The 56368-nt window shown below is 59.4% G+C and carries 52 protein-coding genes and 1 other RNA gene (2 of these 53 cut by a window edge); 21 read left to right on the top strand and 32 right to left on the bottom strand.

The genetic code is table 11. The features are described 5' to 3' along the window. The 7 genes from ssuC to ACYZUA_RS03820 all read right to left on the bottom strand — a co-directional run. Nucleotides 1–605, bottom strand: partial view of an aliphatic sulfonate ABC transporter permease SsuC gene (ssuC, locus tag ACYZUA_RS03850; protein ID WP_461962134.1) — the 5' portion only. Its footprint begins 178 nt before the window's first position; 605 of the gene's 783 nt are visible here — the first part of the coding sequence; its start codon is at nt 603–605; the stop codon falls past the left edge of the window. Nucleotides 606–613: 8 nt separating this feature from the next. Beyond that, a complete protein-coding gene (gene ssuD, locus ACYZUA_RS03845; RefSeq protein ID WP_461962133.1) occupies nt 614–1762 on the bottom strand; it encodes an FMNH2-dependent alkanesulfonate monooxygenase in 1149 nt (382 codons plus the stop codon). 25 nt (nt 1763–1787) lie between these two features. Continuing rightward, nucleotides 1788–2753 (bottom strand): sulfonate ABC transporter substrate-binding protein, encoded by a 966-nt coding sequence (locus ACYZUA_RS03840; RefSeq protein WP_461962132.1) that lies wholly within the window; start codon nt 2751–2753, stop codon nt 1788–1790. Nucleotides 2754–2843: 90 nt separating this feature from the next. Further along, entirely contained in the window at nt 2844–3437 is a 594-nt protein-coding gene (ssuE, locus tag ACYZUA_RS03835; RefSeq protein ID WP_008150435.1) for an NADPH-dependent FMN reductase, read from the bottom strand. Between the two features lie 316 nt (nt 3438–3753). After that, complete coding sequence (locus tag ACYZUA_RS03830; protein ID WP_046053759.1) at nt 3754–4392, bottom strand: peroxiredoxin; 639 nt, start codon at nt 4390–4392, stop codon at nt 3754–3756. A 295-nt stretch (nt 4393–4687) separates the two neighbouring features. Beyond that, complete coding sequence (locus tag ACYZUA_RS03825; RefSeq protein ID WP_461962131.1) at nt 4688–6031, bottom strand: OprD family porin; 1344 nt, start codon at nt 6029–6031, stop codon at nt 4688–4690. A gap of 352 nt (nt 6032–6383) precedes the next feature. Continuing rightward, the gene (locus ACYZUA_RS03820) at nt 6384–7721 is read right to left on the bottom strand and encodes an OprD family porin (protein ID WP_461962130.1); all 1338 of its coding nucleotides are present in this window, start codon (nt 7719–7721) and stop codon (nt 6384–6386) included. A gap of 349 nt (nt 7722–8070) precedes the next feature. Between ACYZUA_RS03820 and tauA the strand changes: the two genes are divergently transcribed. Beyond that, the gene (gene tauA / locus ACYZUA_RS03815) at nt 8071–9060 is read left to right on the top strand and encodes a taurine ABC transporter substrate-binding protein (protein ID WP_461962129.1); all 990 of its coding nucleotides are present in this window, start codon (nt 8071–8073) and stop codon (nt 9058–9060) included. A gap of 129 nt (nt 9061–9189) precedes the next feature. Here the strand turns inward: tauA and argA are convergent, their stop codons facing one another. Both argA and argE read right to left on the bottom strand, forming a co-directional pair. After that, the gene (argA, locus tag ACYZUA_RS03810) at nt 9190–10488 is read right to left on the bottom strand and encodes an amino-acid N-acetyltransferase (RefSeq protein ID WP_033060603.1); all 1299 of its coding nucleotides are present in this window, start codon (nt 10486–10488) and stop codon (nt 9190–9192) included. A gap of 268 nt (nt 10489–10756) precedes the next feature. After that, nucleotides 10757–11920 carry an acetylornithine deacetylase gene (gene argE, locus ACYZUA_RS03805; protein WP_461962128.1) on the bottom strand — a complete coding sequence of 388 codons (1164 nt, stop codon included), beginning with the start codon at nt 11918–11920 and terminating at the stop codon, nt 10757–10759. A gap of 156 nt (nt 11921–12076) precedes the next feature. On the opposite strand from argE, the gene ACYZUA_RS03800 reads away from it, so the two are divergent. Beyond that, nucleotides 12077–13444: a CYTH domain-containing protein gene (locus ACYZUA_RS03800; protein WP_461962127.1), complete on the top strand. Its 1368-nt coding sequence runs from the start codon at nt 12077–12079 to the stop codon at nt 13442–13444. Between the two features lie 123 nt (nt 13445–13567). On the opposite strand, the gene ACYZUA_RS03795 is transcribed toward ACYZUA_RS03800, so the two are convergent. Beyond that, a complete protein-coding gene (locus ACYZUA_RS03795; RefSeq protein ID WP_046045137.1) occupies nt 13568–14032 on the bottom strand; it encodes an Lrp/AsnC family transcriptional regulator in 465 nt (154 codons plus the stop codon). Between the two features lie 126 nt (nt 14033–14158). Between ACYZUA_RS03795 and ACYZUA_RS03790 the strand changes: the two genes are divergently transcribed. The 4 genes from ACYZUA_RS03790 to ACYZUA_RS03775 all read left to right on the top strand — a co-directional run bounded on the left by ACYZUA_RS03790 (nt 14159) and on the right by ACYZUA_RS03775 (nt 17641). Beyond that, nucleotides 14159–14497, top strand: coding sequence for a hypothetical protein (locus ACYZUA_RS03790; protein ID WP_461962126.1), 339 nt, complete (start codon nt 14159–14161; stop codon nt 14495–14497). 90 nt (nt 14498–14587) lie between these two features. Then, nucleotides 14588–16372 carry a GspE/PulE family protein gene (locus ACYZUA_RS03785; protein ID WP_461962125.1) on the top strand — a complete coding sequence of 595 codons (1785 nt, stop codon included), beginning with the start codon at nt 14588–14590 and terminating at the stop codon, nt 16370–16372. A gap of 73 nt (nt 16373–16445) precedes the next feature. Then, nucleotides 16446–16763 carry a DUF2388 domain-containing protein gene (locus ACYZUA_RS03780; RefSeq protein ID WP_309677102.1) on the top strand — a complete coding sequence of 106 codons (318 nt, stop codon included), beginning with the start codon at nt 16446–16448 and terminating at the stop codon, nt 16761–16763. Nucleotides 16764–16975: 212 nt separating this feature from the next. Beyond that, nucleotides 16976–17641: an outer membrane protein gene (locus ACYZUA_RS03775; RefSeq protein WP_461962124.1), complete on the top strand. Its 666-nt coding sequence runs from the start codon at nt 16976–16978 to the stop codon at nt 17639–17641. 66 nt (nt 17642–17707) lie between these two features. Here ACYZUA_RS03775 and gcvP read toward each other — a convergent pair whose 3' ends face one another. From gcvP to ACYZUA_RS03730, 9 genes are all read right to left on the bottom strand, one after another. Next, nucleotides 17708–20581 (bottom strand): aminomethyl-transferring glycine dehydrogenase, encoded by a 2874-nt coding sequence (gene gcvP, locus ACYZUA_RS03770; protein WP_461962123.1) that lies wholly within the window; start codon nt 20579–20581, stop codon nt 17708–17710. 276 nt (nt 20582–20857) lie between these two features. Further along, complete coding sequence (gene gcvH, locus ACYZUA_RS03765) at nt 20858–21241, bottom strand: glycine cleavage system protein GcvH (RefSeq protein WP_461962122.1); 384 nt, start codon at nt 21239–21241, stop codon at nt 20858–20860. Between the two features lie 50 nt (nt 21242–21291). Beyond that, nucleotides 21292–22374, bottom strand: coding sequence for a glycine cleavage system aminomethyltransferase GcvT (gene gcvT / locus ACYZUA_RS03760; RefSeq protein WP_046045131.1), 1083 nt, complete (start codon nt 22372–22374; stop codon nt 21292–21294). 156 nt (nt 22375–22530) lie between these two features. Beyond that, nucleotides 22531–24147, bottom strand: a complete 1617-nt coding sequence (locus tag ACYZUA_RS03755; protein ID WP_461962121.1) for an ABC transporter permease — start codon at nt 24145–24147, stop codon at nt 22531–22533. Nucleotides 24148–24404: 257 nt separating this feature from the next. Next, nucleotides 24405–25409 (bottom strand): extracellular solute-binding protein, encoded by a 1005-nt coding sequence (locus ACYZUA_RS03750; RefSeq protein ID WP_461962120.1) that lies wholly within the window; start codon nt 25407–25409, stop codon nt 24405–24407. 244 nt (nt 25410–25653) lie between these two features. Then, on the bottom strand, nt 25654–26871 hold the full coding sequence (locus ACYZUA_RS03745) for a 2-octaprenyl-3-methyl-6-methoxy-1,4-benzoquinol hydroxylase (RefSeq protein ID WP_461963861.1): 1218 nt from the start codon (nt 26869–26871) through the stop codon (nt 25654–25656). A gap of 67 nt (nt 26872–26938) precedes the next feature. Then, nucleotides 26939–28126 (bottom strand): 2-octaprenyl-6-methoxyphenyl hydroxylase, encoded by a 1188-nt coding sequence (gene ubiH, locus ACYZUA_RS03740; protein ID WP_461962119.1) that lies wholly within the window; start codon nt 28124–28126, stop codon nt 26939–26941. Continuing rightward, a complete protein-coding gene (gene pepP, locus ACYZUA_RS03735; protein ID WP_461962118.1) occupies nt 28123–29457 on the bottom strand; it encodes a Xaa-Pro aminopeptidase in 1335 nt (444 codons plus the stop codon). The genes ubiH and pepP overlap by 4 nt, the downstream gene beginning before the upstream one ends. A 27-nt stretch (nt 29458–29484) precedes the next feature. Beyond that, a complete protein-coding gene (locus tag ACYZUA_RS03730) occupies nt 29485–30045 on the bottom strand; it encodes a YecA/YgfB family protein (protein ID WP_283182120.1) in 561 nt (186 codons plus the stop codon). Nucleotides 30046–30314: 269 nt separating this feature from the next. Here ACYZUA_RS03730 and ACYZUA_RS03725 point away from each other — a divergent pair, with 269 nt between their 5' ends. The 4 genes from ACYZUA_RS03725 (at nt 30315) to ACYZUA_RS03710 (ending at nt 31748) form a co-directional block, all read left to right on the top strand. After that, nucleotides 30315–30524: a TIGR02449 family protein gene (locus ACYZUA_RS03725; protein WP_007942437.1), complete on the top strand. Its 210-nt coding sequence runs from the start codon at nt 30315–30317 to the stop codon at nt 30522–30524. Continuing rightward, nucleotides 30521–30838 carry a cell division protein ZapA gene (locus ACYZUA_RS03720; protein WP_007942435.1) on the top strand — a complete coding sequence of 106 codons (318 nt, stop codon included), beginning with the start codon at nt 30521–30523 and terminating at the stop codon, nt 30836–30838. Before ACYZUA_RS03725 ends, ACYZUA_RS03720 begins: the two co-directional genes overlap by 4 nt. 30 nt (nt 30839–30868) lie before the next feature. Then, nucleotides 30869–31047, top strand: a non-coding RNA gene (gene ssrS / locus ACYZUA_RS03715) — 6S RNA. A gap of 86 nt (nt 31048–31133) precedes the next feature. Next, the gene (locus tag ACYZUA_RS03710; protein WP_461962117.1) at nt 31134–31748 is read left to right on the top strand and encodes a 5-formyltetrahydrofolate cyclo-ligase; all 615 of its coding nucleotides are present in this window, start codon (nt 31134–31136) and stop codon (nt 31746–31748) included. Nucleotides 31749–31856: 108 nt separating this feature from the next. Here the strand turns inward: ACYZUA_RS03710 and ACYZUA_RS03705 are convergent, their stop codons facing one another. Next, nucleotides 31857–32009 carry a hypothetical protein gene (locus ACYZUA_RS03705; protein ID WP_008024268.1) on the bottom strand — a complete coding sequence of 51 codons (153 nt, stop codon included), beginning with the start codon at nt 32007–32009 and terminating at the stop codon, nt 31857–31859. A 201-nt stretch (nt 32010–32210) separates the two neighbouring features. Between ACYZUA_RS03705 and ACYZUA_RS03700 the strand changes: the two genes are divergently transcribed. Beyond that, on the top strand, nt 32211–32660 hold the full coding sequence (locus ACYZUA_RS03700) for an EVE domain-containing protein (protein ID WP_461962116.1): 450 nt from the start codon (nt 32211–32213) through the stop codon (nt 32658–32660). Nucleotides 32661–32776: 116 nt separating this feature from the next. Here ACYZUA_RS03700 and ACYZUA_RS03695 read toward each other — a convergent pair whose 3' ends face one another. Beyond that, nucleotides 32777–33184 carry a flagellar basal body-associated protein FliL gene (locus ACYZUA_RS03695; protein WP_033060630.1) on the bottom strand — a complete coding sequence of 136 codons (408 nt, stop codon included), beginning with the start codon at nt 33182–33184 and terminating at the stop codon, nt 32777–32779. A 150-nt stretch (nt 33185–33334) separates the two neighbouring features. Between ACYZUA_RS03695 and ACYZUA_RS03690 the strand changes: the two genes are divergently transcribed. Next, complete coding sequence (locus ACYZUA_RS03690; protein ID WP_008150352.1) at nt 33335–34312, top strand: NADPH:quinone oxidoreductase family protein; 978 nt, start codon at nt 33335–33337, stop codon at nt 34310–34312. A gap of 381 nt (nt 34313–34693) precedes the next feature. Continuing rightward, nucleotides 34694–36043 carry a glycerol-3-phosphate transporter gene (gene glpT / locus ACYZUA_RS03685; protein WP_461962115.1) on the top strand — a complete coding sequence of 450 codons (1350 nt, stop codon included), beginning with the start codon at nt 34694–34696 and terminating at the stop codon, nt 36041–36043. Here glpT and ACYZUA_RS03680 read toward each other — a convergent pair. The 6 genes from ACYZUA_RS03680 to ACYZUA_RS03655 all read right to left on the bottom strand — a co-directional run bounded on the left by ACYZUA_RS03680 (nt 36019) and on the right by ACYZUA_RS03655 (nt 42161). Then, complete coding sequence (locus tag ACYZUA_RS03680; RefSeq protein WP_461962114.1) at nt 36019–36687, bottom strand: gamma-glutamylcyclotransferase; 669 nt, start codon at nt 36685–36687, stop codon at nt 36019–36021. The two genes, glpT and ACYZUA_RS03680, sit on opposite strands and share 25 nt — an antisense overlap. A 232-nt stretch (nt 36688–36919) precedes the next feature. Beyond that, nucleotides 36920–37888, bottom strand: a complete 969-nt coding sequence (locus tag ACYZUA_RS03675) for a CDP-6-deoxy-delta-3,4-glucoseen reductase (RefSeq protein WP_461962113.1) — start codon at nt 37886–37888, stop codon at nt 36920–36922. Then, entirely contained in the window at nt 37888–39354 is a 1467-nt protein-coding gene (ubiD, locus tag ACYZUA_RS03670; protein ID WP_046045118.1) for a 4-hydroxy-3-polyprenylbenzoate decarboxylase, read from the bottom strand. Before ubiD ends, ACYZUA_RS03675 begins: the two co-directional genes overlap by 1 nt. Before the next feature lie 142 nt (nt 39355–39496). After that, entirely contained in the window at nt 39497–40756 is a 1260-nt protein-coding gene (rho, locus tag ACYZUA_RS03665) for a transcription termination factor Rho (protein WP_007942421.1), read from the bottom strand. A 247-nt stretch (nt 40757–41003) separates the two neighbouring features. Next, on the bottom strand, nt 41004–41333 hold the full coding sequence (trxA, locus tag ACYZUA_RS03660; RefSeq protein WP_016783018.1) for a thioredoxin TrxA: 330 nt from the start codon (nt 41331–41333) through the stop codon (nt 41004–41006). A gap of 120 nt (nt 41334–41453) precedes the next feature. Then, on the bottom strand, nt 41454–42161 hold the full coding sequence (locus ACYZUA_RS03655; protein WP_461962112.1) for a FadR/GntR family transcriptional regulator: 708 nt from the start codon (nt 42159–42161) through the stop codon (nt 41454–41456). Between the two features lie 257 nt (nt 42162–42418). Here ACYZUA_RS03655 and ACYZUA_RS03650 point away from each other — a divergent pair, with 257 nt between their 5' ends. The 5 genes from ACYZUA_RS03650 to ppx all read left to right on the top strand — a co-directional run bounded on the left by ACYZUA_RS03650 (nt 42419) and on the right by ppx (nt 46999). After that, nucleotides 42419–43204, top strand: a complete 786-nt coding sequence (locus tag ACYZUA_RS03650) for a transporter substrate-binding domain-containing protein (protein WP_461962111.1) — start codon at nt 42419–42421, stop codon at nt 43202–43204. A 36-nt stretch (nt 43205–43240) separates the two neighbouring features. Next, a complete protein-coding gene (locus tag ACYZUA_RS03645; protein WP_461962110.1) occupies nt 43241–43909 on the top strand; it encodes an amino acid ABC transporter permease in 669 nt (222 codons plus the stop codon). After that, the gene (locus tag ACYZUA_RS03640; RefSeq protein WP_461962109.1) at nt 43906–44556 is read left to right on the top strand and encodes an amino acid ABC transporter permease; all 651 of its coding nucleotides are present in this window, start codon (nt 43906–43908) and stop codon (nt 44554–44556) included. The genes ACYZUA_RS03645 and ACYZUA_RS03640 overlap by 4 nt, the downstream gene beginning before the upstream one ends. Continuing rightward, nucleotides 44543–45280, top strand: coding sequence for an amino acid ABC transporter ATP-binding protein (locus ACYZUA_RS03635; protein WP_461962108.1), 738 nt, complete (start codon nt 44543–44545; stop codon nt 45278–45280). The genes ACYZUA_RS03640 and ACYZUA_RS03635 overlap by 14 nt, the downstream gene beginning before the upstream one ends. Nucleotides 45281–45496: 216 nt before the next feature. Beyond that, nucleotides 45497–46999: an exopolyphosphatase gene (gene ppx, locus ACYZUA_RS03630; protein ID WP_461962107.1), complete on the top strand. Its 1503-nt coding sequence runs from the start codon at nt 45497–45499 to the stop codon at nt 46997–46999. A 338-nt stretch (nt 47000–47337) separates the two neighbouring features. On the opposite strand, the gene ppk1 is transcribed toward ppx, so the two are convergent. Next, nucleotides 47338–49560, bottom strand: a complete 2223-nt coding sequence (gene ppk1 / locus ACYZUA_RS03625) for a polyphosphate kinase 1 (protein WP_461962106.1) — start codon at nt 49558–49560, stop codon at nt 47338–47340. Nucleotides 49561–49578: 18 nt separating this feature from the next. Beyond that, complete coding sequence (hemB, locus tag ACYZUA_RS03620) at nt 49579–50592, bottom strand: porphobilinogen synthase (RefSeq protein WP_008150323.1); 1014 nt, start codon at nt 50590–50592, stop codon at nt 49579–49581. Nucleotides 50593–50800: 208 nt separating this feature from the next. On the opposite strand from hemB, the gene ACYZUA_RS03615 reads away from it, so the two are divergent. After that, complete coding sequence (locus ACYZUA_RS03615) at nt 50801–51424, top strand: DedA family protein (protein WP_283189386.1); 624 nt, start codon at nt 50801–50803, stop codon at nt 51422–51424. Here ACYZUA_RS03615 and ACYZUA_RS03610 read toward each other — a convergent pair. Next, nucleotides 51405–52640, bottom strand: coding sequence for a sterol desaturase family protein (locus tag ACYZUA_RS03610; RefSeq protein ID WP_461962105.1), 1236 nt, complete (start codon nt 52638–52640; stop codon nt 51405–51407). The genes ACYZUA_RS03615 and ACYZUA_RS03610 overlap by 20 nt on opposite strands. Before the next feature lie 115 nt (nt 52641–52755). On the opposite strand from ACYZUA_RS03610, the gene elbB reads away from it, so the two are divergent. Further along, entirely contained in the window at nt 52756–53424 is a 669-nt protein-coding gene (elbB, locus tag ACYZUA_RS03605; protein WP_461962104.1) for an isoprenoid biosynthesis glyoxalase ElbB, read from the top strand. Nucleotides 53425–53542: 118 nt separating this feature from the next. On the opposite strand, the gene ACYZUA_RS03600 is transcribed toward elbB, so the two are convergent. Both ACYZUA_RS03600 and ACYZUA_RS03595 read right to left on the bottom strand, forming a co-directional pair. Beyond that, a complete protein-coding gene (locus ACYZUA_RS03600; protein WP_461962103.1) occupies nt 53543–53998 on the bottom strand; it encodes a YaiI/YqxD family protein in 456 nt (151 codons plus the stop codon). Between the two features lie 123 nt (nt 53999–54121). Continuing rightward, on the bottom strand, nt 54122–56020 hold the full coding sequence (locus ACYZUA_RS03595; protein ID WP_461962102.1) for an FTR1 family protein: 1899 nt from the start codon (nt 56018–56020) through the stop codon (nt 54122–54124). Nucleotides 56021–56348: 328 nt separating this feature from the next. Here ACYZUA_RS03595 and ACYZUA_RS03590 point away from each other — a divergent pair, with 328 nt between their 5' ends. Further along, nucleotides 56349–56368: the start of a COG3014 family protein gene (locus ACYZUA_RS03590; protein WP_461962101.1), read on the top strand. 1375 nt of this gene lie beyond the right edge of the window; 20 of the gene's 1395 nt are visible here — the first part of the coding sequence; its start codon is at nt 56349–56351; the stop codon falls past the right edge of the window.

Here is a 56368-nt window from a genome sequence, read left to right as displayed (position 1 = left end):
GAGCTGGCGGAAATGGTTTCCGCGACGATCAACGTCAGCCACATGAAGCCCAGCGCGAACCGCACACCGACCAGAATCGAAGGCAGCGCGCCCGGCAGAATCACCTGACGGAACAGGCTGAAACCGGACAAGCCATAACTGCGGGACATTTCCACCAGCGCCGGATCGACGTTGCGGATGCCGTGATAGGTGTTGAGGTATATCGGGAACAACGTGCCCAGCGCCACCAGGAAAATCTTCGCCGACTCATCGATGCCGAACCACAGGATCACCAGTGGAATCAGCGCCAGGTGCGGCACGTTGCGGATCATCTGCACCGAACTGTCGAGCAGGCGTTCGCCCCATTTCGACAAGCCGGTGATGAAGCCCAGGGTCAGGCCGATGCTGCCGCCGATGGCGAAGCCCAACGCTGCGCGCCAGCCGCTGATCGCCAGGTGCGTCCAGATTTCGCCGCTGCGCACCAGGCTGACGCCGGCTTCGATGACGGCGATTGGCGCCGGCAGAATCCGTGTCGACAACCAGCCCGCCGACACCGACAACTGCCACACCGCCAGCAGCAAAACAGGCAACGCCCAAGGCGCGAGGCTATGGATAAGTTTCTTCATGACGCGCCTCAGCTCTGCGACGCGGCTTTGGGGAGGATGTCGTTGGCGACCATCTCACCAAACGGGCTGACATAACCGGCGCTTTTCGGCAGTTCCGGACGCTCGATATCGAGGTGCGGGAACAGCAATTCGGCGACGCGGTAAGACTCTTCCAGGTGTGGGTAACCGGAGAAGATGAACGTGTCGATGCCCAGGTCCGCGTATTCCTTCACGCGAGCGGCCACGGTCGGACCGTCGCCCACCAATGCTGTACCAGCACCGCCACGCACCAGACCGACACCGGCCCACAGGTTGGGGCTGACTTCCAGGTTGTCACGGCTGCCGCCATGCAGCGCCGCCATGCGTTGCTGACCGACCGAGTCGAAGCGCGCCAGAGAAGCCTGGGCGCGAGCGATGGTGTCGTCGTCCAGGTGAGAGATCAGCCGATCCGCCGCTTGCCAGGCTTCGGCATTGGTTTCACGAACGATCACATGCAGACGAATCCCGAAGCGCACGGTGCGACCGAGCTTCGCGGCTTTGGCGCGCACTTGCTCGATCTTCTCGGCAACGGCGGCCGGCGGTTCGCCCCAGGTCAGGACCATTTCGACCTGCTCTGCCGCGAGGTCTAGCGCCGCTTCCGAAGAACCGCCGAAGTACAGCGGCGGACGCGGTTGCTGGATCGGCGGGTAGAGCAGTTTGGCGCCCTTCACGCTGATGTGCTGACCGTCGTAATCGACGGTCTCGCCTTCCAGCACGCGGCGCCAGATACGGGTGAATTCCACCGAGGCTTGATAGCGTTCTTCATGAGTCAGGAACAAACCGTCGCCGGCCAATTCCTCCGGATCACCGCCGGTGACCAGGTTGAACAGCGCACGACCGCCGGACAGGCGATCCAGCGTCGCAGCCTGACGCGCTGCCACCGTCGGGGAAATGATCCCGGGGCGCAGGGCGACGAGGAATTTCAAACGCTGGGTCACTGGGATCAGCGACGCGGCCACCAGCCACGAATCTTCGCAAGAGCGACCCGTAGGAATCAGCACCCCGCCGAAGCCCAGACGATCCGCCGCTTGCGCGACTTGTTGCAGATAACCGTGGTCGACGGCGCGAGCGCCTTCGGTGGTGCCAAGGTAATGGCCGTCACCGTGGGTAGGCAGGAACCAGAAGATATTGAGGCTCATGGAGTGGTCTCCTTAGGGATTCGAATTACTGAGCTTTGGCAACGGCCGCAGGAGGCGTCCAGATCACGTCTTTGATGCTCAACTGTTTCGGGATCAGCTTGAGCTGGTAGAAGCTGTCGGCGATTTTCTGTTGCGCGGCGACCACCTCAGGCGTGAGGAACAGCGCGCCGTAGCCTTGGCGTTTCACCGACGTCAGGGTGATGTCCGCCGGCAGGCCGAGCAGTGGCGAGACTTGTTTGGTCACGTCTTCGGGGTTGGCCTTGGACCATTCGCCCACGGCGCGCACTTCTTCCACGAGGGTCTTGATCACCTCAGGATTTTTCTGCGCATAAGGCTTGGTCGCGAGGTAGAACTGATGGTTGTCGACGATGCCTTGGCCATCACGCAGAGTGCGTGCCTGCAACTGTTGTTCGGCGGCGGCCTGGTACGGGTCCCAGATCACCCAGGCATCGACGCTGCCACGTTCGAACGCAGCGCGGGCATCGGCCGGCGGCAGGAATACGGTCTGAATGTCGGTGTATTTGAGGCCGGCATCTTCCAGTGCGCGGACCAGCAGGTAGTGAACGTTGGAGCCTTTGTTCAGGACGACTTTCTTGCCCTTGAGCTCCTGCACCGATTTGATCGGCGAGTCCTTCGGCACCAGGATCGCTTCGCTGTGCGGCGCTGGCGGTTCGTAGGCGACATAGAGCAGATCGGCGCCGGCGGCTTGAGCGAATACCGGTGGCGTTTCACCCGTAACGCCAAAGTCGATGGAGCCGACGTTCAGGCCTTCGAGCAGTTGCGGGCCGCCGGGGAATTCAGTCCATCGCACGTCCACGCCTTGGGCGGCGAGGCGTTTTTCGAGTGTGCCTTTGGCTTTGAGCAGCACCAGCGTGCCGTATTTTTGATAACCGATCCGAAGCGTCTCGGCTTGAGCTTGAGTAATGGCGCCGAAGGTTACAGCCGCAGCAAACAGAGCGACCAGACCACGACGCAAAATGACAGTGCGCATGGCGCTCTCCTTTTTGCAGTTGGGTTTTGGCTGCACCTGCTTGGCCGTTGGCGGCTGAGTAAGGTGAGTACTTCAAATTGGGGGTAAGGCTTAAATGCTCCAGCGAGCACTCAACAAACGTTCGTTCAACAGGTTCGGATCGATCGGCTTGGGCCGTCGGGCCATGGCGCTGAAAAACAGCTCCAGCGATTCATTCAGTCGTTCTTCCAGCTCCGGTGCCAACTGCGCCTGGACGCTGCCCTCGCCGTAAGCGATCTGGCTGTCTACGGCAAAAATCCCGTGGAGCATTTCCTGGGCTTTCAACGCCGACAATACCGGCTTGAGCGCGTAATCAACCGCCAGCATGTGGGCGATGCTGCCACCGGTGGCCATTGGCAACACCACTTTGTGGGCCAGGGCGCGTTCGGGCAGCAGGTCCAGCACGGTTTTCAATGCGCCGGAGAATGAAGCTTTGTAGACCGGCGTTGCGATCAGCAGGCCGTCGGCGTTTTCAATCTGTTGCAGCAGGTCGATCACCTTCGGGCTGTCGAAGCGTGCATGCAGCAAGTCTTCGGCCGGGAAGTCCCGCACCTGGTAACTCACCACTTCCACACCTTGCTCCTGCAACCAGCGTTGGGAGCGCTCCAGCAGCACCCCGGAACGGGAGCGTTGGCTGGGACTGCCACCGAGTGAGACGACCAGCATTCAGACGATTCCTTGAACGGTGTTGGCGATTCGCGGCTTGCGATCTCGCTTTGATGGAAGTGACCTTAACAGGTGATTGTTATATCCATAAATCATATTTATTCATTTGGTTATTCGTTAAAGTTCTATATGAAATGGCTTTTTCCGGTCAAAAAAAAGGCCGTAAAAACGGCCTGAAATCCCCTGCTTTATGTATACGGTTCCCCGCCCTTGTAGGAGCAAGGCTTGCCCGCGATGGCGTCATCCCTGACGCCAGAAATACCGAGTCGTTCTCATCGCGGGCAAGCCTTGCTCCTACAGGGATGGTTATCTCAAATCAACGATTCGGCTGTGGTGTCAGACGCAGGTACGGTTTCACCGCGCGATAGCCCTTGGGAAAGCGTTTGTTGATTTCGTCTTCGTCCTTGAGTGACGGCACGATCACCACTTCATCACCGTCCTGCCAGTTGGCCGGGGTGGCCACCTTGTAGTTGTCGGTGAGTTGCAGCGAGTCGATCACTCGCAGAATTTCATGGAAGTTACGGCCGGTGCTCGCCGGGTAGGTGATGGTCAGCCGAACCTTTTTGTTCGGGTCGATCACGAACAGCGATCGCACGGTCAGGGTGTCGTTGGCATTTGGATGGATCAGGTCGTAGAGGTCCGAAACCTTGCGGTCGGCGTCGGCCAGGATCGGGAAGTTGACCAAGGTGTTCTGGGTTTCGTTGATGTCTTCGATCCACTTGTGGTGCGAATCCACCGGATCAACCGACAGGGCAATAGCTTTCACACCGCGCTGCGCAAACTCGTCCTTGAGCTTGGCAGTGAAGCCCAACTCGGTGGTGCACACCGGGGTGAAGTCCGCCGGATGGGAAAACAGCACGCCCCAGCTATCGCCCAGCCATTCGTGGAAACGGAGGGTGCCGGCGCTGGAATCCTGTTCGAAGTCGGGGGCGATATCGCCCAGTCTGAGGCTCATGGTGCTGCTCCTGGTGAGTGCTTGTTGAGGTCAACTGTGCCTGCATTTCTTATTCATTAAAAAGAATAAATATCGATTTGTTTAGATCGTAAATGAATATTAAAAATGTGTTCACTGGACCTCCGCAACGGTCAGGACGACTATCACCCACAAGGTTCGAGAAGGCCTTGAGTTGCTGCACAAAGAGGGAAATGTCGAGGAGGGTTTACGGGGGTGAGCCTGACTTGAAAACGCAAAAGCCCCGCCCGGCGAGATGCCGGGCGGGGCTTTTTTTTCAGCGGTTACGCGAGCGCTATTACAGCAGCGGGATCGAGTAGCTGACGATCAGGCGGTTTTCGTCCTGGTCGCGTTGGCCCGGGATGTTGGTGCGCCATGTAGCGTTTTTCCACATCAGGCCAACGTTTTTCAACGGGCCTTCCGGTACAACGTAACCAACAGTCAGATCGCGTTCCCATTCGGAGCTATCAGTGCTCGCTGGGGAACGGGTATCGATGTTGTCGCCATGCAAGTAAACCATACCGGCGGTCAAGCCAGGCACGCCAACCTTGGCGAAGTCATACGAGTAGCGTGCCTGCCAGGTACGTTCACCGGCACGGGCAAACTTGGCGATCTGGCTGTCGGTAGTCAGGTAAGCCGACGAGCCGTCACCCTGGTTCAACCAAGGGAAGTCGCTGCTGCCGTTGCTGACCTGATAGCCGCCGCCGAAGGTGTGGCCGGCAACGGTATATAGAAACAGGCCGCTATACAGGTTGTTGTCGACCTTACCTTTACCGTTGCCGGTGCTGTTGTAGTTACCGTTGCTGTAATAGGCCGGAGTGTTGCTATTCAGACCGTCATCGGAGCTGTTGAAATAACGCAGGTCAGACTTCAACACGCCCGGACCGATCGACCAGTTGTGCACCAGACCCAGGAAGTGCTGCTTGTAGAAGTCTTCCAGATTGCCGTAGTAGTACTGGGCAGTCAGGTCTTTGGTGATCTTGTAGTCGCCACCGGCGTAGATGAACTTGTTGCTGTTGGCGGTACGCGCGGAAGCGCCGCCGATAGACATTTGTTCATTGTTGCTGGAGTTACGACCTTTGACGTGCTCGATCTGACCGCCGATCAAAGTCAGGTCCTTGATTTCGCCCGAAGTGATCTGACCGCCCTGGAAGGTTTGTGGCAGCAGACGACCGTCGTTGGTCACGATAACCGGCAGTTTTGGCTGCAGGGTACCCAGCTTCAGTTCAGTCTGGGAAATCTTGGCTTTGGCAGTCAGGCCCAGGCTGGAGAAGTTATCAACCGCTTCGCCGTTGGATTCGCTTGGGAAAACGGTGCCGCCATAAGCGCTACCAGGGCTGCCATTGGCGTTAACGTTGCCATTAGTGCCGCCGCCCGAATCCAGACGTACACCCAGCAGGCCGATAGCATCGATACCGAAGCCGACGGTGCCTTGGGTGTAGCCGGAGATGAAGCGCAGGTCGAAGCCTTGGCCCCATTCTTCGTTTCTGCTTGGATCGGCAGCACCGCTACGGTTATCGGTGTTGATGTAGAAGTTACGCAGCCCCAAAGTAGCTTTGCTGTCTTCGATGAAACCGGCGGCGCCTGCCTGCTGCGCCATAACCCCTACGGCCACAGCCAGGGCCAAGGTGGACTTGTTCATTTGTTTCGCTCCTATCGTTTCTAATTCTTTAGGTCCTGGGTCGAATGCCCTGGATCCTGAAAATGCTCGGTGAGTGCCAGACCGTGTGACTACAGCGATGGCCTGCCCCTGTGATTTTGGCCCGCATAATAAACACAAAAAGAATTATTTCATTATTTTTCATGCCATTCAGGAATATAGCTTCGCGCTATTACGCTGAGTCGGGACACAAGGTATCGGCTCATAAGCCAACCACTTTAGGTGTTTGGCCTAAAAGCTAAAAAGAATAAAAAATTACTAAGCAAGCTCTATTTGGAATATGTAAATCACAAAAAAAAGCCTCGCTAGCGGGCGAGACTTTTTCTAATGGTTTTTACAGGAAGCTGTAGGTGTAATTGAGGATCAGACGGGTCTGGTCCTTGTCGGCAATGCCGGCTGCGTCGCCACGGTAAACGCCATGACGCACCGTTGCACCCAAGCCTTTGAGCGCGCCTTGCTGAATGGTGTAGTCCACCCGCATGTCGCGTTCCCACTCGGACGCATCGCTGCCACCGGTTGCGGATTTGATGTTTTCGCCCTTCAAGTAAGCCACGGACGCTTTCAGACCCGGCACACCCGCAGCGGCGAAATCGTAGGAGTATTGACCGAAGGTGGTGTTTTCACCGGCACGGACAAAACCGTTGATCATGGCATCGGTGAACAGATAGAAGCTCGCGCCTCCGTTCGCTTCCGGACGACCATTGCCATCAACCACGTTGCCCTGGTTCAGGTAGACGAAACCGCCGTCATCGCTGACGCGCTGGTGACCGAGCAAGAAGGCATTGCCACCCAGGGTGTAGGTGAACATGGCGCTCCAGGTCTTGTTATCGACCTCGCCCGGAGTCTTGGCGAAACCACCGTTGTTGTTGAAGCGGTAACCGGGGTCGCCGTTCTTGCCATCGGAGCTGCTGTCAAAATAGCGCAGGTCTGTCTTGAAGGACTGTTTGGCGTCGATCGGGTAAACGTGAATCAAGCCAAGGAAATCCTGCTTGTAGTAATCCTTCAGATTCGAGTGGTAGTACTGCAGGGTCAGGTCCTTGGTGACCTTCCAGTCAGCACCGGCGTAACGGAACTGGTTGCTGTCCTGAGTACCGCCAGCCACGGCCAGGCCGGTGGAGTTTGAAGAGGCGCGACCCGCCGAGTGCTCCAACTGACCCACGTTGAGGGTCACGTTGTCGATTTCCTTCGAGGTGACGGTGCCACCGTCAAAGGTCTGTGGCAGCAGGCGGCTGTCGTTTGCTACCAGAATCGGCATGTTCGGTTGCAGAGCACCGCCCAGGTGGGCCTCGGTCTTCGAGAAGCGGGCCTTTACGTTAGCCGCCGCACGGCTCCACTCGTGCACAGCCGAACCATCGGTGTCACTTGGGAAGAACGTGTTGTTGTTGGCTGGATGGTGACCTTTGCCGCCGTCCAGATGGATACCCACGAGAGCCTGGGCGTCGATACCGAAGCCGACCGTACCTTGGGTGAAACCGGACAGGTAATCGAACTTGAGGCCTTCAGCGGTCTCTCTCTGATCCGAGCCACCGGCATCGCGGTTATCGTCGTTGTAATACATGGTGCGAGAACTGACGGAAGCTTTGCTGTCTTCAATGAAACCGGCGGCGCCTGCCTGCTGCGCCAAAACTCCGACGGCCACAGCCACGCCCAGAGCCAAGGTGGACTTGTTCATTGTTCACTCCTCTCGTTTCTAATTCTTGTGTTCCTGGTCCTGGGTCATATGCCCGGGCTCCTAAGATCCGCGATTAGCGCCAGACCGTGACTCACAAGTCAATCGTAACTATGTGTGTCTACGACCATGGTCTAACCCCCAACAAATTCCTTCCTTACCGGGCCATAAACCCAAAAAGAATCACCCAATTCTTTTTCATGCCGTTTAGGAATTTAGCGCCGCACCACTCCTTGAGCCGGGACACGGGCGCCGGCTCATAAGCTAATTCCTAAAGGGTATTTATTAGCCTTTTTTTAGATCGATTAGCTTTGATGCAATTCACGATCAATCCCTATCGAAAGGCAGCGCCATGACGACGAAACGCGCACTATCCGGCCCAATTGTTACAGTTTGTGTGTCGCTAATAATTTCCTTTAGCGCTCACGCGGCGAACCTCACGATCGGTTATCAAACCGGCATCGACCCCAGCAAAGTCCCCCAGGCAGACGGACTGTACGAGAAAACCCTAGGCCAGAAAATTGACTGGCGTCGTTTCAATAGCGGCCCGGAAGTGGTTACTGCCATTGCTTCTGGCGATGTACAGATTGGCAATCTCGGCTCCAGTCCGCTGGCAGCCGCTGCTTCGCGCAATCTGCCCATCGTTGCGTTCATTGTTTCCGCCCAGATCAACGCCGCTGAAGCCCTCGTGGTACGCAACGGCAGTGGCATTGATAAACCGGAAGATCTGATCGGCAAGACCATCGCCACACCTTTCGTTTCAACCTCACACTACAGTTTGCTGGGTGCGCTGAAGCACTGGGGCCTGGATGCATCGAAAGTCAAAGTGGTGAACTTGCAACCGGCAGAAATCGCAGCGGCGTGGAAGCGGGGTGATATTGACGGTGCGTTTGTCTGGTCACCCGCGCTGGGGGAAATTCGCAAGACTGGCAAGACTTTGACCGACGCTGCACAGGTCGGCCAATGGGGTGCGCCGACCTTCGAAGTCTGGGTCGCGCGCAAGGATTACGCCGAGAAGCACCCAGAGGTTGTGGCCAAATTCGCCAAGGTCACGCTGGACTCGTTCGCCGACTATGCCGCGCATAAGGACAGCTGGACTGCTGACTCGGTACCGGTACAAAAAATCGCCAAACTGACCGGTGCCAATGCCATCGATGTGCCGGAGTTGCTCGCCGGTTCCACGTTCCCGGATGCGAAAGCCCAACAGACCACCGCGCTGCTGGACGGCGGCACGGCCAAGGCGATTGGTGAAACGGCGAAGTTCTTGAAGGAACAAGGGAAGGTTGAAACGGTGCTGCCGGACTATTCACCGTATGTCAGCGCGAAGTACGTCACTGAATAACGCCCCGCCCCTGTAGGAGCGAGCGGTGCGGCGATCCGACTTGCCCGCGAAGCAGACGACACGATTTATAGGTTGTCCTTGATGACGCCTTCGCGGGCAAGCCTCGCTCCTACGGAGGGCATAGCCGTATTAGAGGGTTTTTTCGAAGATCTTCGAATTACGCTGATAGTTGTACAGCGACGCCCGCGCCGACGGCAGACGCTCAACACTGCTCGGCACAAACCCACGCTCGCGAAACCAGTGAGCGGTCCGGGTCGTCAGTACGAACAAGGTTTTCAGCCCCTGCGCCCGGGCGCGGGTTTCGATGCGCTCCAGCAGTTCATCACCACGACCGCCATGGCGATACTCCGGGTTCACCGCCAGACACGCCAACTCCCCCGCATCCGAATCAGCAATCTGATACAGCGCCGCACACGCGATGATCATGCCTTCGCGCTCGACCACACTGAACTGCTCGATCTCACGCTCCAGCACCTCGCGGGAACGCCGCACCAGAATGCCCTGCTCTTCCAGCGGGCTGATCAAATCCAGCAAACCACCGACGTCTTCGATCGCCGCTTCGCGCACAACCTCGAATTGCTCCTGGGCCACCAGCGTACCGCCACCGTCGCGGGTGAACAGTTCGGTCAGCAGCGCGCCGTCTTCGGCGTAGCTGACGATATGACTGCGAGCCACACCGCCGCGACAGGCCTCAGCCGCCGCATCCAACAGCTCTGCCTGATAGTTGCTGCCCAGACGCTGCAAATGCGCCGGCACTTGTTGCGGACGCAACTCACGAACCAGGCGACCGTTTTCATCGATCAAACCCAGGTCGGCGCCAAACAACAGCAGCTTGTCCGCCCCCAGATCGATGGCCGCGCGAGTGGCGACGTCTTCGCAGGCGAGGTTGAAAATCTCACCGGTCGGCGAGTAACCCAGTGGCGACAACAGCACGATGGAACGCTCATCCAGCAGGCGATTGATGCCCTTGCGGTCCACCCGACGCACTTCGCCGGTGTGGTGATAGTCGACGCCTTCGAGCACGCCGATCGGCCGCGCCGTGACCAGGTTGCCGCTGGCAACCCGCAGACGCGAGCCCTGCATTGGCGATGAAGCCATGTCCATCGACAGCCGCGCTTCGATGGCGATACGCAGCTGGCCCACCGCATCGATCACACACTCCAGCGTCGCGGCATCGGTGATGCGCATGCCGTGGTGGTAATGCGGGGTCAGGCCGCGCGTAGCCAGGCGGGTTTCAATTTGCGGACGGGAACCGTGAACCAGCACCAATCGCACGCCCAGACTGTGCAACAGCACCAGGTCGTGGACGATATTGCCGAAGTTCGGGTGCTCCACGCCGTCGCCGGGCAGCATGACGACGAAGGTGCAATCACGGTGGGCATTGATGTAAGGCGAAGCGTGACGAAGCCAATTAACGTATTCGGGCATGAACCTGGGCCTGTAATAAATAGCAGCCAAAAAATGGGCGAAACAGAAAAACGCACAGCGGGCTGATGGTTATCGTCGGAACAGGCTTGGCGACACGCGCGCTCTCCTCATGAATACGGGTTTGGACATTGGCAATTTATAATGCACAAACCCTGTAGGAGCCGAGCTTGGTCCGGGCGGCGTTCCGACGATAGCGGTGGGCCAGCCAACATTAATGTTGAATGTAATGCCGTCATCGTCGGAACGCCGCCCGGACCAAGCTCAGCTCCTACAAGGATTGCATTGCGGCCGGTGTCAGACAGTAATGTTGAATCAGTTGACGTAATAGATGCACCGTAGGCTGCAAACGTGACATTTCGAGGTATTCCCCCGGTTGGTGCGCACAGGCGATGTCGCCAGGGCCGAGCACCAGGGTTTCGCAGCCAAGGCTCTGAAGATAAGGTGCTTCGGTGCCGAACGCCACTGCTTCGGCACGATGACCGGTGAGCTTTTCCGCGACCCGGACCAATTCTGCGTCCTCGGCCTGCTCGAACGGCGGCACTTCGGGGAACAGCGGCGCGTAATCAATCTTTACCTTATGCCACTCGGCAATGGGCTTGAGCTTCTGCAGAATCTCCGCGCGCAGGGCATTGGGGTCCATGCCCGGCAACGGACGCAGATCAAACTCCAGCGAACACTGGCCGCAAATGCGGTTGGGGTTATCGCCGCCATGAATACAGCCGAAATTCAGGGTCGGCGTCGGCACGCTGAACTGTGGATTACGGAACTCACGCTGCCACGCCAACCGCAAACCGCGCAGCTCACCGATGGCGTCGTGCATGGCTTCGAGGGCGCTGTGGCCGAGGCGCGGATCCGAGGAGTGGCCGCTCTGACCGAGGATGTCGATGCGCTCCATCATGATGCCTTTGTGCATGCGGATCGGCTTGAGCCCGGTCGGCTCGCCGATCACCGCCGCACGACCGAGCGGACGCCCGGCTTCGGCCAAGGCACGAGCGCCGGACATCGAGCTTTCTTCATCACAGGTGGCAAGGATCAACAGCGGTTGCTTGAACGGCTGATCGAGCAGAGGAATGACGGCTTCGATGGCCAGGGCGAAAAAGCCCTTCATGTCGCAACTGCCCAGACCCACCCAACGGCCATCGACTTCGGTCAGCTTCAGCGGATCGGTCTGCCACAACGCACCATCGAACGGCACCGTGTCACTGTGACCGGCCAGCACCAGGCCACCGGGGCCGGAACCAAAACTGGCCAGCAGATTGAATTTGCCGGGGCTGACCTGCTGGATATCACAGGCAAAACCCAGATCGCCGAGCCACGTCGCCAGCAAATCAATCACCGGACGGTTGCTTTGATCGAGTCTGGCCTGCGTACAGCTGACGGACGGCGCAGCGATCAGCGCAGCGAACTGATCTTTCATGGACGGCAAAGGCATCGCTGACTCCCAACTCCCTATTTGAACTCCATCATAGAACCATCCGGCGACAGGAATAAACCGTCGCGGCGCGTAGGACGGAGAGTCCTGTACACTGCACGACCTTGGCAGCCACACATTCCCCCGGCTGCGCTCCCGATCCTGGATTTTCCGGCCATGCAGAAAGAAACCGAAATCAAACTCCGCGTCAGCCGAGAAACTCTCGCTGCCCTGCGCGAGCACCCGCTCCTGAAAAAACGCAACAAAAGTGGCTGGGAACGCCGTGAGTTGATGAATCAGTACTTCGACACGCCTGAGCGCGACCTGGCCCGCGCCAAGGTTGCCCTGCGCCTGCGCCGCGATGGCGAAGAAGTGATTCAGACCCTCAAGACCCGCGGCCAGAGCGTTGCCGGTTTGTCCGAGCGTAACGAATACGACTGGAACCTGCCCAAAGCCAAGCTCGACGTGAAGAAACTCGACGGCGAATGCTGGCCTGAAGAGTTGGCCGAGCTGGACAAGAAAACCCTGAAGCCGATCTTCACCACCGATTTCGTCCGCGAACGCGCTGAAATCGCCTGGGGCCGTGGCAAGACCAAAGTGGTCATCGAAGCTGCGCTGGACCTCGGCCACGTGGTGGTCGGCAAGCAGAAAGAAGAAATCTGCGAACTGGAACTGGAACTTCGCGAAGGCGAGCCGGCCGCTCTGCTGGAACTGGCCGCCGAACTGGCCGCGACTCTCGCCCTGATGCCGTGTGACATCAGCAAGGCCGAGCGCGGTTATCGCTTGTACGACGCCAACAGCTATTCATTGAGCCTGCCAGCGCCACAGATCACCGCCGAAATGCCGCTGGACGACGCTTTCGCCGCGCTGAGCTGGCACTTGCTGAGCAGCAGCCAGCGTCTGGCCGAGCAGTATCGTTTCAACGGTCACTGGCGCCTGTTGCAGGACTGGGTCGAAAACCTGGCTGAATTGCGCGCGCTGCTGAGTAGCCTGGGCCAAGCCGCGCCACGTCAATCGACGCACGATCTGCGCGTCGCGCTGGATGCCTTGCTCGAAGACTGGCGTCCGCTGGTGCAAGCCGGTGTCGACGACGAAGACGTGCGCAAAGCCGCGCCGGAGCAGTTCCTCGAAGAACTGGAAGATCCGCGTTGGGGCTTGTTCTCGCTGAACACTTCGCGCTGGTTGCTGGCCCGCACTTGGGCGGCTGATCGCAACGTCCGTGGCAATCGCCAGGGCGCTGCGCAATTGGGCAGCTGGTTGCCGCGTTTGCTGGGTGAGGAAGCGACTTCCCTGCAACTGCAGCGTTACCAGCAACAACCAGAAGACCTGGCCGAGCAACTGCCGCGCATCGAGCGCATCCAGGCCTGGCTGCACCACGCCCGCAGCGTGCTGGACATCCCGGAAATGGATCGCCTGTACGGTGAGCTGAAACAGCTTGCTCAATTGGCGAACGAGCCGATCACCGATGAATCGCTGGATGCGCGCAAGCAGCAGGCGATTGCGGTGTATCAGAATCGTGCGTGGAAGATGCTGCTGCGTATGTAAGGACGCCATCGCGGGCAAGCCTTGCTCCTACAGGTTTTTCGTCAAACCCAATTGGGAGACCGACTCAAATCCTGTAGGAGCAAGGCTTGCCCGCGATGAGGCCAGCCCATTCACCGCAAAGCTTCAGACCGGCAAACTCGTCGTGGATTTGATTTCCGACAACGCCACGATCGAGTTCACCTCCTGAATCCCCGGCACCATCGACAGCTTCTCGAAGAAAAACCGCTCATACGCCTCGATGTCCGCCGTCACAATCCTCAGCAAGAAATCCACCGACCCCATCAGCACATAACATTCCAGCACTTCGGGAAAGCCGCGAATCGCCTCGGTGAATTCGGTGAAGTTCGAACGCCCGTGAGCGTTGAGTTTGATTTCGGCAAAGATCTGCGTGTTCAGCCCGATTTTCTTCCGGTCGAGCAAGGTTACCTGTCCACGAATGATCCCCTCCTCCTTCATTCGCTGAATCCGCCGCCAGCACGGCGACTGCGACAACCCCACCTGTTCCGCAATCTGCGCACTGGAAAGCGAAGCGTCCTCTTGCAGCAACGCGAGAATCTTGCGGTCGTAGCCATCCAGCTCGCTATGCATAAAAAAACCTTTAATTGATAACTTACCGAATCAAGCAATTCAAACAATCGCCAATAAGCCCAATCATAGATAAGAAATGCCCGGCACCGAATGTAAAAATTCCTCCACTGATTTTGGAGACCGACCATGCCGCATCTAGAAGCCGTCAACACCCCGCGCACCCGCGCCGATGTCTGGAACGTCAGCAACGCCCACTGCCGCGTTCACTATCAAATGCTGGCCGAGGCCGAACCGGATCTGCTGTGCCGGGCGCTCAACCTGTTCGCTTTGCAGTTTCTGACGCCGCAACAGGTCAACGTGCAGCGGATGGACGATCTACTATCGATCGACATCGTGATGGACGGCCTGAGCTGGCACCGCGCCCAGGTGATCGCGGAAAAATTACGTAACCTGATCAGCGTCTGTTCGGTTGAGCTGCAAGCGGCTGATTGCGCGTGGGATGAACCGGCTCAGGCGGCGGGCTGAAAAAACTCGACACGGCTTCGTCGGGTAGTGGCCCAACGGTCTTCGGCTCCGCGACTATCCTTTGCGAACTGTTGTTCATGAGGAGCCCGCATGTCCGTTCAACTTGCCATTCAGGACCGCTGGCTGGATCTCAATGATTTGCTGCGTGAACTGGTCGCCCAAGGTTTCATCAGCCAGGACTCGGCCGAACACGCGCTCAATGCTCGACGCCGTCACGCCGCCAATGGCCAGATGCACCCGCTGGAATTCATCGCCAGCCAACTCCTGGACGATCTCAGCCGTCCCGGCAAACACCTCGATCTGGAAAGCCTGACGCTTTGGCTGTCACAGCAGGCCGGCCAGCCTTATCTGCGTATCGACCCGCTGAAAATCAACGTGGCGGCGATTACGCCGCTGATGTCCTACGCCTTCGCCCAGCGTCACAAGATTCTTGCGGTGTCCATCGACCGCGACGCAGTCACCGTGGCCAGCGCCCAGCCCTACGTCACCGGCTGGGAAGCCGACCTGACCCACGTGCTGAAACTGCCGATCAAGCGTGTGGTGGCCAACCCGGTCGACATCCAGCGCTTCAGCGTGGAGTTCTTCCGTCTGGCCAAATCGGTCAGCGGCGCGACCAATGCCGATCAGCAACTGAACACCCTGGGCAATTTCGAACAGTTGCTCAACCTCGGCGCCAGCGACCAGGAACCGGACGCCAACGACGCGCACATTGTCAACATCGTCGACTGGTTGTTCCAGTACGCGTTCCAGCAGCGCGCCAGCGATATCCACATCGAACCGCGGCGTGAACAAGGCACAGTGCGCTTTCGCATCGACGGCGTGCTGCACAACGTCTATCAATTCCCGCCGCAAGTGACCATGGCGATCGTCAGCCGCCTGAAAAGCCTCGGGCGGATGAACGTCGCGGAAAAACGCAAACCCCAGGACGGCCGGGTGAAAACCAAGACCCCGGACGGTGGCGAAGTCGAGTTGCGGCTGTCGACATTGCCTACTGCATTTGGCGAAAAAATGGTCATGCGGATCTTCGATCCGGAAGTACTGCTCAAGAACTTTGATCAGTTGGGCTTCTCCGCCGATGACCTGCGCCGCTGGCAAGACATGACGAGCCAGCCCAACGGCATCATTCTGGTCACCGGCCCGACCGGTTCCGGCAAGACCACCACGCTCTACACCACCCTGAAAAAACTGGCGACGCCGGAGGTCAACCTCTGCACCATCGAAGACCCGATCGAAATGGTCGAGCCAGCCTTCAACCAGATGCAGGTCCAACACAACATCGACCTGACCTTTGCCGCCGGTGTGCGCGCGCTGATGCGACAGGATCCGGACATCATCATGATCGGTGAGATCCGTGATCTGGAAACCGCTGAAATGGCAATCCAGGCTGCGCTCACGGGCCACTTGGTGCTGTCGACGCTGCACACCAACGATGCGCCGAGCGCGATCAGCCGCTTACTGGAGCTGGGCGTGCCGCATTACCTGATCAAAGCCACGGTGCTCGGCGTCATGGCCCAGCGCCTGGTCCGCACCTTGTGCTCGCATTGCAAGGCGCCGCTGATGCTGGGTGAAGAAGACTGGCAAACCTTGACCCGGCCCTGGCAGGCACCGTTGCCGAACAACGCACATCGCGCCATCGGTTGCCTTGAATGCCGCGATACCGGTTACCGCGGCCGCGCCGGGGTTTACGAAATCATGCAGCTGACGGACGGCGTCAAAGCGCTGATCAGCCCCGACACCGATTTGCTGGCGGTGCGGCGTCAGGCGTTCAAGGAAGGCATGCGCAGTTTGCGATTGTCAGGGGCGCAAAAAGTCGCAGCGGGTTTCACGACCATTGAGGAGGTATTGCGGGTGACGCCACAGAGCGAACAAAAGTAGGCGCGGCCGTTATGGAACTCGATTGGGGAATTGGCAATCCAACGCCGTAGTTAACCCAGTGGAGTCACCCTATATGCGTTTCAAACTTGCTATCGCTACCATCGCCTTGTTGTCCCTTCCTGTCGGTTCGGCGATGGCCGATAGCTTTTGGCGTAACGTCATCTCATCCGGTGCGACTACCGGTTCGACCTACCTGACCTTCAAGGATCACAAGCTGATCGTTGCCGCCCAGGACGATGCCGGCAGCTTTGTCGCCAGTGACGGCGGCATTCGCGGTCCATACCTGGAGGCCGCGATGCAGAAAGTCCGCGCCGACAACCCTGGCCTGCAGGCCACGGACATGGAACTGGCGAACGCGATCCTGGCGAAGAATGCCGTCGCGTCGAATTAAGATTTACTGCTGAACAAAAATGCCGCTCTCAATGAGCGGCATTTTTTTTGAACCAGAGAAATTGCGCAGCTATTTCCTACGTAGGCTAACGCCAAAACACCGACATACAGACGAGTTTTCACCGACCTACTGATGAAAGCTCTGATATGAGCACCAGACGTGCGAACTCAAACTTTGTCGATTCGGATTACCCCACAAGCGAATCGACTCACATGAAAAAACCAGTCTTATCTTTACTTCTGCTGGCCGCCTACAGTCACGTTTCCCACGCGGAAGGCCTGTACGGCTCGTTAAAAATCCAGAGTGTCCAGCAAGACCTTGCCGGCGCCCTGCTCACAAGTCCCAGGGTGAACAACCGTATCGTCAGTCCGGAGCGCAACAAAGATGTCGGAGGCTCCGTTGCGCTCGGCTATGAGTTCATAGGTGGCTGGCGCCTGGAAAGCGAGTACACCATCAAGCAGGACTCGGAGTTCAAGAGTTACTGGGCGCCATTCAACGCCAACGTTAACAACATGCAGGTCTCATCCAAGCGCCTGATGCTCAATGCCTATAAGGACTTCCCCTTGACCCAAAGCCTATCGCTGTACGCCATGGCCGGCGCAGGCGTGGCCCATATCAATTCCGAAGGCTATCAGTCCAACCCTTCACGTCGATTTGCCAACAATACCCAAAACAATTTCGCCTACACCCTGGGCGTCGGTGCAGACCTCAAACTGACCCGGCAAATTACTGTCGGCACCGGCTACCGCTATGTCGACATGGGTAAGGTTGAAACCGGCTATAACACCTTCGCCAACCGCATCAATGCGCGGGACGAACAACTAAAGGGCAAGCTTCGAGAGCAGAATCTTTACGTTGAAGCTCGGTTGTCGTTCTGATTCATGACTCAAAAAAATGCCGCTCTCCATGAGCGGCATTTTTTTGCCCGAATACAAAACGGTGTGTCAGCGGTAATCATCCACCGGGACGCAAGCGCAAAACAGGTTCCGATCGCCGTAGACGTTGTCCACCCGATTCACCACCGGCCAGTACTTATGCGCCTTGGTGTGAGCATCCGGCGTCACTGCCTGCTCGATGCTGTAGGGCCGCTCCCAAACCCCGGTGATATCCGCCAAGGTATGCGGCGAACGATTCAGCGGGTTGTCATCGGCCGGCCAGTTGCCGTTCTGCACCTCGGTGATTTCCGCGCGGATACTCAGCATCGCCCCGATAAAGCGGTCTAGCTCTGCCTTCGATTCACTTTCGGTGGGTTCCACCATCAAGGTCCCCGGCACCGGAAACGACATGGTCGGCGCATGGAATCCATAGTCCATCAGCCGCTTGGCGACGTCCTCCTCGCTGATCCCGGTCAGCGCCTTGAGTGGCCGCAGGTCAAGAATGCATTCGTGCGCCACCCGCTCGTTGCGCCCGGTGTAAAGCACCGGAAACGCCCCGGACAAGTGCTGCGCCAGGTAATTCGCGGCGAGGATCGCCACCTCACTGGCATCCGCCAATTGCGGCCCCATCATCGCGATGTACATCCAACTGATCGGCAGGATGCTCGCGCTGCCCCAGGGCGCTGCGCTGACTGCGCCGTTTTGCGCCAGCGGCCCGTCAATCGGCACCACCGGGTGATTGGCCACGAACGGCGCCAGATGCGCCCGCACACCAATCGGCCCCATGCCCGGCCCGCCGCCCCCGTGGGGAATACAGAAAGTCTTGTGCAGGTTCATGTGGGACACGTCGGCGCCGATGTCCGCCGGGCGCGCCAGTCCGACCTGAGCGTTGAGGTTGGCGCCATCCATGTAAACCTGGCCGCCGTGGCTGTGGATAACTTCGCAGATTTCGCTGATGCCTTCCTCGTATACACCGTGGGTCGAAGGGTACGTCGCCATCAGGCAGGCGAGTTTATCTCCGGCCTCTGCGGCTTTGCCTTTGAGGTCATCCAGATCAACGTTGCCCGCCTCGTCGCACTCGACGATCACCACGCGCATGCCGGCCATCTGCGCCGACGCCGGGTTGGTGCCGTGGGCCGAGGACGGGATCAGGCAGATATCCCGCGCGCCCTCATGACGACTTTCGTGATATTTACGAATCGCCAGCAACCCGGCGTACTCGCCTTGGGCCCCGGAGTTGGGTTGCATACAGATCGCATCGAAACCGGTAATCGCGCAGAGCCAGCGCTCCAGCTCCTCGATCATCAGCGAATAACCGACCGCCTGCTCTTTCGGCACAAACGGGTGCAGGTTGGCGAACTGCGGCCATGTGATCGGGATCATCTCGCTGGTAGCGTTGAGCTTCATGGTGCAAGAGCCCAGCGGGATCATCGATTGATTGAGCGCCAGGTCCTTGTTCTCCAGTTGCTTGAGGTAGCGCAGCATTTCGGTTTCGCTGTGATGGGCGCTAAACACCGGGTGGCGCAAATACGGCGAGGTACGCAGCAGACCTGCGGGAATGCCGGAAGCAAGGGTTTCAGCGTCCAGTTCGTCGACGTTCAGCCCATGATCGGAACCGAGGAACACATCAAACAACTTCGCGACAGTGGATTCGTCGGAGGTTTCGTCGAGGCTCAGCCCCAACTGCCCGCGCCCGAGGATGCGCAAATTGATCTGCGCGGCCTGGGCACTTTCGATGATTGCCGTCTGAGTACCACCGACCTCCAGCGTCAGCGTGTCGAAAAAGTGTCTGTTGAGACGGCTGATGCCGCGGCGCTCCAGGCCGGCGGCGAGGATGCTGGTCAGCCGATGGACGCGCTGGGCGATGCGTTTGAGCCCTTCAGGACCGTGGTAGACCGCATAGAAACTGGCAATGTTGGCCAGCAGCACCTGAGCGGTGCAAATGTTCGAGTTGGCTTTCTCCCGACGGATATGTTGCTCGCGGGTTTGCAGGGCCATGCGCAGGGCGACGTTGCCGCGAGCGTCCTTCGACACACCGATGATCCGCCCGGGGATCGCCCGTTTGTACTCATCGCGACTGGCAAAAAACGCCGCGTGAGGGCCGCCGTAACCCATGGGTACGCCGAAACGCTGGGATGAACCGAACACCACATCGGCGCCCAACTCCCCCGGCGGCGTCAGTAACAGCAGACTCAGCAGATCCGTTGCGACACACGCCAAGGCTTGCTGCGCATGCAGATGATCGATCAAGGGACGAAGATCGCGGATCTCGCCGTGGGTGTCGGGATATTGCAGGAGCGCGCCGAACACCTCGTGCTGTTTCAAGTTATCCACAGTGTCGATGATCAGCTCGAAGCCGAACCCTTCGGCTCGGGTCTGGACCACGGAAATGGTCTGCGGATGACAGTTTTCGTCGACGAAGAACAGATTGCTCCTGGACTTGGCGACACGCTTGGCCAGTGCCATGGCTTCCGCCGCCGCCGTGGCTTCGTCCAGCAGCGAGGCGTTGGCCAGTTCCAGGCCGGTGAGGTCGATGGTCAATTGCTGGAAATTCAGCAGCGCTTCGAGCCGGCCCTGGGCGATCTCTGGTTGATACGGCGTGTACGCGGTGTACCAACCGGGATTTTCCAGCACGTTGCGCACAATGACAGTCGGCGTAAGGGTGCCGTGGTAGCCCATGCCGATCAGGCTGGTCCAGACCTGGTTTTGCTCGGCGTAACCCCGCAGTTTGGCCAGCGCGGCTTCTTCGTCGAGCGCGGGTGGCAGGTCGAGCGGCCTGTTCAGGCGGATTCCCGGCGGCACCGTCTGCTCGATCAACTCGACCCGGCTGCCGAGACCGAGGCTGTCGAGCATCGCCTGTTGCTCGGCGGCATCGGGCCCGAGGTGGCGGCGAAGGAAGGCATTGGGGTCGCGTAACTGGCTCAAGGACGGCAACTGGGACATGACGGGCTCTCTCTTGACTGGCGCTCAACGTCGATGCAACACGGTCAAACCAGCATAGCAGTCGATGCGAACCTCTCGAAAATCAGGCGTTAATCAAGTGCCCGCGCGTTATCGTTCTTCGCGGGCAAGCCTTGCTCCTACAGGTTGTGCGGCGGTCACAAAACCCGAGGTCACCGTAATTCTGTAAGAGCAAGGCTTGCCCGCGATTTTTTGGCGCGAAGCGACAAAAACTGAAAAGCCCCGACAAGTCGGGGCTTTGGGGATGACGCTTAAGGCTTACTCGCCGATGGCGGTCTTGTAGGCATCCGGGTCGAGCAGGTTGTCCAGCTCAGACGTATCGCTTGGCTCAAGTTTGAATATCCAGCTGTCATAAGGCGCGCTGTTGAGCAGTTCCGGGTTGCTGGCCAATTCTTCGTTAACGGCAATGACTGTACCGGAAACTGGCGAGTAGATATCCGACGCGGCCTTGACCGACTCGACGACACCCGCAGCCTCACCGGCAGCGAACACTTTGCCGATTTCCGGCAGTTCAACGAACACTACGTCACCCAAGGCTTCCTGAGCATGGTCTGAAATACCCACTTTCACGCCGCCATCATGGTCTAGACGGGCCCATTCGTGACTTTCGGCAAAACGCAGGTCGACAGGGATTTCGCTCATGTTCTGTGTCCTCAAGAAAAATGTCAGCGGTCATTGCCCGCCAAAAAAGGTTAGATCAAGGTTTTGCCATGGCGTACGAAGGTCGGTTTGACCACTCGGACCGGGTACCACTTGCCACGGATTTCCACTTCTGCGCGGTCGGCTGTCGCCATCGGCACGCGCGCCAGTGCAATCGACTTGCTAAGCGTAGGAGAGAAACTACCACTGGTGATCTCCCCTTCGCCAACATTGGCGATGCGGACCACTTGATGAGCGCGCAAAACCCCACGCTCCTCAAGGACCAGACCGACCAGTTTGTGCTGCACGCCACCCGCTCGCTCGGCTTCTAGCGCGCTGCGACCGATGAACTGGCGAGTGGCCGGTTCCCAGGCAATGCTCCAGGCCATGTTGGAGGCCAGTGGTGAAACGTCTTGGTGAATGTCCTGACCATAGAGGTTCATGCCGGCTTCGACCCGCAGAGTATCGCGCGCCCCGAGGCCGATCGGCGAGATGCCCGCGCCCACCAGGTCGTTGAAGAATCCTGGCGCTTGATTGGCCGGCAGAACGATTTCCAGGCCATCTTCACCGGTGTAACCGGTGCGCGCGATGAACCAGTCGCCATCGGCCTGGCCTTCGAAGGGCTTGAGCATCTGAATCAGGTTGCCGCGGGACTGGGTCACCAGTTCGGAGATTTTGTGCCGGGCCTGTGGGCCTTGAATAGCCAGCATCGCCAACTCGGAGCGCTCGTTGAGCTGCACCTTGAAGCCATCGAGGTGAGCCTGCATCCAGGCGAGGTCCTGATTACGGGTGGAGGCGTTGACCACCAACCGATAACCTTCGTCGAGACGGTAGACGATCATGTCGTCGACGATGCCGCCGCGCTCGTTGAGCATGGTGCTGTACAAGGCACGGCCAGGGCTGTGCAGACGTTCGACGTCATTGGCCAGCAAATGCTGGAGCCAGGCCTTGGCCTGAGGGCCGCTGACATCGATCACGGTCATGTGGGATACATCGAAAACCCCGCAATCGCGACGCACCTGATGGTGTTCCTCGACCTGCGAGCCGTAATGCAAAGGCATATCCCAACCGCCAAAATCGACCATCTTCGCGCCGAGGGCGAGATGAAGGTCATACAGAGGCGTGCGCTGTCCCATGGGTTTCTCCTTCCGGGCGTGGCGAAGGTGCGGGCCGGTGCTGCACGGCGTGAAAGCCTTGAAATAGAAGGCTTCCAGCCGATTTCAGCTACCTGGTCCGTAGGACGGACCGCACCGAATGCCGCGCATTGTAGCCTCAAGGTGTAGGACTGGCACCTAGGCGTTTCGATGCGCCGAACGTCGAATCAATCCGATGACCGGTAGCAGGCCAACCAAAACCAGAGTCAAGGCCGGCAAAGAGGCCCTCGCCCATTCGCCTTCGCTGGTCATTTCGAAGATGCGTACCGCCAGCGTATCCCAGCCAAACGGGCGCATCAGCAGGGTCGCGGGCATTTCCTTGAGCACATCGACGAACACCAGCAACGCAGCGCTCAACGTTCCTGGCAGCAATAACGGCAGATACACTTTGAAAAACAGTCGTGGCCCACTGACGCCAAGGCTACGTGCCGCTTCGGGCAAAGATGGCCGTATTCGCGCCAGACTGCTTTCCAGCGGTCCATAAGCCACCGCGATGAAACGCACCAGATAGGCCAGCAACAACGCCGAGAGGCTGCCCAGCAACAATGGCTTGCCGGCGCCGCCCAACCAGCCCGATAACGGGATCACCAGTTCGCGGTCCAGGTAACTGAACGCCAGCATGATCGACACCGCCAGCACCGAACCCGGCAAGGCGTAACCGAGGTTAGCCAGGCTGATGCCGGAGCGGATCGCTCGGGTCGGGGCCAGACGTCGGGCAAACACCAGCACTAAAGCAACACTGACGGTAATCAGCGCCGCCATGCCGCCCAGGTACAGGGTATGGACGATCAGCCCCGCGTAACGCTCATCCAGGTCGAAGCGCCCGCGCTGCCAGAACCACACCACCAGTTGAAGCACTGGAATGACGAAAGCGCAGGCGAACACCAGACCGCACCAACTCATGGCCGCCAGCGCCTTGAAACCGCGCAGGTGATACAGCGCCTTGACCCGAGGTCGTTCGTTACTCGCCCGGTTGGCCCCGCGAGCGCGGCGCTCGCCGTACAGCACGACCATCACCACCAGCAGCAACAGGCTGGCCAGTTGCGCGGCGGTGGAGAGACTGAAAAATCCGTACCAGGTCTTGTAGATGGCGGTCGTGAACGTGTCGAAGTTGAACACCGACACCGCACCGAAATCCGCCAGGGTTTCCATCAGCGCCAGCGCCACGCCAGCCCCGATGGCCGGGCGCGCCATGGGCAGCGCGACTCGCCAGAACGCTTGCCACGGGGATTGCCCCAGGACGCGCGCCGCTTCCATCAAGCCTTTGCCCTGCGCCAGGAACGCGGTTCGCGCCAACAGGTAAACGTAGGGGTAGAAGACCAGCACCAGAACCAGAATCACACCGCCGGTGGAGCGCACGCGCGGCAACCTCAAGCCCGTGCCGAACCATTCGCGCAACAGGGTTTGCACGGGGCCGGCAAAATCCAGCAAGCCGACGAAGACGAAAGCCAGCACGTAGGCGGGAATGGCGAATGGCAGCATCAGCGCCCAGTCCAGCCAACGCCGACCGGGGAATTCGCAAAGGCTGGTGAGCCAGGCGAGGCTCACGCCCAAAAGCGTTACGCCGATGCCGACGCCGAGCACCAGGGTCAGGGTATTGCCCAGCAGGCGTGGCATCTGGGTATCCCAGAGATGGGACCAGATTTGATGATCGATGGTTTGCCATGACAACAGCAGAACGCTAAGTGGCAGCAGGACCAGCGCAGCGATGGCGAAGACCAGTGGATACCAGCGGCGTTGGGCGGGGTGGGCCACGTTAAGGTCTCTGAGATGGTGAGTTTGGTGTCTGGGTTCAAGATCGCCCCCTCACCCTAACCCTCTCCCCAAGGGGCGAGGGGACTGACCGCGGCGTTTATTTGAAATGCTGCGACCGGAAATTTCAAAGTCGAACTCAGGTTTTGGAAACAACCGGGATCTGCTCCCTTTCCCCTCTCCCCTATGGGGAGAGGGATGGGCGGGCGGCGTTCCGATGAGGGGTCGATCTTGAAGTCACAACGTAATAAACAGCAGGCTCAGTTCCAACCCGCCCGATCCATCATCCGAATCGCTTCAGCCTGACGCTTGCCCGCAATTTCCACCGGCAACGTATCAGCTACAAACTTGCCCCAGCTCGCCACTTCCGCAGAAGGCTGAACCGCAGGGTTGGCCGGGAATTCCTGGTTCACGTCAGCAAAGATTTTCTGTGCTTCAGGTGTGGTCATCCATTCCACCAGGGCCTTGGCTGCTTCCGGGTGCGGAGCATGTTTGGTCAGGCCGATGCCCGACAGGTTCACGTGCACGCCACGGTCGCCCTGGTTCGGCCAGAACAACTTCACCGCCAGATCAGGCTTCTGCTTGTGCAGGCGACCGTAATAGTACGTGTTGACGATGCCAACGTCGCATTGACCCGCGTTGATGGCTTCCAGCACCGCGATGTCATCCGAGAACACGTCGGTGGACAGGTTACTCACCCAGCCCTTGAGAATCTTCTCGGTTTTGTCGGCACCGTGGACTTCGATCATGGTGGCGGTCAGGGACTGGTTGTAGACCTTTTTCGCTGTGCGCAGGCACAGGCGGCCTTCCCAGTTCTTGTCGGCCAGACTTTCGTAGGTGGTCAACTCACCGGGTTTCACCCGGTCGGTGGAGTAGGCGATGGTCCGTGCCCGCAGGCTCAGGCCAGTCCAGGCATGGGCGGATGAGCGGTATTGCAGCGGGATGTTGGCGTCGATCACCTTGGAAGTGAACGGTTGCAGGATGCCCATTTGCTCGGCCTGCCAGAGGTTGCCGGCATCGACGGTCAGCAGCAGGTCCGCGGTGGCGTTTTCGCCCTCGGCCTTGATCCGCTGCATCAGCGGCGCTTCCTTGTCGGTGATGAATTTCACCTGCACGCCGGTTTTCGCGGTGTAGGCATCGAAGACCGGTTTGATCAGCTCGTCGATACGCGAGGAGTAAACCACCACCTCGTCAGCGGCCTGGGCTGCGGCGCTGCCAATCAGGGTCAGGGCGAGTGCGGTCAGTAGACGCTTCGGTACCAGCATGGGAGCGATCTCTCGATTGAAAAAGTGAGGCCAAATGATAAGGACTCACATTTCGCTTCTCAATCGAACAGTGAGTAGAGGCGTTACTGGATGTTGCACGATGGAAATTTGCGGCGAATGTTCCGACCCCATCGCGAGCAGGCTCGCTCCCACAGGGGATTTGCAGCGTTCACATAATCAATGTGAGAGCGAGCCTGCTCCGGGCGGCGTTCCGACGATGAGGCCATCAGCGTCAATGAATAGCTCAAGCCTTGGCCAACGCCGGCAGATCCCCGATCAACCCAAGCGCTTCGCGCACGAACAGCGCCTTGGCCTCGGGCATTTGGTCGACCATCTTCAACCCGGCATTGCGCAACCAGCGCACCGGCAACGGATCAGCCTGGAACAGGCGCTCGAAACCCTCCATCGCCGCCATCAACGCCAGGTTGTGGGGCATGCGCCGACGTTCGTAACGGCTGAGCACTTTCACATCCGCCAGACGCTCACCACGCGTGACCGCTTGCAACAGCACTTCGGCCAGCACGGCGGCATCGAGAAAACCAAGGTTCACGCCCTGCCCGGCCAATGGGTGAATGGTGTGGGCCGCATCACCGATCAACGCCAATCCTTCAGCCACATAACGCTTGGCATGACGCTGCCGCAACGGCACGCACAGACGCGGGTCTGCGCTGATCACTGTGCCCAGTCGGCCTTCGAAGGCCCGCTCCAGCTCCTTACAGAAACCGTCGTCACCCAACGCCATCAGGCGTTCGGCTTCGCTCGGCGTGGTCGACCAGACGATCGAACACCAATCCTGCTGACCGTCACGCTCCAGCGGCAGAAACGCCAGCGGACCGTTGTCGGTGAAGCGCTGCCACGCGGTCAGTTGATGAGGTTTGGCGCTGCGCACGCTGGTGACAATCGCGTGGTGCATATAGTCCCACTCGCGCGTCGCAACGCCAGTCAGACGTCGCACTGCCGAGTTGGCGCCATCTGCAGCGATCACCAAAGGTGCACGCAAGGTGCGGCCATCGGCCAGGGTCAACAGCCAGTCGTCGCCAGAGCGACGCATCTGTTCCAGACGCGCATTGGCCAGCATTCCGAGGTCACAGTCGTGCAAACGGTCGAGCAAGGCGTCCTGAACCACGCGGTTCTCGACGATATGCCCCAGCACATCGGCATGCACACTGGCTGCCGAAAAATGGATTTGCCCGGTGCCGCTGCCGTCCCAAACGTGCATATCGGTGTAAGGGCTGCTGCGCCGATTGGCGATGCCGTCCCAGACGCCCAGACGTTCAAGAATCCGCTGGCTGGCAGTCGATAAGGCGCTCACTCGCGGTTCGAACGAAGCCTGGGCATCGAAGGGTTTGACGCTCAGGGGGCTGCCGTCCAGCAGCAGGACTTCCAGCCCGCTGTTCTGCAACGCCAGCGCCAGGGCGCTGCCGACCATTCCGGCCCCGACAATCAGCAGATCTGCGCGCATTTCCATGCTTTAAGCCTGTCTCGCTGGCGGCTTTAGCCGCCTATTAAAGGGATTTTCCGACCGCCACTCAAGCATCGGGACGCGCACCCAAACCCATGGCCTGCCGCGCGAACCAGCGTTTGGCCGGCGGCAACAGGTCCAGCCCGAGCAGACCGATGTTGCGGCCCAGGGAAACCAACGGTTGAGTGCTGCCGAACAAACGGGTGACCTGATCGGAGAAACCCACGGTCAGGTTCTGATCCAGACGCTGACGCTCGCGGTAAGCCTGCAAGGTCGCAAAGTCGCCGGGAGATGTTTCGCTGGTCAACAACGCATCGGCCAACGCTTGAGCATCACGCAAGGACAAGTTGAAACCTTGCCCTGCAATCGGGTGCAGGCTGTGGGCAGCATTGCCCAGAATCGCCAGATGCGGACGCACCTGCTCTTCGGCCTCGATCAATGTCAGCGGGTACAAATGCCGCGCGCCAACCTGCTTCAAAGTGCCGAGGCGATAACCGAACACGCCTTGCAACTCGCTGAGGAAGCTCTTTTCATCGAGGGCCGCCAGCCGTTGCGCGTCCATCCCCAATCGAGTCCAGACCAGTGCGCAGCGGTTTTCCGGCAACGGCAACAAGGCCATCGGCCCGTCATCGGTGAAACGCTCGAAGGCCATGCCGTTGTGCGCTTCGCTCGGCGTGATGTTGGCAATCAACGCGCTCTGGTTGTACGGGCGCTTTTTGATGCCGATCCCCAGTTGCTCGCGCAGACCGGAACGGCCGCCATCCGCCAGCACCGCAAGGTCGCATTCCAGAGTGGTTTCGTCATTGAGGGTCAGGCGATAGCCATCGATCAGCGGCTCCATGCGCGTGACTTCTGCCGGGCAACGCCAGCTGATCACGTCCTTGTCCAGACCTTGCCAGAGGCATTGGCCGAGCCAGGCGTTTTCCACCACATAGCCCAGCGCCGGAACGCCCTCTTCCATCGCCGACAATCGCGCGGTGGAGAAGCGCCCACGGTCGGACACATGAATTTGCTTGATCGGCTCGGCGCGGCGGGAGATTTCCTGCCACACGCCCAACCGTTGATAAATCTGCTTGGCACCGTAGGACAACGCCGAAGAACGGGCATCGTAGCTCGGTTGATAAGTATCGCCGGGGGCGAACGGTTCGATCAGCACGATCTTCCAGCCACGAGCCTTGGCTCCGGCCTGCAGTGCCAACGCCAGGCTGGCGCCGACCAGACCACCACCGATGATTGCCAGATTGACTCGACTCATGCCGCTTGTGTCCGCGCGGCGGCCATCAAGGCCTCGATCTCGGCGACCGTTTTCGGTACGCCTTTGGTCAGGATTTCACAGCCGGTTTTGGTGACCACTACGTCGTCCTCGATGCGCACGCCAATGCCGCGCCATTTCTTCGCCACGTTCTGGTTGCCCGGGGCAATGTAGATGCCCGGTTCCACGGTCAGCGCCATGCCGACTTCCAGCACGCGCCATTCGCCGCCGACCTTGTATTCGCCGACATCATGCACATCCATGCCCAGCCAGTGGCCGGCGCGGTGCATGTAAAACGCTTTATAGGCTTCGCTGGCGATCAATTCGTCAACGTCGCCCTGCAACAGGCCCAACTTCACCAGACCGGAGGTAATCACCCGGACCGTGGCTTCGTGGGCCTGATTCCAGTGTTTGTCCGGGGCGATTTCCGCAAACGCAGCTTCTTGCGACGCCAGCACCAACTCGTAGATCGCCTTCTGTTCCGCTGAATACTTGCCGTTGACCGGCCAGGTGCGGGTGATGTCGCTGGCGTAGCAGTCGATCTCGCAACCGGCATCGATCAATACCAGATCGCCGTCCTTGAGCACCGCGTCATTCTGCTGGTAATGCAGGATGCAGCTGTTGCGCCCAGCGGCGACGATCGAACCGTAGGCCGGCATTTTCGCCCCGCCCTTGCGGAATTCGTAGTCGAGCTCGGCTTCGAGGCTGAACTCATGCAACCCGGCCCGGCAGGCCTGCATCGCGCGGATGTGTGCCTGGGCGGAAATCCGTGCGGCTTCGCGCATCACCTTCACTTCTGCCGCCGATTTATACAGGCGCATGTCGTGAAGCAGGTGATCCAGGGCAACGAATTCGTTCGGCGGCTGGGCGCCGAGGTGCGCTTTAGAGCGGATCACGTTGATCCAGTCCATCAGGTGCCGGTCGAATTCCGGGTTGCTGCCCATGGCCGAATACACCCGGTCGCGACCTTCGATCAGGCCCGGCAGGATGTCGTCGATGTCGGTGATGGGGAAAGCGTCGTCGGCGCCAAAGTCGCGAATCGCGCCTTCCTGCCCGGCGCGCAGGCCGTCCCACAACTCACGCTCAGCATTGCGTTCACGGCAGAACAGTATGTATTCGCCATGTAAACGCCCGGGCATCAAAACGATGACCGCTTGAGGCTCGGGAAAACCGCTGAGGTACTGGAAGTCACTGTCTTGACGGTAGACGTGCTCGACGTCGCGGTTGCGTATCGCAACGGCGGCGGCGGGCAGGATGGCGATGCTGTTGGGTTCCATCTGCGCCATCAGGGCCTTGCGGCGACGGCTGTATTCCGATTTCGGGATATGAATCATGGGCAGATGGCTTTCCCTGGCACGCGGTTAATGCAACGACGGTTTGGCGGCAGCCGGCGCGTCCGGCTTTTTGTTTTCGGTGAACAGCAGCAGCGGCGCGACGCGCAGGTACTCCATCACTTCCATGTAATCGCTTTCGCCATCGTCGGACTCTTCCAGGGCGTCTTGCACCTGTGAAATAGCCGCCAGGTCCTGAAGCACTTCGGTGGCCTCGGTGCTCAGCATGCTGCTGTCACGGCAGTTCAGGCCGAAACCGCTGAGGAAACCCTGGCACCATTGGCCCAGTGCGGCGGCGCGGTCGGCCAGCGGCTCGTCATCGGTCGGCAGCAGCAGAACAACGGTCACGTCGTCGCCGGTGAGCTCGCCCTTGACCATCTCCTGCAAGCCGATCAAGGCGTTGCGGACATTATCCTGCGGCTCGCTTTCGAGCAGCTCGGCGGCATCGACCAGCCAGCCTTCGGCATCGAAACCGGCACCGGCGCAACTGCGGCCGAGCAGCAGGCCATGCAGTTCGGCAGGCGAGACATTATGACCGCTGGAAGTCAGCAGTGTGGCGAAGGCTTGGTACGGGGAATTCTGAATGGGCATGGGCAGCTAGGCGCCAGACGGCGCTATGTCTAGAATGAAGGCCTTGTATCCTACATCGACAGACTCGCCAAGACTATTAAAGGCTGTCCGCCAGCCAGGGTCTGTACGAAACTCGCCGAGCGGCGATCAGGCAAGGCAAAAACAGGCGAGCAAGCGGAGTGTAGGACCCTACATGAGCATTGCGAGCCTGTTTTTAACGCAGCATGATCGACGCGCAGGCAGTTTCGTGCAGAGCCTGCCGCCCATCAGACACATTTTCAGTGGACATAATGGAAGACACCGACCTGCAAGCGCTGATGGCCAGACTTGAGCTGCTAATTAGCCGAGTCGAGCAACTAAAGAGTCAAAACGGACTCCTATTAGCTCAGGAAAAGACCTGGCGCGAGGAACGCGCTCACCTCATTGAAAAGAACGAAATCGCCCGGCGTAAGGTCGAATCAATGATTTCGCGCCTCAAGGCCCTGGAGCAAGACTCATGAGTTCAAGCAATAGCGTTACCGTGCAGATCCTCGATAAAGAGTATTCGATCATCTGCCCGCAGGAAGAGCGCAGCAACCTGGTGAGCGCCGCCCGTTACCTGGACGGCAAGATGCGCGAAATCCGCAGCAGCGGCAAAGTCATCGGCGCCGATCGCATCGCCGTGATGGCCGCCCTGAACATCACCCACGATCTTCTGCACAAGGAAGAACGCCCGGATGTACAGGCTAGCGGATCGACCCGTGAGCAGGTTCGCGACTTGCTGGATCGCGTCGATCTGGTGCTCGCCACCGATCCGGACGTCACCAAGGGCTGAAACGCGAAACCGCTTGGGGTATACTCGCCTCACTCCCTGGGGTGCTTGCCAGTTGGCGATGTCCCTGAGCCGATTTGCTATACCCTGGAGGTTGCACGTTGGGCTGGTGTGCATGTCCGCTAGACGGAAAGCCTTAAAGCCTACTGCATCTTCCACCTTGAACTTTCGGGTTCAAGGGCTAAGTCGACAGCGGTCCATCCGGGGAGCCTGATTTCAGTCCGATGCCGGTTTAAATACCGGCATCGGCTTTTTTACGGGTACGCTTTATGTACCCGCACTGCCGAAGCCCGAATTCATGACCGAACCTGCGCTGCTGCCCCGCCCGCAACTTCGACGCATGCTGCGCAAGGCCCGCCGCGCACTGACACCCAGTCAGCAACGCCAGGCCGCTCGTGGGCTGTACAAGCAATTGGCCCAGCACCCGCTGTTTCGCCGCGCAAAACATATCTCCCTTTATCTACCCTCCGACGGTGAAATCGATCCGCGCGTTTTGCTGCGTGCCGCTCAGCGTCGAGGCAAGGCGACTTATCTGCCGGTGCTCAGCGGCTGGCCACGAACCAAAATGGTGTTCCAGCGAATTCACCCCGGTGAAAAACTGAAACCCAACCGCTTCCGTATTCTCGAACCCCGGCACAACCTCGCCCGACAACGCAAAGTCTGGGCACTGGATCTGGTGTTGTTGCCATTGGTGGGGTTTGACGATGTCGGCGGACGCCTGGGCATGGGCGGTGGCTTCTATGATCGAAGCCTGGCGTACCTGGCACGACGTAAAAACTGGCGCAAGCCGACGCTATTGGGGCTGGCCCATGAATGTCAGAAGGTCGAGCGATTGGCTCAAGCGAGCTGGGATGTGCCGTTACAGGGAACGGTGACAGACAAGGCGCGGTATTTCGCCGGCGTCGCACTGTAGGAGCAAAGCTTGCTCGCAATAGCGGTCTTTCAGGCACTTTGATGTTGAATGTGACGCCGTCATCGCGAGCAAGCTTTGCTCCTACGGGTGCGGCGTCGAAAGACAGGTTCAGCGTTTGAAGGCGGACGGCTGTTGTTGCTGCGCGATTTCGATTGGAGCGTCGGTCTTGTTGCTCCACAGGCTTTGGGCATAGCCAGTGGTCACGACGCCGAGGCCGAACAAAATAACCAAAATCCATAGTAAATCCGGTTTGCGTTTCATCGATTGCCCCCCAAAGGCACATCAACACGATGACAGCAGCGGTTTCCGTTGTAGGTGTAGGCCGTGCAGCAGCGTCAAGCTTAGAAGGCCGGCATTCTGCGACAACGTGAACCGACACGCAAACGCTGGCGTCAACCGACCGTCGGTTTGTCATAAAATTCCCCGACAACTTGCCCACTCACCTCGCAAGGAGCAAAAACCATGGCTTATTGGCTGATGAAATCCGAGCCCGACGAACTCTCGATCAAGGGCCTGGAGACGCTTGGCAAAGCGCGCTGGGACGGGGTTCGCAACTACCAGGCACGTAATTTTCTGCGGGCCATGGCCGTGGGCGACGAGTTTTTCTTCTATCACTCCAGCTGCCCCGAACCGGGAATCGCCGGGATCGGAAAAATCGTCGAAGCCGCGTATCCGGACCCGACGGCGCTGGAGCCGGAGGGTCATTACTACGATCCGAAGGCCACGGCAGAGAAAAACGCCTGGAGCGCGATCGATGTCGCGCATGTCGAGACGTTTCCCAAAGTGCTTAAGCTGGATTACCTGAAACAGCAGGCGGCGCTGGCCGAGATGCCGCTGGTGCAGAAGGGATCGCGGCTTTCGGTGATGCCGGTGACGGCCGAGCAGTGGGCGGCGGTGAATGCGCTACGTTGAAATGTTTTTTGAATGGGCGCGGTTTGCTGGTGCGCTTTTGTAGGAGCACGGCTTGCCGGCGATGGCGGTCTTGTGGGCGCTATCGCGAGCAAGCTTTGCTCCTACAGGATCCAGCATTACTGAATAATGAGGTTGTTGAACAACAGATCCTCAACCACCGGTTTGCCGGTTTCGTCGTTCATGATTTGCTGGGTCTGTTTCAGGGCTTCCTGGCGCAGCTTTTCCTTGGCCTCGACGTTGTTCATCGCTTCAGTGGTCTGCTGAGCAAACAACGCCACCAGTTGATTACGAATCAACGGCTCGTTGGCTTTCACCAGTTTGGTCGCCTCATCACCGGTCACCCGCAACGCCACATCGGCCTTGTAGACCTTGAGTTTCGGCGTGCCGTCCAGCCCGTAGTTGCCCACGAACGGCGGGCTCAGGGTGATGTAATTGACCTTCGGAGCTGCACCTTCTTTGGCTTCTTCGGCCATCGCTGCCACAGGCAGAGACAGGGCCAGCAACAACATGATCCACGCTTTCACAATTCGCTCCTTATCCGGTTTGCGGCCTAGCATAACGACCCGCCGCTCAAGCACAAGCTTATGGCTGACTATCAGGGCCGGGCATGCTCGTTGACCCATCGACTCACACACCTACACTTATCGGCCATCACTCCCAAAGGAATAGCCCTGATGAAAGCCGTGCTGTGCAAAGCCTTCGGCCCTGCCGAATCGCTGGTGCTGGAAGACGTCGCCAGTCCTGTCGCGAAGAAGAATGAAATCCTGCTGGACGTGCACGCCGCCGGGGTGAATTTCCCGGACACGCTGATCATCGAGGGCAAGTATCAGTTCAAGCCGCCCTTCCCGTTTTCCCCGGGCGGCGAAGCGGCTGGCGTGGTCAGCGAAGTAGGCGAAAAGGTCAGCCACCTCAAAGTCGGCGACCGGGTCATGGCGCTGACCGGCTGGGGCAGTTTCGCCGAACAGGTCGCAGTGCCGGGCTATAACGTGCTGCCCATCCCCCCATCGATGGACTTCAACACCGCCGCCGCGTTCAGCATGACCTACGGCACTTCGATGCACGCGCTCAAGCAACGGGGCAACCTGCAACCGGGTGAAACCTTGCTGGTACTCGGCGCTTCCGGCGGTGTCGGTCTGGCCGCCGTGGAAATCGGCAAAGCCATGGGCGCCCGCGTGATCGCCGCCGCCAGCAGCGCCGAAAAACTCGCAGTCGCCAAAGCTGCCGGTGCCGATGAGCTGATCAACTACAGCGAAACCAGCCTCAAGGACGAAATCAAGCGCCTGACCGATGGCCAGGGTGCCGACGTTATCTACGACCCGGTCGGTGGCGACCTGTTCGACCAGGCCATCCGCGCCATTGCGTGGAACGGCCGCCTGCTGGTGGTGGGCTTTGCCAGCGGTCGCATCCCTGAATTGCCGGTCAATCTTGCGCTGTTGAAAGGCGCAGCCGTGGTCGGCGTGTTCTGGGGCTCGTTTGCCCAGCGCCAGCCACAAGACAACGCGGCAAACTTCCAGCAATTGTTTGGCTGGTTTGCCGAGGGCAAGTTGAAGCCGCTGGTGTCGCAGGTGTATCCATTGAGCAATGCGGCGCAGGCGATCAATGATCTTGGCCAGCGCAAAGCGGTTGGGAAGGTGGTGGTTCAGGTTCGCTGAGCCCAATGCAGCGGTCTGGACTTGAAGTTGTTCAGACCGCTTTTTATTGTCCGGAACTAAAGTAACCCGCAACTGAAATGCCAGATCCGGCACCAGCACAAAGGTTAAAGCTCGACGATCTGCAATAGAACGCCACGACTTCCCCTTCATACGCAGGACATTTCCCAAAGCCTTGTCCTACCCTGGACCGAAATGCGGCATGTAGACCTGCCAGTAACGATTCCCACAACGCCCTACATTTATACCTGAGCGACATGTTCATAAAAGAACATGCAATCTCCAGCATTTCCGCTATTTGGCCGATGCGAACCGGTGCTATTTTCGGTAACGAAACTGTAACATTCGCATCCGCAGTCAAAACAAGAAATCTGGAGCTCTTGAATGTTTGCTTTCTTTCGTCCTGCCGCACATCAGGCTCCATTGCCTGAAGAAAAAATAGACGACACCTACCGACGCCTTCGCTGGCAGATCTTCGCCGGGATTTTTATCGGTTACGCCGGCTATTACCTGCTGCGCAAAAACTTTTCCCTGGCCATGCCCTATCTGATCGAAGAGGGCTATACCCGCGGTGAGCTGGGCCTGGCGCTGTCGGCCATTGCCATTTCCTACGGCCTGTCCAAGTTCCTGATGGGCATCGTGTCCGACCGTTCCAATCCGCGTTTCTTCCTGCCTTTTGGCCTGTTGGTATCGGCCGGTGTGATGTTCATTTTCGGCTTCGCGCCCTGGGCGACGTCCAGCGTGACCATCATGTTCATCCTGCTCTTTATCAATGGCTGGGCCCAGGGCATGGGCTGGCCGCCGAGTGGACGGACGATGGTGCACTGGTGGTCGCAGAAGGAACGCGGCGGCGTAGTGTCCTTGTGGAACGTGGCGCATAACGTCGGTGGCGGCCTGATCGGCCCGCTGTTCCTGCTCGGCATGGGCCTGTTCAATGACTGGCACGCAGCGTTTTACGTGCCGGCGGCGGTCGCCATGGCGGTGGCGGTGTTTGCCTTCGTCACCATGCGCGACACCCCGCAATCGGTGGGCCTGCCGCCCATCGAGAAGTACAAGAACGACTACCCGGAAGGCTACGACGCCAGCCACGAAGAAGAATTCAGCGCCAAGGAAATCTTCGTCAAATACGTGCTGCGCAACAAAATGCTCTGGTACATCGCCCTGGCCAACGTCTTCGTCTACCTGTTGCGCTACGGCGTGCTGGACTGGGCACCGACCTACCTCAAGGAAGCCAAGGGCTTCACCGTGGATAAAACCTCGTGGGCCTACTTCTTCTACGAATGGGCAGGTATTCCGGGCACGCTGCTATGTGGCTGGATGTCGGACAAGATCTTCCGTGGCAACCGTGGCCTGACCGGCATGGTGTTCATGGCATTGGTGACCGTCGCGACATTGGTTTACTGGCTCAACCCGGCCGGCAACCCGACTGTCGACATGATCGCGCTCGTCTCGATCGGCTTCCTGATTTACGGCCCGGTGATGCTGATCGGCCTGCAAGCGCTGGAACTGGCGCCGAAGAAAGCCGCCGGTACGGCAGCGGGCTTCACGGGTCTGTTCGGTTATCTGGGGGGGTCGGTCGCGGCCAGTGCAGCGATGGGCTACACCGTGGACCACTTCGGCTGGGACGGCGGTTTCGTGCTGCTGATTGGCGCATGCATACTCGCGATGGCCTTCCTTGCGCCGACGCTGTGGCACAAACAAGTCGCCAGTCAGAGTCGTGAAGCAATCGCCTGATCGGCCTTTGATTTGCAGCGCTTGAGCCGCGCCTCCAGATTTCGGTCTGGCATGGCGTGGCTACGCAGGGCGTGTGCGGTCTGCTCGACATAATCGCGAGTCGTGCCGTAACGCCCGCAAGCGTTTTCGAACACGTGGCTCAGCACGTGATCCGGCAAGTTGCCCGCATAGCTGGGCAGATGCCGCTCCAATACAAACCCCAACGCCTGAACCTGACTTCCGTCTTCAAGACGGCAGTTGAGCCAGTGCGGGCGATAGGACGGGAATGGCATTTCGCGCTGCCAAAGTGCGTAAAGGGATGCTTCAAGCTGTTCTTCAGGCAGGCGATAGGCGAAGCCGCTGCAAGAACCACCGCGATCCAGGCCGAATACCAGCCCAGGCACTTCGGGTGTGCCGCGATGTTCGTGGGACCACAAATACAAACCGCGATGGTAGCCATGCACACGACCACGCACTCGTTCCACCGCTGCACATTCGGGACGCCAGATCAGCGAACCGTAAGCGAACAGCCACACCGGCCCGCCCTTGTGGCGCGCCATCGTCGACTGCATTGAGTTGAGCAATTGTTCGTGCGTGAGCTGCGGCCCCAGATCGAGCAGCGGAGGGTAAGCCAGATTCAAGAAAGCAGATTCAATGGCGCTCATGGCGATTAGCGTTCAGCTCCCCGCGGGTGAAGAATTACTTAATAGAACGCACCGCTGTAACAATAAGGCACATATGTTTCAGGGCAATTTAAGTGCCATGGCACAGTTCTTAAATATTTGCCTGAATGACATATAACCTACCGGCATTTATATAAATTTATAAATACCGATCGGCTATATAGGAAGTTATAACGATTAGAGCGGGATCAAGATCGAGGCTCAAGAGCGCGGATCAAGAGCGCGGCGCGTACGCAAATACATCCGCGCGCATTTGATGAGCGTCCATCCCCGCTTCGACCAAAGCATCCAGCGTGCCGTAGACCATGGCCGGAGAGCCGCTGGCGTAGACATGCAAGGGTTTCAGATCCGGGAAGTCCTCACACACCGCCTCATGCAACATCCCGCAGCGCCCCTGCCAACTGCATTGATCGCTGACGACTTTGTGCAGGAACAGATTAGGCAGTTTCAGCCATTCATCCCAATGTTCGATGGCATAAAAATCTTCAGGACGACGCACGCCCCAATACAGATGCACCGGATGTTTGAAGCCCGTGGCGCGGCAATGTTCGATCAGGCTATGGATCTGGCCCATGCCGGTGCCTGCGGCAATCAGCACCAGAGGACCCTCCGGTAGTTCCGCCAGATGGGTGTCGCCGAACGGCATTTCGATCCGCACCATCGGGTTGCGTTGCAACTGGTCGATCAGGCTCAGCGCACTGCTTTCGCGCGCCAGCACATGGATTTCCAGATCACGCCCGCCATGTGGCGCCGAGGCCAGGGAGAACGCGGATTTCTCACCGTTCTCGCGCTCGATCATCAGGTACTGACCGGCGTGATAACGCGGCGGCTTGCCGGCCGGTGCTCGCAGACGCACACGCCAGGTATCGCCGCCGACGTCCCTGCATTCAATGACCTGACACGACAAGCTGCGCACCGGCAATTCTCCCAGCGCGAGCACGCCATCCCACAGTACGATGCAGTCTTCCAGCGGCTCTGCAATGCAAGTGTAGAACTCGCCATGGTCGCGCACACCGCCGTCCTGTTCGACCCGCCCTTCCACCAGCAGTGCGGCGCACACGTGGCAATTGCCGTTTCGACAGCTTTGCGGGCATTCATAGCCCAGACGCCGCGCGCCATCGAGAATCCGCTCGCCGGGCAGAATCTGTAGCACTGCTCCGGAGGGCTGCAAAGTTACACGCATCAATCTATTCCTAACTGATTCCAGATGGCATCGATCCGCTGGGTAACGGCTTCGTCCTTGACGATCACCCGGCCCCACTCGCGAGTAGTTTCGCCCGGCCATTTATGCGTGGCATCGAGCCCCATCTTCGAACCCAGGCCGGAAACCGGCGAGGCGAAGTCCAGGTAGTCGATCGGCGTGTTGTCGATCATCACCGTGTCGCGCTTGGGGTCCATGCGCGTGGTGATGGCCCAGATCACGTCGTTCCAGTCGCGTGCATTGATATCGTCATCACAGACGATAACGAACTTGGTGTACATGAACTGTCGCAAAAACGACCAGACACCGAGCATTACCCGCTTGGCATGGCCGGGATACGACTTCTTCATGGTCACGATGGCCATGCGGTACGAGCAGCCTTCGGGTGGCAGGTAGAAGTCGGTGATCTCCGGAAACTGCTTCTGCAGGATCGGCACGAACACTTCGTTGAGTGCCACACCAAGAATAGCCGGCTCATCCGGTGGACGGCCGGTGTAGGTGCTGTGGTAAATCGGTTTGATCCGGTGGGTGATGCGTTCGACAGTGAACACCGGGAAGCTGTCGACTTCGTTGTAGTAACCGGTGTGGTCGCCGTATGGACCTTCGTCGGCCATTTCGCCCGGATGGATCACGCCCTCAAGGATGATCTCGGCGGTCGCCGGAACCTGCAGGTCGTTGCCACGGCACTTCACCAACTCGGTGCGGTTGCCGCGCAGCAGGCCGGCGAATGCGTATTCGGAAAGGCTGTCCGGCACAGGCGTCACCGCGCCGAGAATGGTCGCAGGGTCAGCGCCCAGTGCCACGGACACCGGGAACGGCTGGCCAGGATGCTTCTCGCACCACTCGCGGTAATCCAGCGCGCCGCCACGGTGGCTGAGCCAGCGCATGATGACCTTGTTGCGGCCAATCACTTGCTGACGGTAGATGCCGAGGTTCTGGCGATCCTTGTTCGGGCCTTTGGTGACGGTCAGGCCCCAAGTGATCAGCGGGCCGACGTCGCCCGGCCAGCAGGTCTGCACTGGCAGCATCGCGAGGTCGACGTCGTCGCCTTCGATGACCACTTCCTGGCACACCGCGTCTTTGACGACTTTCGGTGCCATGGCGATGATCTTGCGGAAGATCGGCAGCTTGGACCAGGCATCTTTCAAGCCTTTCGGCGGCTCGGGCTCCTTGAGGAACGCCAGCAGCTTGCCGATCTCGCGCAATTCGCTGACCGCTTCTGCGCCCATGCCCAGCGCCACGCGCTCAGGGGTGCCGAACAGGTTGCCGAGCACCGGAATGTCATAACCCGTGGGCTTTTCGAAAAGCAGGGCCGGACCTTTGGCACGCAGGGTGCGGTCACAGACCTCGGTCATTTCGAGCACTGGGGACACCGGAACCTGGATGCGCTTGAGTTCGCCGCGTTTTTCCAGGCCGCTGATAAAGTCGCGCAAGTCGCGATACTGCATGCGTGAGCCTCGTGTTGGCCGTGCCGTTCGGGGGTGGCAGTTTAGCGCCGAACCCCTCTATTCAGAACCACGAACTGCCGGTTCATCAAAAATCAGATAGCAAAAAGCCGGGTTTCCCCGGCTCTTGCAGACTTTCTGCGATTTACTTGCGTTTCATCGACAGGAAGAACTCATCGTTGGTCTTGGTCGTTTTCAGCTTGTCGACCAGGAACTCGATGGCAGCGATTTCGTCCATCGGGTGCAGCAGCTTGCGAAGGATCCACATGCGCTGCAACTCGTCGTCGGCTGTCAGCAACTCTTCGCGGCGGGTGCCGGAACGGTTGATGTTGATGGCCGGGAAGACGCGTTTTTCGGCGATACGACGATCCAGCGGCAGTTCCATGTTGCCCGTGCCTTTGAATTCTTCGTAGATCACTTCGTCCATCTTCGAGCCGGTTTCAACCAGCGCGGTGGCGATGATGGTCAGCGAACCGCCTTCTTCGATGTTCCGCGCGGCGCCGAAGAAACGTTTCGGTTTCTCCAGGGCGTGGGCATCGACACCACCGGTGAGTACTTTGCCGGAGCTCGGGATCACGGTGTTGTAGGCGCGAGCCAGACGGGTGATGGAGTCGAGCAGGATCACCACGTCTTTCTTGTGTTCGACCAGGCGCTTGGCCTTCTCGATCACCATTTCGGCAACCTGCACGTGGCGGGTTGGCGGCTCATCGAACGTCGAGGCAACCACTTCGCCGCGCACGGTGCGCTGCATTTCGGTCACTTCTTCCGGACGTTCGTCGATCAGCAATACGATCAGGTGAACTTCAGGATTGTTACGCGCGATGTTGGCCGCGATGTTCTGCAGCATGATGGTTTTACCGGCTTTCGGCGGTGCAACGATCAGACCGCGCTGGCCTTTGCCGATCGGGGCGCACAGGTCGATGACACGACCGGTCAAGTCTTCGGTGGAACCGTTGCCGGCTTCCATCTTCATGCGCACGGTCGGGAACAGCGGGGTCAGGTTCTCGAAGAGAATCTTGTTTTTCGCGTTCTCGGGACGATCGTAATTGATCGTGTCGACCTTGAGCAGCGCGAAATAACGCTCGCCTTCCTTTGGAGGACGGATCTTGCCAACGATGGTGTCACCGGTGCGCAAGTTGAAGCGACGGATCTGACTCGGCGAGACGTAGATATCGTCTGGGCCGGCAAGATAGGAAGCGTCAGCGGAGCGAAGGAAGCCGAAGCCGTCCTGGAGAATCTCCAGCACGCCATCACCGGAGATTTCCTCGCCGCTTTTAGCGTGCTTTTTGAGCAGGGAGAAAATCACGTCCTGCTTGCGCGAACGGGCCATATTTTCTATGCCCATCTGTTCGGCCAATTCGAGCAATTCGGTAATCGGCTTTTGCTTGAGTTCAGTCAGATTCATATAGGAATGACGTAATCATTTATGGAGGGGGGGAAATTAAGCTTTTGGCTTAATGAGGCCGCGCCGCAGAGAAGGCGACAGGATCGCGTACTTATTCGAAAAGGAGTGCGTCGGCGACGGCTAGTAGGGGCAGTGGAGAAACCAGTGCGGGGCCGAATGTACCACCTGAGTTTCGGAGCGTCTAGCCCTCAATAACGAAAAGGCCCCGCGATGTGCAGGGCCTTTTTGATGACGCTTTAAACGACGCTTAGATGTTGGCGTCGAGGAAAGCAGCCAGTTGCGACTTCGACAGTGCGCCGACCTTGGTCGCTTCAACGTTGCCGTTCTTGAACAGCATCAGAGTCGGGATACCACGCACGCCATGCTTGGCCGGGGTTTCCTGGTTTTCGTCGATGTTCAGTTTGGCAACGGTCAGTTTGCCTTTGTAGGTTTCAGCAATTTCGTCCAGAACAGGAGCGATCATTTTGCAAGGGCCGCACCATTCAGCCCAGTAGTCGACCAGTACAGCGCCTTCGGCCTTCAGGACGTCGGCTTCGAAGCTAGCGTCGGTGACGTGTTTAATAAGATCGCTGCTCATGGAAGTCTCCAGGTTGTAAGCAAAAAAACGTGGCCCATCATAGCCGCCCTTCCCTCGTTCAGGAAGGTGCAGATGATTGAGTCTCGCTATGGTGCCGCATGAGTTTGGGTATAGACCAAGTCACGAGCTCGCGGGAGCGACGAAGGCAATTCCGGTGCGCAGGGCTGCATTGCGCACATGTTCCTGCATCGCTTTCTGCGCCGCGCCGGACGCCCGCCGGGCCAGTGCGCGGAGGATTTTGCGGTGTTCCTGCCAGGTTTCCATGGCCCGCTCTGCCCGGATGAACGGTAGCTTCTGGCTCTCTAGAAAGATGTCGGCGCTGGCCGTGAGGATGCTGAGCATCGCCTGATTGCCGCTCGCCAGCAGGATGCGTCGGTGAAACTCGAAATCCAGTCGCGCCGCTGCCTCGAAGTCGCCGGCCTTCAATTCGATGCGCATCGCGGCGACGTTATCTTCCAGGGCATCGAGCTCGTGAGTACTCAGGGTCACCGCGGCCAAACCGGCCGCAAAGCCTTCCAGCGCATAGCGCAACTGGAAGATGTCCAGCGGCGAGGCCTGGGCCGCGAACGGCCAACTCAGCCCCGCATCACCCCGCGGCAAATCAACCGGTGACTGCACGAACACGCCTTTACCCGGCTGGATGCTGATCACCCCCAACGCGCTCAATGACGACAACGCTTCACGCAGTGACGCCCGACTGACCCTCAATTGCACCGCCAAATCCCGTTGCGAGGGCAAGGCATCCCCAGGCCCGAAGCCCTGTTCGGTGATGAGTTTACGGATGGCTTGCAGCGCCACTTCAGGTACGGCGCGGGAGATCGAGTTCATGGTTTTTCAGACGAACCAGGCCAATGAGCGGCTAGTTGTAAAGCTATTCGCGACGCCCGGCAAGTCGTGCCCCGTGGGGGTTCGGCGAATTCCGGCGATGCGCTATCGGAGGGCGAAACCGCGCACGACTGTTCAGACCAGTAAGACCGAGCGACACCAGCAAAACCGCGGCTTTGCACCCGCAAAACCCGATGTTGGCACGCCCCATGCTCTGTCGATCCGCAGAATTCACTTCTCGCCGATCCGGAGATTTGCCCATGACCCAGCGTTACAGCGCCCTCCTCGCAGCCCTGTTTGCCAGCCTGATGCTGAGCCAGGCGCCCGCCCACGCCGACGGTCTGGAGGATGTGGTCAAGCGCGGCATCCTCAAGGTGGCCGTGCCTCAGGACTTCCCGCCGTTCGGCTCGGTCGGCCCGGACATGAAACCGCGCGGCCTCGATATCGACACCGCCAAGCTGCTGGCCGATCAACTCAAGGTCAAACTCGAACTGACGCCGGTCAACAGCACCAACCGCATCCCGTTCCTGACCACCGGCAAGGTCGATCTGGTGATCTCCAGCCTCGGCAAGAACCCCGAGCGCGAGAAGGTCATCGACTTCTCCAGTGCCTACGCGCCGTTCTACCTCGCCGTATTCGGTCCGCCAGACGCCAGCATCAAAAGCCTGGACGACCTCAAGGGCAAAACCATCAGCGTCACCCGTGGCGCCATCGAAGACATCGAGCTGACCAAAGTCGCGCCCGAAGGTGTGACCATCAAGCGTTTCGAAGACAACAACTCGACCATCGCCGCTTACCTCGCCGGGCAAGTTGACCTGATCGCCAGCGGCAACGTGGTGATGGTGACCATCAGCGAGCGCAACCCGAAACGCATTCCGGCGCTGAAAGTGAAGCTCAAGGATTCGCCGGTCTATGTCGGCGTGAACAAAAACGAGCCGGCGTTGCTGGACAAGGTCAACCAGATCCTCGCCACCGCCAAGACTGACGGCGCGCTGGAGAAGAACTCCCGGACCTGGCTCAAAGAGCCGCTGCCAGCCGATCTCTGATTGTCGTGCGACGCCGTTTAAACAAGGAGCCTGAACATGGCTTACCAGTTCGATTTCATACCAGTGGTGCAGAACACCGACCTACTGCTGCGCGGTGCGCTGTTCACCCTTGAACTGACGGCCATCGGCGCAGTGCTCGGGGTGGGTCTGGGCATCGTCGGGGCGCTGGTGCGGGCGTGGAACATCCGTCCGTTCGCCGGCATCTTTGGCGTCTACGTCGAGTTGATCCGCAACACGCCGTTTCTGGTGCAGTTGTTTTTCATCTTCTTCGGCCTGCCGTCACTGGGTGTGCAGATCTCGGAATGGCAGGCCGCGGTGCTGGCGATGGTGATCAACCTGGGCGCCTATTCCACCGAGATCATCCGCGCCGGCATTCAAGCAATCCCTCGAGGACAGCTGGAAGCTGCCGCCGCGTTGGCGATGACGCGTTTCGAAGCCTTTCGCCACGTGGTGCTGCTGCCGGCGCTGGGCAAGGTTTGGCCGGCATTAAGCAGCCAGATCATCATCGTGATGCTGGGTTCGGCGGTCTGCTCGCAGATCGCCACCGAAGAGCTGAGCTTCGCCGCCAACTTCATTCAGTCGCGCAACTTCCGCGCCTTTGAAACTTATGCCCTGACCACATTGCTCTACCTGTGCATGGCGCTAATGATCCGTCAGTTGCTGAACTGGATTGGCCGCCGTTTTGTCGCAAGGAGCAGCCAATGAGCGATTTCACCTTCTGGGACATCCTGCGCAACCTGCTCACAGGCCTGCAATGGACCCTGGCGCTGTCGCTGGTGGCGTTTATCGGTGGCGGACTGATCGGCTTGCTGATCATGGTCATGCGCATCTCGAAAAAACCCCTGCCGCGCAGCTTCGCCCGTACTTACATCGAATTGTTCCAGGGCACGCCGCTGTTGATGCAGCTGTTTCTAGTGTTCTTCGGCGTGGCGTTGGCCGGGGTGGAGATTTCGCCGTGGATGGCGGCGGCGATTGCCCTGACGCTGTTCACCAGCGCCTACCTGGCGGAGATCTGGCGCGGTTGCGTCGAATCGATTCCCAACGGTCAGTGGGAAGCTTCATCAAGCCTGGCGCTCAATCCTCTGGAGCAACTGCGTTACGTGATCCTGCCGCAAGCCCTGCGGATCGCCGTGGCACCGACCGTGGGCTTCTCGGTGCAAGTGGTCAAAGGCACCGCTGTCACCTCGATCATCGGCTTCACCGAATTGACCAAGACCGGCGGCATGCTCGCCAACGCGACCTTCGAACCGTTCATGGTCTACGGCCTCGTGGCCCTCGGTTATTTCCTGCTCTGCTACCCCTTGTCCCTCAGTGCCCGCTACCTGGAAAGGAGACTGCATGCCTCTGCTTAGAATCTCGGCCCTGCATAAATATTACGGCGAACACCACGTGCTCAAAGGCATCGACCTCAGCGTCGAGGAAGGCCAGGTGGTGGCGATCATCGGCCGCAGCGGCTCGGGCAAATCCACCTTGTTGCGCACCCTCAATGGTCTGGAATCGATCAACGACGGCGTGATTGAAGTCGACGGCGAATACCTCGACGCCGCTCGTGCCGATCTGCGCAGCCTGCGACAGAAAGTCGGGATGGTGTTTCAGCAGTTCAACCTGTTCCCGCACCTGACGGTCGGCGAGAACGTGATGCTCGCGCCGCAAGTGGTGCAGAAAGCGCCGAAAGCCAAAGCGGCCGAACTGGCGCGGGAGATGTTGGAGCGGGTCGGGCTGGGGGAGAAATTCGATGCCTTCCCGGATCGGTTGTCTGGCGGGCAGCAACAGCGGGTGGCGATTGCCCGGGCGCTGGCAATGTCGCCGAAAGTCTTGCTGTGCGATGAGATTACCTCGGCGCTGGACCCGGAATTGGTCAATGAAGTGCTGAGCGTGGTCCGGCAACTGGCCAAGGAAGGGATGACGTTGATTATGGTCACCCACGAGATGCGTTTTGCCCGGGAGGTTGGGGATAAGTTGGTGTTCATGCATCAGGGCAAGGTGCATGAGGTCGGGGATCCGAAAGTGTTGTTTGCCAATCCGCAGACCGCGGAGTTGGCGAATTTCATTGGCACAGTTGAAGCGGCGGGCTGAAGGACGCCATCGCGAGCAGGCTCGCTCCCACATTAGTTCTGTGTCGTGCGCAGGATGGGCGGCAACGCAAAACCCTGTGGGAGCGAGCCTGCTCGCGATTGACCGCGCAGCGGTCACCTGCATGACTGCGCTGGATCAAGGCTTTGAACACTGCGCGTTGGCGGCAGCGTTTGATCGTGGCACGATGTCGAGGTTATCGACCGAGACCCCCTGACCATGCCGCAATCTCAAGCCAAGAATCTGTCCCTGATCGCCGCAATCGACCTGGGCTCCAACAGCTTTCACATGGTCGTGGCCAAGGCCCAGAACGGCGAAATCCGTATTCTCGAACGACTCGGGGAGAAGGTTCAGCTGGCCGCCGGCATCGACGATGAGCGCCAGCTCAGTGAAGAATCCATGCAACGCGGGCTCGATTGCCTGAAGCGTTTCGCCCAACTGATCAGCGGTATGCCGACCGGCGCCGTGCGGATCGTCGGCACCAACGCCCTGCGTGAAGCGCGCAACCGCGCCGAATTTATCCACCGCGCCGAAGAAATTCTCGGCCACCCGGTGGAAGTCATCTCCGGCCGTGAAGAAGCGCGTCTGATCTACCTCGGCGTTTCCCACACCCTCGCCGACACTCCTGGCAAACGCCTGGTGGCCGACATCGGCGGCGGCAGTACCGAATTCATCATCGGCCAGCGCTTTGAACCACTGCTGCGCGAAAGCCTGCAAATGGGCTGCGTCAGCTACACCCAGCGCTATTTCAAGGACGGCAAGATCACCCCGGCCCGCTACGCCCAGGCGTACACGGCGGCGCGCCTGGAGATCATGAGCATCGAACACGCCCTGCATCGCCTGACCTGGGATGAAGCCATCGGCTCCTCGGGCACCATTCGCGCCATCGGCCTGGCGCTGAAGGCCGGCGGTCATGGCACTGGCGAGGTCAACGCCCAAGGCCTGGCCTGGCTCAAGCGCAAGCTGATCAAGCTCGGCGACGTCGAGAAGATCGACTTCGAAGGCATCAAGCCTGACCGCCGGGCGATCTTCCCGGCGGGCCTGGCGATTCTCGAAGCGATCTTCGACGCGCTTGAGCTGCAACGCATGGACCACTGTGAAGGCGCCCTGCGTGAAGGCGTGCTCTATGATCTGTTGGGCCGTCATCATCACGAAGACGTCCGTGAGCGCACCCTCAGCTCGTTGATGGAGCGTTATCACGTCGACCTGGAACAAGCGGCGCGGGTTGAGCGCAAGGCGTTGCATGCCTTCGATCAAGTGGCTGAGGATTGGGATCTGGATGACGGCGTCTGGCGCGAACTGCTGGGCTGGGCGGCCAAGGTCCATGAAGTGGGCCTGGACATCGCCCACTATCACTACCACAAGCACGGCGCTTACTTGATCGAGCATTCGGACCTGGCCGGGTTCTCCCGCGAAGACCAACTGATGCTCGCGCTACTGGTGCGTGGCCACCGACGCAATATTCCCCGGGACAAGTTTGCCGACTTCGGCAATGAAGGCATCAAGCTGATTCGCCTGTGCGTGCTGCTGCGCTTTGCGATTCTGTTTCATCACATCCGCGGCACCCAGGAAATGCCCCAGGTTGTGCTGCAGGCCAATGGCGACAGCCTGGACGTGTTGTTCCCGGAAAACTGGCTGGACGAAAACCAGCTGACCCAGGCCGACTTCGGTCTGGAAGCGGAATGGCTGACCCGGGTGGGCTTTGTGCTTAACGTTCGCTGAAACACGGTCCTGTAGGAGCACGGCTTGCCGGCGATGGCGATCTCACGGACGCCATCGCTGTAGGAGCACAGCTTGCTGGCGATGGCGATCTCGCGGACGCCATCGCTGTAGGAGCACGGCTTGCTGGCGATGGCGATCTCGCGGACGCCATCGCTGTAGGAGCACGGCTTGCCGGCGATGGCGATCTCACGGACGCCATCGCTGTAGGAGCACAGCTTGCTGGCGATGGCGATCTCGCTGACGCCATCGCCAGCAAGCTGTGCTCCTACAGGGGACGGCGGTGAATACAAAAATGGCGATCCGCAGGGATCGCCATTTTTTATTACCCGACTTGTGCGTTAACGCACAGCCAGAATCGGGCTGCCCAAACGTTCCAGCAGTGTTGCCTGCGCGCTGCGCGGGTTCTGGTTGCCGGTCGGCGTGTTGCGGATGTAACGACCGTCCGCCTGCAAGCTCCAGCTGTGGGTGTTATCGGTGAGATACAGCTCCAGCTCTTTCTTGACCCGCAAGATCAGCTTCTTGCCCTCGACCGGGAAGCAAGTCTCGACGCGCTTGTCGAGGTTGCGCTCCATCCAGTCCGCGCTGGACAGGAACATCTGCTCTTCGCCGCCATTGAGGAAGTAGAAGACCCGGGTGTGCTCCAGGAAACGCCCGATGATCGAGCGCACGTGGATGTTGTGCGAAACCCCGGCGATGCCCGGACGCAGGCAGCACATGCCGCGCACCACCAGATCGATACGCACCCCGGACTGACTGGCCTTGTACAACGCACGGATGATCTTCGGATCGGTCAGCGAGTTGAACTTGGCGATGATGTGCGCCGGTTTGCCGTCGAGTGCGAACTGGGTTTCGCGGGCAATCATGTCGAGCATGCCCTTCTTCAACGTGAACGGCGCGTGCAGCAGCTTCTTCATGCGCAGGGTTTTACCCATGCCGATCAGCTGACTGAAGAGTTTGCCGACGTCTTCGCACAAGGCGTCATCCGAAGTCAGCAAGCTGTAGTCGGTGTACAGACGGGCGTTGGCCGCGTGGTAGTTGCCGGTCCCCAAGTGGGCGTAACGGACAATCTCGCCGGCCTCGCGACGCAAAATCAGCATCATCTTCGCGTGGGTCTTGAAGCCGACCACGCCGTAAATCACCACTGCACCGGCCGCTTGCAGACGGCTGGCCAGTTGCAGGTTGGACTCTTCGTCGAACCGCGCACGCAACTCGATCACCGCAGTGACTTCCTTGCCGTTACGCGCCGCATCGACCAGCGCATCGACGATTTCCGAGTTGGCGCCGGAGCGGTACAGGGTCTGACGGACCGCCAGTACATGCGGGTCCTTGGCCGCCTGGCGCAGCAGGTCGACCACCGGCGTGAAGGACTCGAACGGGTGCAGCAACAGGATGTCCTGCTTGCTGATCACGCTGAAGATGTTCTCGCTGTTCTGCAGCAGTTTGGGGATCTGCGGGGTGAACGGCATGTATTGCAGCGCGCGCTGGCTGTCCAGACCGGTGATGCTGAACAGGCGGGTCAGGTTGACCGGACCGTTGACCTGATACAGCTCGGTCTCGTGCAGGTTGAACTGCTTGAGCAAGTAGTCGGACAGGTGTTTCGGGCACGTGTCGGCGACTTCCAGACGCACCGCATCACCGTAGCGACGCGAGAACAACTCGCCGCGCAGGGCGCGGGCCAGGTCTTCTACATCTTCGGTGTCGACGGCGAGGTCGGCGTTTCGGGTCAGACGGAACTGGTAGCAGCCCTTGACCTTCATGCCCTGGAACAGGTCATCGGCATGCGCGTGGATCATCGACGACAGGAACACGTAGTTGTCGCCCGAGCCGCCCACTTCTTCCGGCAACTTGATGACGCGCGGCAGCAGACGTGGCGCCGGGATGATCGCCAGACCGGAATCGCGGCCGAAGGCGTCGATACCTTCAAGCTCGACGATGAAGTTCAGGCTCTTGTTCACCAGCAACGGGAACGGGTGCGTCGGGTCGAGGCCGATCGGGGTAATGATCGGCGCGATCTCGTCGCGGAAATAGCGGCGCACCCAGGTTTTGATCTTGGTGGTCCAGTGACGCCGGCGGATGAAGCGGACCTGATGCTTTTCCAGTTCCGGCAACAGAATGTCGTTGAGGATCGCGTACTGGCGGTCGACGTGACCGTGTACCAGTTCGCTGATGCGCGCCAGGGCCTGGTGCGGTTGCAGGCCATCGGCGCCGGCCTGTTCACGGGCGAAGGTGATCTGTTTCTTCAGGCCGGCCACACGAATCTCGAAGAACTCGTCCAGGTTGCTGGAGAAGATCAGCAGAAACTTCAGCCGCTCCAGCAACGGGTAGGACTCATCCAGCGCCTGCTCCAGCACGCGGATGTTGAACTGCAGTTGCGAGAGCTCGCGATGGATGTACAGGCTGCTGTCATCCAGGCCGGGAATGGCAATCGCTGGCGCCGCAACAACGGGCTCGGCCACCACCGCGGGTGGAGCAGGCTCCAGCTCCGGCGGGGTTTCAGCGATTTGCTCCACCACAGGTTGAGCGTCTTTTACGGCAACTTCAGTGAGTACTTCGGTATTCATCGAATGTTCCTGGGAGGGCTATTTTTGCTCTCGTAACAATTGAGCAGCACGGACGGCAAAGTAAGTCAGGATGCCATCAGCGCCTGCACGTTTAAAAGCGGTCAGGGATTCGAGGATAACCCCTTCGCTCAACCAGCCATTCTGGATCGCCGCCATGTGCATGGCATATTCACCGCTGACCTGATAAACAAAGGTCGGCACTTTAAATTCTTCCTTGACCCGGTAGAGGATGTCCAGATACGGCATGCCTGGCTTGACCATGACCATGTCCGCGCCTTCTGACAAGTCCGCCGCCACTTCGTGCAGGGCTTCGTTGCTGTTGGCCGGGTCCATCTGATAGGAGGCCTTGTTGGCCTTGCCCAGGTTCAGCGCCGAACCGACCGCATCGCGGAACGGGCCGTAATAGGCGCTGGCGTACTTCGCCGAGTAGGCCATGATCCGCACATTGACGTGATCGGCCAGTTCCAGCGCTTCGCGAATCGCCTGGATGCGACCGTCCATCATGTCCGACGGGGCCACCACCTGAGCGCCGGCTTCGGCATGGGACAGCGCCTGCTTGACCAGTGCGTCGACGGTGATGTCGTTCTGCACGTAGCCTTCTTCGTCGAGGATACCGTCCTGGCCGTGGGTGGTGAACGGGTCCAGCGCAACGTCGGTGATCACGCCCAGCTCAGGGAACTGCGCCCGCAATGCACGAGTGGCGCGCTGGGCAATGCCGTTCGGGTTCCAGGCTTCGGCGGCGTCCAGAGACTTGAGCTCCGGCGGCGTCACCGGGAACAACGCCAAGGCTGGAATCCCCAGCTCGACCCACTTGGCCGCTTCTTCAAGCAACAGATCGATGGTCAGGCGCTCGACGCCTGGCATCGACGCCACCGCTTCGCGACGGTTTTCACCGTCCAGCACGAACACCGGCAGGATCAGGTCATCGACGGTCAGAACGTTTTCACGAACCAGTCGACGCGAGAAATCATCACGACGGTTGCGACGCAGGCGGGTTGCTGGAAACAAACGGTTGGCGGGGGTAAAGCTCACGGCAGACTCCTGAGCCCGCACTGGCGGGCGAGCGTGACAGTTATAAGCGGCCATTATGACCAACGTATGACAGTTGTGTGCATCCCTGCGTCACGTAGCCGCATTCCATTGTCCTTGTAGGAAATGTTCACGTCGAGACACATTTGGACACTTTCATGAATGTTCCCGAAGGGTTAGGCTGCGCGTTCATTTCGCCAGCATCCAGACAATGCTCCAACAATTTCTTCAGGAATTCGGCTACTTCGCCCTCTTTCTCGGCACGTTTTTCGAAGGCGAAACCATTCTGGTGCTCGCAGGCTTCCTCGCGTTCCGCGGATACATGGACCTCAAATTGGTCATGATCGTGGCGTTCCTCGGCAGTTATGCCGGTGATCAGCTGTGGTATTTCCTGGGGCGCAAGCACGGCCGCAAGTTGCTGGCACGCAAACCGCGCTGGCAATTGATGGGTGACCGGGCGCTGGAACACATCCGCAGGCACCCGGACATCTGGGTACTGAGCTTCCGCTTTGTCTATGGCCTGCGCACGGTGATGCCGGTGGCGATCGGCCTGTCGGGCTATCCGCCAGGACGTTATCTGCTGCTCAACGGGATTGGTGCCGCGATCTGGGCCGCGGCGCTGGCTGCTGCCGCGTATCACTTCGGTGCGGTGCTCGAAGGCATGCTTGGCAGCGTCAAGAAGTACGAGCTATGGGTGCTTGGCGCCCTGCTGATACTGGGCTTTTGTCTGTGGTTACGCCGACGCCTCAAGAACGCCCGTCTGGCGAAGAAGATCTACGCCGACGAGCAGGCCGAACTGGCCAAATCTGCCGAGACTAAGACGCCAACCGAGTGAAACGGTTTCTGCAACAGTAGAGACCGATACCGCTGAGCAGGCTGTAACTCAGCAGGCCGACCCAGCCCACCGCGCTGGCCGGCCACAGCCCAACGACCGGCGCCAGCCACACCAGCGGCACATTCGACGCCAGGCGCAGCAGCTCCAGCTTCAGCGCCCACGGGCGATTCTCCAGGGCCACGCCCAAGGTAAACAAACCCAGCGCCACTGCACTCCAGCCGAGTACCAGCGCGGCGGTTGGCAAACTCTGCTCCAGGTTCATCAAGTAGCTGCCCAGCGCGATGTAGACGCAGAACTGCAACACGACGTAAAGCTGCTGACGCCCGTCCAGCGGCACCTCGAATTTACGGAACTGACTCAGGTCTGGCTTGTTCATCGGGTACTTGGCCGCCACGTCCGCCGGCCGCCAACCGGTGCGCATGAACCAGATGCGCAGCTTGTCCCATTTGCTTTGCGCACGCCGCGCGTCATCCCACAGCTGCGCGTAGAACTGCACGTTCGCCCACAACGGATTCCAGCTCGCCAGCGGCGTGGTGACACCGAAAATCACCGGTTCGTTGTCGTCCTCTTCCTGGAACGAGCCAAATAGACGGTCCCAAATAATGAACACCCCGCCGTAGTTGCGATCCATGTAGAGAGCGTTCTGTGCATGGTGAGCCCGATGATTGGACGGCGTGACAAAGAACCACTCGAACCAGCCGAGCTTGGGAATGTGTTTGGTATGCACCCAGAACTGGTACAGCAAGTTCAGCGAGGCAACGCTGATGAACATCAACAGCGGCACGCCGAACACGGCCATCGGCAGGTAGAAAATCCAGCTCAACAGGAAGCCGGTACTGGTCTGGCGCAGCGCCGTGGAAAGGTTGTAGTCCTCGCTTTGGTGATGCACCGAATGCGCCGCCCAGAGGATGTTGCGTTCGTGGCCCATGCGATGCAGCCAGTAGTAGCAGAAGTCGTAGAGGACGAAGGCGAACACCCAGACCCAAACGCTGCCAGCCGAGAGTTCGAACAGCGCCAGGTGCTTGAGGGCAAACGCATACGTCACCAGGCCGACGCCTTTGGTCAACAGGCCGGTGGTGGTCGACAGCACGCCGGTGCTCAGGCTGTTGATCGCGTCCGCCACGCGATAATTGCTCACTCCACGCCAACGGTCGGCCAGCAGTTCGACGGCAATCAGCACAAAGAAAAACGGCACCGCATACAGAATGAAGTCCATGACGCGCCCTGATCGGAATCTTGAGGACAGATCCTAGGTGTAGCCGCGAATTAACCCTATGGCAACGAGTGACAAATTAGTGGACATTTAACGCCATGAATCTGGAGAAAAGCCCATGAGCAAAAAAATTGCAGTGATCCTTTCCGGCTGCGGCGTGTACGACGGCGCCGAGATCCACGAAAGCGTGATCACCCTGCTGCGGCTGGACCAGCGCGGCGCCCAGGTGCAGTGTTTCGCACCGAACATTGCGCAGTTGCATGTGATCAATCACCTGACCGGCGAAGAAATGCCCGAGTCGCGCAACGTACTGGTGGAATCGGCGCGGATCGCCCGAGGTAACATCAAGGACATCCGCGAAGCCAGCGTCGAAGACTTCGATGCGCTGATCGTTCCAGGCGGATTTGGATCAGCCAAGAACCTGTCGAACTTTGCCATCGAAGGCGCTGGTTGCAGCGTTCAGCCTGACGTCCTGGCATTGACCGAAGCGTTCGCCGAAGCCGGCAAACCGGTGGGGCTGATCTGCATCTCGCCGGCCTTGGCCGCCAAAATCTACGGCCCCGGTGTGACCTGCACCATCGGCAACGATGCCGATACCGCCGCCGCGATGAACAAGATGGGCGCTACACACGCCGACTGCGCGGTAACTGACATCGTTGAAGACAAGGCGCGCAAGCTGGTGAGCACTCCGGCGTACATGCTGGCGCAATCGATCAGCGAGGCCGCTTCCGGCATCAACAAACTGGTCGACCGCGTCCTCGAACTCACCCACGAAAACGACGCCTGACACTGTTCAAAATGTGGGAGCGAGCCTGCTCGCGATAGCGGTCTAACCGTCGACATCAATGTTGAATGTGCCGACCCCATCGCGAGCAGGCTCGCTCCCACAGAGATCACCGTCATGCTTAAGACTTGCGGGAAAGTCGCGTGAGGATCCGGTCCAGCGCATTGGCAAACGCTTGCTTCTCACGCTCGCCAAACGGTGCCGGTCCGCCGCTCATCTGCCCCTGTTCACGCAAATCGGTGAACAGGTTACGCACCGCCAACCGATCGCCCATGTTCTGCGCATCGAACTCTTTGCCCCGTGGATCCAGCGCCGCAACGCCCTTTTTCACCAGACGGTCGGCCAGCGGCACATCGCTGCAGATCACCAATTCGCCGGGGACCGCGTGTTCCACCAGGTAGTCGTCGGCGGCATCCGGACCGCTTGGCACCACGATCAACTTGACCAGGGCCAAACCCGGTTTGACCTGCGGCTGTCCGGCCACCAACACCACTTCGAACTGGCGCTTGAGGGCGAACTTCACCACCAGATCCTTGGCCGCCCGAGGGCAGGCGTCGGCATCGATCCACACACGCATAGTTTTTCCTCCGTTAAAAGCATCGCGGGCAAGCCTTGCTCCTACAGGATCACGCGCCTCTTGCGGCCGCGTACAACCTGTAGGAGCAAGGCTTGCCCGCGATTGTGAGCGCATCGAATGCTTTTAAGAAACCGGCACCCGCCGCTTCTCAGCCAGCCGACTACGGCTATACAGCACGATGATCGCGATAATCGCCAGCGCCTGCGCACTCAGCGAATACGCATCAGCGTGGATCCCCAGCCAGTCGAAGTCAAAGAACGGCACCGGCCGGGTGCCGAAAATCCCGGCTTCCTGCAACGCCTTCACGCCATGCCCGGCAAACACCACCGACAACGCGCACAACAGACCGGCGTTGATACTGAAGAACAGCGACAGCGGCAGCTTCGCCGAGCCACGCAGAATCACCCAAGCCAGACCCACCAACAACACCAACGCCGTCGCACCGCCAGCGAGCACCGCGTTATGGCCCGCCGGACCTGCCTGCAGCCACAGGGTCTCGTAGAACAGAATCACTTCAAACAGCTCGCGATACACCGAGAAGAACGCCAGCGTCGCAAACCCGAAACGACCACCGCCGCCCACCAGGCTGCTCTTGATGTAATCCTGCCAGGCCGCCGCGTGACGACGATCGTGCATCCACACACCGAGCCAAAGCACCATGACGGCGGCGAACAATGCCGTCGCACCTTCCAGCAATTCGCGTTGCGAGCCGCTGACATCGATCACGTACGCCGCCAGCGCCCAGGTCGCCAGACCCGCCAGCAGCGCCAGCCCCCAGCCGACGTTGACGCTACGCACCGCCGACTGCTGGCCGGTATTGCGCAGGAACGCGAGAATCGCCGCCAGCACCAGAATCGCTTCCAGGCCTTCGCGCAACAGAATCAACAAACCGGAGATGTAGCTCAAAGACCAACTCAAGCCATCGCTGCCCAGCAGGCCGGCGGATTCCTTCAACTTGGCCTTGGCTGCGTCCAGACGCTGCTGGACTTGAGCCACCGGCAAACCATCCTGCAACGACTGACGGTAAGCCATCAGCGATTTTTCAGTGTCTTTACGCGCATTGGCGTCGACGTTATCCAGAGAGCTTTCGACCAGTTCGAAACCCTCCAGATAAGCCGCCACCGACAGGTCATAAGCCTGATCGTGATCACCGGCACGGTAGGCGGCGATGCTCTTGTCCAGGGTCGCGGCGGTGTAGTCGAGCAACTGCGCCGGACCACGCTTGACCTGCGGCGGTTGCGCCCGCTGCGCACGGAAGGTCGCCGCCGCTTGCGGCCCCTCGGCAGCCTGCACTTCTGCGGGGGTCTGACGGGCCAGGTCGGCGATGTCGTAGGTCTTTTCAGATTTTGCAGCAGCCGGATCGGCGCTGAAGCTGGCGATGTAGGTCGCCAGGTCCCAACGCTGACGATCGTCCAGCTGATCGGCGAAGGCCGGCATGTCGGTGCCTTCGACACCGAGGCCCAGGGTGTTGTAGATCGCGTAGAGGCTCACGTGATCCAGTCGCGCCGCATTACGCAGATTGGACGGCGCTGGCGTCAGACCGACACCCGCCGGGCCATCCCCGGCACCTGCGTCGCCGTGGCACACCGAACAATGCTGAGCGTACAACGGCGCACCACGGGTCGGATCCGGCGTAATGATCGGTGCCTGGCTGACTTCATAGGTCACCGCCAGCTTCGCGCCGAGTTGCCGAGCCTGGCGGCTGACGCCCGCGCCGTCCTGACGCGCAGTGATCGCGTTGCGCAGCGTGCTGACGCCCTGCTCCAGCCCGGCTTTTTCCGGTTTGGCCGGCATCGCAGCGATCAAGCCTTGCAGCACCTTGATAAATTCCAGCTGCTCTTGGTATTCGGACTCATTGATGACCTTGCCCGCCTGCACCGTTTCCGGGTAATCCGCACCGATGTAATCGAGCAAATGCAGCGCTTGTGGCGCGCCTTCCACGGTGTCGGCCAGCAGGTTGAAACTGCACAGTGCAAACAACGGCAACATCAGCCAGGTCAGGAAACGGGACGGGGCGGTCATGAATGAATCTCAATTGGAAATACGAAGTAACACATTGTTCACTTCCAATGACTTTCACTCAAGCTTTGTTATGAGTATGCGGCACGGCTGGGAGGCCGACGCATTGGGTTCGCGCTTCGAGTCATGATGGCACATCGTTAAAATGCGAAATTAAAAAGCCATTACATAGCCAGCATCCTTGCCTATAATGCCGCGCCTTCGTTATTGCGAAACGGTATTTAAGCTCCTCTTTTTATGAGGAATTGGCAGGATGCCAACATTCCCGCCAGTAGGTCCTATCAGCCCGACCAGCATTTGCGGCTGCTTATATTCAGGGAAGAAGTACCCAATGGCATCCCGCGCCCTTAC

It is taken from the genome of Pseudomonas sp. LS2P72, from assembly GCF_054897865.1.
Note: the sequence above shows the minus strand (reverse complement) of the source record. Positions and strands in the feature narration are given on the sequence as shown.

Excerpts from the sequence above, each read along its gene's own strand:
- ssuE (WP_008150435.1), bottom strand. The coding sequence starts at position 3,437 with ATGCTGGTCGTCTCACTCGGTGGCAGTCCCAGCCAACGCTCCCGTTCC.
- ubiD (WP_046045118.1), bottom strand. The coding sequence starts at position 39,354 with ATGCAGTATCGCGACTTGCGCGACTTTATCAGCGGCCTGGAAAAACGC.
- ACYZUA_RS03645 (WP_461962110.1), top strand. The coding sequence starts at position 43,241 with ATGGCTTACCAGTTCGATTTCATACCAGTGGTGCAGAACACCGACCTA.
- ACYZUA_RS03615 (WP_283189386.1), top strand. The coding sequence starts at position 50,801 with ATGCTCCAACAATTTCTTCAGGAATTCGGCTACTTCGCCCTCTTTCTC.
- ACYZUA_RS03825 (WP_461962131.1), bottom strand. The coding sequence starts at position 6,031 with ATGAACAAGTCCACCTTGGCCCTGGCTGTGGCCGTAGGGGTTATGGCG.
- ACYZUA_RS03780 (WP_309677102.1), top strand. The coding sequence starts at position 16,446 with ATGCGTTTCAAACTTGCTATCGCTACCATCGCCTTGTTGTCCCTTCCT.
- ACYZUA_RS03675 (WP_461962113.1), bottom strand. The coding sequence starts at position 37,888 with ATGCGTGTAACTTTGCAGCCCTCCGGAGCAGTGCTACAGATTCTGCCC.
- ACYZUA_RS03600 (WP_461962103.1), bottom strand. The coding sequence starts at position 53,998 with ATGCGTGTGTGGATCGATGCCGACGCCTGCCCTCGGGCGGCCAAGGAT.
- ACYZUA_RS03820 (WP_461962130.1), bottom strand. The coding sequence starts at position 7,721 with ATGAACAAGTCCACCTTGGCTCTGGGCGTGGCTGTGGCCGTCGGAGTT.
- ACYZUA_RS03785 (WP_461962125.1), top strand. The coding sequence starts at position 14,588 with ATGTCCGTTCAACTTGCCATTCAGGACCGCTGGCTGGATCTCAATGAT.
- ACYZUA_RS03775 (WP_461962124.1), top strand. The coding sequence starts at position 16,976 with ATGAAAAAACCAGTCTTATCTTTACTTCTGCTGGCCGCCTACAGTCAC.
- ppx (WP_461962107.1), top strand. The coding sequence starts at position 45,497 with ATGCCGCAATCTCAAGCCAAGAATCTGTCCCTGATCGCCGCAATCGAC.
- argE (WP_461962128.1), bottom strand. The coding sequence starts at position 11,920 with ATGCCTTTGCCGTCCATGAAAGATCAGTTCGCTGCGCTGATCGCTGCG.
- ACYZUA_RS03640 (WP_461962109.1), top strand. The coding sequence starts at position 43,906 with ATGAGCGATTTCACCTTCTGGGACATCCTGCGCAACCTGCTCACAGGC.
- ACYZUA_RS03610 (WP_461962105.1), bottom strand. The coding sequence starts at position 52,640 with ATGGACTTCATTCTGTATGCGGTGCCGTTTTTCTTTGTGCTGATTGCC.
- ubiH (WP_461962119.1), bottom strand. The coding sequence starts at position 28,126 with ATGAGTCGAGTCAATCTGGCAATCATCGGTGGTGGTCTGGTCGGCGCC.
- ACYZUA_RS03725 (WP_007942437.1), top strand. The coding sequence starts at position 30,315 with ATGGAAGACACCGACCTGCAAGCGCTGATGGCCAGACTTGAGCTGCTA.
- rho (WP_007942421.1), bottom strand. The coding sequence starts at position 40,756 with ATGAATCTGACTGAACTCAAGCAAAAGCCGATTACCGAATTGCTCGAA.
- ACYZUA_RS03800 (WP_461962127.1), top strand. The coding sequence starts at position 12,077 with ATGCAGAAAGAAACCGAAATCAAACTCCGCGTCAGCCGAGAAACTCTC.
- ACYZUA_RS03710 (WP_461962117.1), top strand. The coding sequence starts at position 31,134 with ATGACCGAACCTGCGCTGCTGCCCCGCCCGCAACTTCGACGCATGCTG.
- ACYZUA_RS03720 (WP_007942435.1), top strand. The coding sequence starts at position 30,521 with ATGAGTTCAAGCAATAGCGTTACCGTGCAGATCCTCGATAAAGAGTAT.
- glpT (WP_461962115.1), top strand. The coding sequence starts at position 34,694 with ATGTTTGCTTTCTTTCGTCCTGCCGCACATCAGGCTCCATTGCCTGAA.
- elbB (WP_461962104.1), top strand. The coding sequence starts at position 52,756 with ATGAGCAAAAAAATTGCAGTGATCCTTTCCGGCTGCGGCGTGTACGAC.
- ACYZUA_RS03750 (WP_461962120.1), bottom strand. The coding sequence starts at position 25,409 with ATGCTGGTACCGAAGCGTCTACTGACCGCACTCGCCCTGACCCTGATT.
- ACYZUA_RS03595 (WP_461962102.1), bottom strand. The coding sequence starts at position 56,020 with ATGACCGCCCCGTCCCGTTTCCTGACCTGGCTGATGTTGCCGTTGTTT.
- ACYZUA_RS03690 (WP_008150352.1), top strand. The coding sequence starts at position 33,335 with ATGAAAGCCGTGCTGTGCAAAGCCTTCGGCCCTGCCGAATCGCTGGTG.
- gcvP (WP_461962123.1), bottom strand. The coding sequence starts at position 20,581 with ATGTCCCAGTTGCCGTCCTTGAGCCAGTTACGCGACCCCAATGCCTTC.
- ACYZUA_RS03700 (WP_461962116.1), top strand. The coding sequence starts at position 32,211 with ATGGCTTATTGGCTGATGAAATCCGAGCCCGACGAACTCTCGATCAAG.
- argA (WP_033060603.1), bottom strand. The coding sequence starts at position 10,488 with ATGCCCGAATACGTTAATTGGCTTCGTCACGCTTCGCCTTACATCAAT.
- ACYZUA_RS03830 (WP_046053759.1), bottom strand. The coding sequence starts at position 4,392 with ATGAGCCTCAGACTGGGCGATATCGCCCCCGACTTCGAACAGGATTCC.
- ACYZUA_RS03680 (WP_461962114.1), bottom strand. The coding sequence starts at position 36,687 with ATGAGCGCCATTGAATCTGCTTTCTTGAATCTGGCTTACCCTCCGCTG.
- tauA (WP_461962129.1), top strand. The coding sequence starts at position 8,071 with ATGACGACGAAACGCGCACTATCCGGCCCAATTGTTACAGTTTGTGTG.
- ACYZUA_RS03745 (WP_461963861.1), bottom strand. The coding sequence starts at position 26,871 with ATGCGCGCAGATCTGCTGATTGTCGGGGCCGGAATGGTCGGCAGCGCC.
- gcvH (WP_461962122.1), bottom strand. The coding sequence starts at position 21,241 with ATGAGCGAAATCCCTGTCGACCTGCGTTTTGCCGAAAGTCACGAATGG.
- ssuD (WP_461962133.1), bottom strand. The coding sequence starts at position 1,762 with ATGAGCCTCAATATCTTCTGGTTCCTGCCTACCCACGGTGACGGCCAT.
- pepP (WP_461962118.1), bottom strand. The coding sequence starts at position 29,457 with ATGATTCATATCCCGAAATCGGAATACAGCCGTCGCCGCAAGGCCCTG.
- ACYZUA_RS03730 (WP_283182120.1), bottom strand. The coding sequence starts at position 30,045 with ATGCCCATTCAGAATTCCCCGTACCAAGCCTTCGCCACACTGCTGACT.
- ACYZUA_RS03650 (WP_461962111.1), top strand. The coding sequence starts at position 42,419 with ATGACCCAGCGTTACAGCGCCCTCCTCGCAGCCCTGTTTGCCAGCCTG.
- ACYZUA_RS03795 (WP_046045137.1), bottom strand. The coding sequence starts at position 14,032 with ATGCATAGCGAGCTGGATGGCTACGACCGCAAGATTCTCGCGTTGCTG.
- ACYZUA_RS03635 (WP_461962108.1), top strand. The coding sequence starts at position 44,543 with ATGCCTCTGCTTAGAATCTCGGCCCTGCATAAATATTACGGCGAACAC.
- ACYZUA_RS03840 (WP_461962132.1), bottom strand. The coding sequence starts at position 2,753 with ATGCGCACTGTCATTTTGCGTCGTGGTCTGGTCGCTCTGTTTGCTGCG.
- trxA (WP_016783018.1), bottom strand. The coding sequence starts at position 41,333 with ATGAGCAGCGATCTTATTAAACACGTCACCGACGCTAGCTTCGAAGCC.
- ppk1 (WP_461962106.1), bottom strand. The coding sequence starts at position 49,560 with ATGAATACCGAAGTACTCACTGAAGTTGCCGTAAAAGACGCTCAACCT.
- ACYZUA_RS03790 (WP_461962126.1), top strand. The coding sequence starts at position 14,159 with ATGCCGCATCTAGAAGCCGTCAACACCCCGCGCACCCGCGCCGATGTC.
- ACYZUA_RS03705 (WP_008024268.1), bottom strand. The coding sequence starts at position 32,009 with ATGAAACGCAAACCGGATTTACTATGGATTTTGGTTATTTTGTTCGGC.
- gcvT (WP_046045131.1), bottom strand. The coding sequence starts at position 22,374 with ATGGGACAGCGCACGCCTCTGTATGACCTTCATCTCGCCCTCGGCGCG.
- ACYZUA_RS03655 (WP_461962112.1), bottom strand. The coding sequence starts at position 42,161 with ATGAACTCGATCTCCCGCGCCGTACCTGAAGTGGCGCTGCAAGCCATC.